This is a genomic window from Actinomadura vinacea (assembly GCF_039532545.1).
Lineage (GTDB): Bacteria > Actinomycetota > Actinomycetes > Streptosporangiales > Streptosporangiaceae > Spirillospora > Spirillospora vinacea.
The window spans coordinates 1-41,235 of the sequence record NZ_BAAARW010000014.1; the positions used below are offsets into that span (position 1 = coordinate 1).

Below are 41,235 nucleotides of genomic sequence, written 5' to 3' on the forward strand. Positions count from 1 at the left end.
TGATCCGTGAGGGTGAGGGTGTGGCGGCCCAGGTGCTGGTGAAGCTGGGTGCCGATCTGAACCGGGTGCGGCAGCAGGTCATCCAGTTGCTGCACGGTTACCAGCAGGGCAAGGAGCCGGCCGCGTCGGGTGGCCCGTCGGAGTCGGCGCCCTCCACCAGTCTTGTGCTCGACCAGTTCGGCCGGAATCTGACGCAGGCCGCTCGTGAGGGCAAGCTGGATCCGGTGATCGGTCGGGACAAGGAGATCGAGCGGGTCATGCAGGTGCTGTCCCGCCGTACCAAGAACAACCCGGTCCTGGTCGGCGAGCCCGGTGTGGGCAAGACCGCCGTGGTCGAGGGGCTGGCGCAGAAGATCGTCAAGGGCGAGGTGCCCGAGACGCTCAAGGACAAGCAGCTCTACACCCTCGACCTGGGCGCCCTGGTCGCCGGGTCCCGCTACCGCGGTGATTTCGAGGAGCGCCTGAAGAAGGTGCTCAAGGAGATCCGCACTCGCGGCGACATCATCCTGTTCATCGACGAGCTGCACACCCTCGTGGGCGCGGGCGCCGCCGAGGGCGCGATCGACGCCGCCAGCATCCTCAAGCCGATGCTGGCCCGCGGCGAGCTGCAGACCATCGGTGCCACGACGCTGGACGAGTACCGCAAGCACCTGGAGAAGGACGCGGCGCTGGAGCGCCGGTTCCAGCCGATCCAGGTGGCCGAGCCGTCGCTGTCGCACACCATCGAGATCCTCAAGGGTCTGCGCGACCGGTACGAGGCGCACCACCGCGTGTCGATCACCGACAGCGCGCTGGTCGCGGCCGCCCAGCTGGCCGACCGCTACATCTCCGACCGGTTCCTGCCGGACAAGGCGATCGACCTGATCGACGAGGCCGGGTCGCGGATGCGGATCCGCCGCATGACCGCGCCGCCGGACCTGCGCGAGTACGACGAGAAGATCGCCGACGTCCGCCGCGAGAAGGAATCGGCGATCGACGCCCAGGACTTCGAGAAGGCCGCGGCCCTCCGCGACTCCGAGAAGCAGCTCCTGGCGCAGAAGGCGCAGCGGGAGAAGGAGTGGAAGGCCGGCGACATGGACGTCGTGGCCGAGGTCACCGACGAGCTGATCGCCGAGGTCCTGGCCACCGCGACCGGCATCCCGGTCTTCAAGCTCACCGAAGAGGAGCAGACCCGGCTCCTGCGCATGGAGGACGAGCTGCACAAGCGCGTCATCGGCCAGGAAGACGCGATCAGGGCACTCTCCCAGTCGATCCGCCGTACCCGCGCCGGGCTCAAGGACCCCAAGCGTCCGGGCGGCTCGTTCATCTTCGCCGGCCCCTCGGGCGTCGGTAAGACCGAGCTGTCCAAGACGCTCGCCGAGTTCCTGTTCGGGGACGAGGACGCGCTGATCCAGCTGGACATGTCGGAGTTCATGGAGAAGCACACCGTCTCGCGGCTGTTCGGCTCCCCGCCCGGCTACGTCGGGTACGAGGAGGGCGGTCAGCTGACCGAGAAGGTGCGGCGCAAGCCGTTCTCCGTCGTCCTGTTCGACGAGATCGAGAAGGCGCACCCCGACATCTTCAACTCGCTGCTGCAGATCCTGGAGGACGGTCGGCTGACCGACGCCCAGGGCCGGGTGGTGGACTTCAAGAACACCGTGATCATCATGACGACGAACCTGGGGACGCGGGACATCTCCAAGGGGCAGTCGCTGGGCTTCACCCGCGCCAACGACGAGCAGGGCTCGTACGAGCGGATGAAGGCCAAGGTCAACGAGGAGCTCAAGCAGCACTTCAGGCCGGAGTTCCTGAACCGGGTGGACGACACGGTGGTGTTCCACCAGCTGACGCCGAAGGAGATCATCCAGATCGTGGATCTGATGATCGCCAAGGTGGACGAGCGGCTCAAGGACCGGGACATGGGGATCGAGCTGCGGCAGGAGGCCAAGGACCTGCTGGCCGAGCGCGGGTACGACCCGGTGCTGGGCGCGCGGCCGCTGCGCCGCACGATCCAGCGCGAGATCGAGGACAACCTCTCGGAGAAGATCCTCTACAACGACGTCACGGCCGGCCAGATCGTCATCGTCGGCACCCAGGGCGACGGCGAAGAGGCCAAGTTCACCTTCAAGGGTGTCCCCAAGCCGTCCACCGTCCCGGACAGCCCGCCGCCCATCGAGGGCGCGGTCAACTTCAACAAGGACTGACCAGCCAAGGCAGGGCCCGTTCCCAGGTGCTCAACGCACCCGGGAACGGGCCCTTCCTCTTTCTCACCGCCGGCGCTGAGCGGACTGCGGCGTCTCCCGAGAAGCCGGAAATGGGCGAAAACGGATGCGCAATGCGCCGCTTCGCGGGACCGCTGCGCGCCGGAATCAGGACAGACGGCGCTGGATGCGGCGAATACGGGACTCTGCCTGAGACGCATCGGCGTTTCCGCGCTCAACGCGTCGCCGTAGCCGGTATTCGACCGTCTCGCCCAGAGGGAAGTCCGGGCTCTTGCGCCAAGAACTGCTGGAGAGGCGCCTGCCCTTGAGGCGCTGTTCGATCGCGTCCTCACGCGCCTCGTCCGGTACCCCGCGGGCCTGGCCCAGCGTCTGGTGGACGCGATGGCGTTCGGCGCGGTGCTTGCGCTGCCGGCGGCGGGGGAGGTTCTTGCGCGACGCCTTGTCGTTCTCGCCGTAGAGGTTGCGGCGGTCCTTGAGATAGCTCAGCCGCTTCTTTTCCTGCGGCGTCCGGCTTGCCATGCACGGGAGGGTAGGCCCCGGACGCGACGTCGCCAACCGGTTTTCGGGCTCCAAGGAATGTCGGGGGCGCCCCATAGGATTCGAACATGCGATCGAATCTCCAGTCCCGGCTGCAAGGCGAGCTCCTGGCACGGGTGCTGCTCGGCCCGGACCGGGAGTCGAGCATGCTGAACCTCGCGGTGATGCTCCGCGCCGACGTCGGCGCGGTCGTCCGGGAGGCAGAGCGCCTGGCCGGAGCGGGGGTGCTCACCCTTCGGCGCACCGACACCGGCCCTCTCGTCGCACGGAACGCTTCCACCGCGTTGTACGAGCCGCTGGTGCGGCTGCTCATGCTGACGTTCGGGCCGTCGGCGGTCGTCGCCGAGGAGTTCGGGAAGCTGCCCGGGGCGGAGGAGGCCCATCTGTTCGGCGCGTGGGCCGATCGCTACGCGCAGGTCCCCGGCCCGCCGCCCGGCGATGTGGAGGTCCTGGTCATCGGGTGTCGAGCGCGAGTCGGCGTTCGACGCGGCCCAGGAGACCACCGCACGGCTCGGCTTGCCCGTGCACCCGGTCGTGCGTACGCCGGCGCAGTGGGCGCACGACGACGACCCGCTCCTGCGCGAGATCAGGGCCGGGCGCCTCGTCCGCGCCCTTCCCGGTTACTGAGGGTGAGCCAGCCAGTCGTCGATCTCCGCATCAAGCCGGGCCTTGGTCGCCGCCGGGGCGAACGACGCCGCCACGCTCGCCCGGGCCAGTTCGGCGAGCACGGCGTCGCCGTATCCGAACGCGTCCCGGACGAGCGCGTACTCCCCGGCCAGCGATGCCCCGGTCATCGAGGGGATATCGGTGTTGACCGTCACCACGAGCCCTGCCTCCCGCAGCCGCTCGAATGGGTGCTCGGGCAGCGAAGGGGCGAATCCCAGGGCCACGTTGGACGACGGGCAGACCTCCAGAGGAAGGCGCCGTTCCCTCACCTCGGCCACCAGCTCGGGGTCGTCGAGCACGCGGATGCCGTGTCCGAGCCGTTCGGTCCGCCCGGCCGTGATGGCCTGCCGGATGCTGGCCGCCCCCTCCGCCTCGCCCGCGTGGTGGACGACGTGCAGTCCCGCTTCCTTGGCCGCGTCGAAGACTTTGACGAACGGATCGCCCGGGTGGGCCTCGTCGCCGGCAAGGCCGACCGCGACCACCTGGTCGTATCGCCGCGCGAGCTCCAGCGTCCGCCAGGCCCGCTCCACCGACCGGCGCCGCGAATGGTCGAGGATCAGGCGGCACTCGATGCCGAAGTCCGCGCTTCCCTTGGCCAGGCCCTCCAGCACGGCGAGCAGCGGCATGTCCAGATCGCCGAGGCGCTCGCCGTGCCCCGCCGCGGTGAACGACACCTCCGCGTACCGGGTGCCCTGGGCGGCCTCGTCCTCGCAGTACTCCAGGGCGACCCTGCGGAAGTCCTCGGGACGCTGCAGGCAGGCCCGCACGAGGTCGTTCTGCACGAAGAAGTCGGCGAAACCGCCGAACGCGTGCCCCGCCTCCAGATGCTCGGGGAACGCGACCCCGTTGACCTCACCGATCTCCCGAAGCGTGGTCCACCGTACGGTGCTCTCCAGATGGACGTGAAGGTGTGCCTTGGGCAGTCTCAAAAGATCGCGCACCGGCTCACGCTAGATCCCGCCCCTCCGTCCAGGCCACACATTTTCCGCCGCAGGCGGCGCGTGACCGGTTGAGCGGTCGTGACGTGGCGGCCAAGCGTTGCACTCACCGCACCCCACCACCCAGCGGCGGGCTGCATGAGCTGGAGGACGTCTAGAGCGTCCCGGCCTTAGTCGACCCATTCACAATGATGTGAGGCCGTGTCGGGCGGCCGAACGGGAGATGTTCAGCACGATCAGCACCTTCAGAGCCGCCGGGCAGGCGTTCCCGCGGGTGCGCGGTACCTTGGGGACCTTCTTCGCTGAGGAGGCGGCCGGGCCGCTCGGCGATCTTGTCGGTGGTTGTCGATTGCGGAGGTTCTCGTTCGCCGTAGTCGGTGAGGGTGCCAGTACGAGCGAAGGAGACGGCATGCGCAAACTGATGGTGACCACGTTCATGTCCCTGGACGGGGTCATGCAGGCACCGGGCGGCGCCGACGAGGACCGCGACGGCGGGTTCGAGCACGGCGGCTGGGCCGTGCCGTTCATGGACCGGCAGGCCATCGGGCTCATGGAGGAGCTGACCGGCAGAGCGGGCGCACTGCTGCTCGGGCGCCGGACCTACGAGATCTTCGCCGCCACCTGGCCGCTGGCCGAGCCCGGCGACCCGATCGGGGACAGGATGAACGGCCTGCCCAAGTACGTCGCGTCGCGGACCCTGGACGCCGTCTCGTGGCAGAACTCGACGCTGCTGACCGGCGACGTCGCCGAGGCGGTCGCCGGGCTGAAGGAGGGCGAGGGCGGTGAGATCCAGGTCCACGGCAGCGGCGGGCTGATCCAGATGCTCATCGCGCAGGGCCTCGTCGACGAGTTCCACTTGCTGGTCTTCCCGGTGCTCATCGGTTCGGGCAAGCGGCTCTTCGGGGCGGGGACGGTTCCCGCCGGCCTCGCCCTCGGCGGCGTGACCACGACGGACACCGGCCTGGTCATCAGCACCTACTCTCGGGACGGAAAGCTCGAATACGGTGCGATGGGCCCGGAAACCGGCAACTGGTGACCGACGAGCAGGGGGACAGGTCTACCCCTAGGTGACGCTCCGGCCGGTGGGTTCTGTCCAACTGGCCTGACCAGCAGCGACTGATCACAACTGCGGTCTGCAGAGTTCAACTCTCCGTCGCCGATCTGGCTCACCCACTGGATCCTGTTCGTCACTGCCACTCCCTACTATCTGTGACGACAAGGCAGGGCCCCACGCGGGCGCCACGCCGCGCGATCGGACGGCCCCGGCCCTGCAGAAACCCCCCGGGACGGTCAGGACGCCTTCCGCGGGGCCTTGGTCTTGGTGCCCACGCCGCCGAACAGGGCCAGGCCGCTGATGACGACGCGCGGCGCGCCCTGTTCCCTTCGAACGGCGCTCCGGTCGAACATGCCGAACAGGCCGAAGCCCTTGACCTCGACCTCGACGTCGTCGGGCACGATGACCTCCGTATAGCCCCAGAGCGCGAAGGCGCGGACGCCGATCTCTCGGTCGGCGAAGCGGGCGTCGCGCAGGTCGATCTCGCCACCGCCGAACATCGACAGCGAGGTGAACCGGCGCGGGGCGATCCACCGGCCGCGGCGGCTGAACCAGCCGAACACGCTCACCGCAAGACGGGAGCTGGGCTCCTCGTCCACGACCAGCGTGTCGGTGCGGCCCGGCTCGGGCAGGTCGCGGCTCACGCGTTCCAGTTCGCCCCGGGTGCGAGCGCCGAAGACCTCGGTGAGCCGCCGGTCCAGCTCGGTCAGCTCGATCCGTCCCTCGGCGGCGGCCTCCCGCAGGCGCCCGGCCGCATGATCGCGGTCCTGGTCGGAGGCTCGCACCTGCTGTGGCCCGGGATGCTCAACCATGCTTCAGTCCTCGTGTCGATCGGCGTGGCCGAGCACATTCTATTCTCCAACTGGCCAATAAGTCATTCGGCGGGCTGCAGCCCGGATTCCTCCACCATGTGGGCCCCGAGCATCGCCGCCAGCTGGGTGCGGAACCTCTCCTGGTGCGCCGGATCGTCGGGGTCATGTCCCAGGCCCGCCAGCCACGACCGTCCGCCGATGGCGAATCCGTACGCCGCCGCGAGCCCGGTCAGCGCCACCGTCTCGATGCGGGCACGGCTCGGCACCGGACGTCCCGCGAGCGCGGCCCGGATCCCGGCCTCGATCGCGTCGATCAAATCCACCAGCTCCGGCCGTGCGGCCCCCTGGTAGTCGGCGTGCATCTCGGCCCAGACGAACAGGCGCAGGTACCGCTCGTCCGTCAGCGTCTCGAACAGCACCTCCATGATCCCCGCGGCGGTCGGCACGCCGTCCTCGGCCCGGATCCGCTCGCGCACCCGTTCCTCGATGCGATCGTTCTCGGCCGTGAGCACCTGCCGGACCAGGGCGGCGTAGGTGCCGAAGTAGTGGGTCACGAGCCCGTGGGCGACGCCGGCGGCCTCGGCGATCTGCCTCAGGCTGACGTTGTCGGGGCCTCGTTCCCCGATCAGCCGGGCCGCCACCGCCAGCAGCTCGGCGCGCGATTCCTCGGGACTGCGCCTGCGTCGTCTGGATGCCACGAACCCAGCCTATTGTCCACTGGACAATAGGTCCGGCGGTGTCCGTGCGGCGTCGGGTGACATCCTGCGGTGCGACCCGCCTCGGCTGCTCAAGGTCAGCTACGGGACCGAGACGCCCTAGGAGGGGAGGGCGTAGCGTCCGTCTTCCAAGGGGTCTACCAGGCCGTCCGCGACCAGCGCGTCCAGAGCGCGTTCGCGCTGGACGGGGTCGGACCAGACGACGTCCAGCGCGGGCTTCTCGACCGGGCCCTCGGCGTCGCGGAGGACGGCCAGGAGGCGGCCGCGGCACTGGCGGTCGGTGCCCGCGTAGGTCTGGCCGCGGCGCGGCGGGCCGTCGTAGGCGGGACGTCCGGCGTGCTGCCACGCGCACTGGGCGATCACCGGGCAGTCGACGCAGCGGGGCGTACGGGCGGTGCACACCAGGGCGCCCAGTTCCATGACGGCGACCGACCAGCGGGCCGCCGTGGGCGGGTCCAGCGGCAGGAGCGACTCGGCGAGCCGTACCTCCGCCTTGGTCTGGGCCTTGGGTGGGTACTCCTCGCCGGAGCACAGGCGGGCCAGGACGCGCCGCACGTTGGTGTCCAGGACGGCATGCCGCTGCCGGTAGGCGAAGCTGGCGACGGCGGCCGCCGTGTACGCGCCGATGCCCGGCAGGGCGAGCAGGTCCTCGTGCGAGGACGGGACGTCGCCGCCGTGCCGTTCGACGATCGCGACGGCGCCGGCGTGCAGGCGCAGCGCGCGGCGCGGGTAGCCGAGCCGGCCCCAGGCCCGTACCGCCTCCCCGGACGGCTCGGCGGCGAGCGCGGCGGGCGCCGGCCAGCGCTCCAGCCATTCGCGCCAGACCGGCAGGACGCGGGCGACCGGGGTCTGCTGGAGCATGATCTCGCTGACCAGCACGCCCCAGGGAGTGCTGTCCGCCGCGCGCCAGGGCAGGTCACGGGCATGCTCGTCGTACCAGTCGAGGATCGGTTCGGTGTAGGCGGTGCTCATGATGTGCCGCCATTCTGACACGGCGGGTCGGCACGCCAACGGAGATCAAAGAACGCATACTTTCCGTGTGCGTTCGGATGCGGGCCGTGATGGCGGCGGGTTGGGGGAGGAGCAGTACTGGCGGCGGCGCGCGACCGCGCTGGTCGGGGTGTTCGGCGTGATCGCGGTCCTGGGATGGGCGTGCTCCGCCTCCGGCGGTGAGGGGGCGCAGGTGGTGAACTCGCCCGCGGTGCCGTCGGTGCCCGCCGTGCTGCCCACGGTCACGGTCACCGCCGAGGTCACCAAGACCGCCCGTCCTGTCGCGCAGAGCGGCGGGGCCTGCGATCCAGAGTCCGTGGTCGTCACCATGTCGGCCGCCCGCGACGTGCACGGGCCCGGGGAGCGGCCCGAGTTCCACGTGACCGCGGTCAACACCGGTCCCTTGGCGTGCGCCTTCGATGTCGGCCCGCGCGGGCTCGATCTGCGGATCACCTCGGGGGAGGACCGCGTCTGGTCGTCGGCCGACTGTGCGCGGGGGGCCGGGGCGCCGGCCAGGACGCTGCGCCGGGGCGTCCCGTACGTGGGCACGGTCACCTGGGACCGCAGGCGCTGCGCGGGGGAGCGCGCCCGCGCGCGCCCCGGTACGTACGTCGCGGCCGTTCATTCGGCCTCCGCCTACACGCCCAAGCAGGTCTTCTGGCTGCGCTGACCGCGGGCGTTAGAAACGGGGGTCGACCAGGTTCGCGGGCCCTGCCATCAGGTGATTACGGCATGTGAGTAATTGGTCGGAAGCGGAGCGTGTCCGCGTCAGACGTAGCGCTCCAGGATCGACGACTCCGCCAGCCGGGACAGGCCCTCCCGGACGCTGCGGGCACGCGCCTCGCCGACGCCGCCGACGCCCTGCAGGTCGTCGATGCTCGCGGCCAGCAGCTTCTGCAACCCGCCGAAATGCTCCACCAGGCGTTCCACCACCAGGCTCGGCAGCCGCGGCACCTTGGCCAGCAGCCGGAAGCCCTTGGGACTGACCGGCAGATCGAGCGCGTCCGGGCCCGCGAAGCCCATCACCTCGGCGACCGTCGACAGGTCGAGCAGCTCGTTGGCCGACAGCAGGTCCAGGTCGGACAGCACGGCGTCGAAACCGCGGTCGCGGGCGGAGGACGACGGGTAGTCGCGCACGATCAGCTCGCGGTCGACGTCCACGCCCGACACCAGCTCGTCCAGCTGCAGCGACAGCAGCCGGCCGTCGGTGCCCAGCTCGACGACGTAACCCTCGATCTCGTCGGCGATCCGCCGCACCATCTCCAGCCGCTGGACGACCGCGCTCACGTCCCGGACGGTGACCAGGTCCTCGATCTCCAGGGCCGACAGCGTGCCGGACACCTCGTCCAGCCGCAGCTTGTAGCGCTCGAGCGTGGCCAGGGCCTGGTTGGCCTTGGACAGGATGGCCGCCGAGTCCTCCAGGACGTAGCGGATGCCGTCGAGGTACAGCGCGATGATGTGCATCGACTGGCTGACCGAGATGACCGGGAAGCCGGTCTGGCGGGCCACCCGTTCGGCCGTGCGGTGCCGGGTGCCGGACTCCTCGGTGGGTAGCGTCGAGTCGGGCACCAGGTGCACCGCGGCGCGCACGATCCGCGAGTGCGAGCCGTCGAGGACGATCGCGCCGTCCATCTTGGCCAGCTCGCGCAGCCGGGTCGCGGAGAACTCGACGTCGAGTTCGAAGCCGCCTGTGCAGAGCTCCTTGACGAGCTTGTCGTAGCCGAGCACGATCAGCCCGCCGGTGTGCCCCCGCAGGATCCGTTCCAGTCCGTCGCGGATCTGCGTACCTGGTGCCACCGCGGCGAGCGTGGCGCGGCGTCGTTCGTCATGACCCTTGTCGTGTGCTGGCACCTGGCCCCCGGGAGGTCGCTGGACGGCGTCAGTTTACCGAGGAGCCCTCGTCACGGGTTCCCCACCTGGTCCTTAAGCGTGAACAGTGTGCCGCAACACTCTGCAGTGAAGGGAGTTAGGGCGCCGTGAAGGACACCTGCAACGCCTGCGTCAGACTGTCCACTTCCATCACTTTCATGCCTTCATAGCTGCTCAGTTGCGGATCGGCGCGCTTGAGGGGCGTCCCGTCGCCGAGTTCGAGGGAGCCCCGCGGCACGACGGCGTGCTTGAAGCCGAGCCGGGCGGCCTCGGCCAGGCGGCGCTGCACACCCGGTACGACCCGCACCTCACCGGCCAGCCCGACCTCGCCGAGCGCGATCAGGCTGCCGGACAACGACTGTTCCACGGTCGACCCCGCCACCGCCAGCGCCAGCGCGAGATCGACCGAGGTCTCCGACAGCCGGACGCCGCCGACGGTGGACACGTACACGTCCTGCTCGTGCATCGAGATCTTGCAGCGCTGGGACAGGACGGCCAGCACCATGGCGACCCGCGAGGTGTCCAGCCCGGACGTGGCGCGCCGCGGCGAGGGCAGGTGGGACTTGGCGACCAGGGCCTGCACCTCGGCGACCAGCGGCCGCCGCCCTTCCAGGGTGACGGTCACGCACGTGCCCGGGACGGGTTCCTCGCGCCGGGTCAGGAACAGCCCGCTCGGATCGGGCACGCCGACGATCCCGACCTCGGACAGGTCGAAGCAGCCCAGCTCGTCGGTGGGGCCGTACCGGTTCTTCACCGCGCGGATCATGCGGAGCCGGCTGTGCCGGTCGCCCTCGAAGTAGAGGACGACGTCGACCAGGTGCTCCAGCAGCCGCGGCCCGGCGATGGCGCCCTCCTTGGTGACGTGCCCGACCAGGACGACCGTCATGCCGCGTTCCTTGGCCACCCGGATCAGGTTGGCGGCGACCTCCCGGATCTGCGTGACGCCGCCGGGCGCGCCGTCCACCTCGGAGGTGCCGATCGTCTGGATCGAGTCGACGACCAGCAGCGTCGGCTCGACCTGGTCGATGTGCCCGAGCACGGCCGACAGCTCGGTCTCGGCCGCCAGGTAGAGGTCGTCGGTGATCGCCCCGACCCGGTCGGCGCGCAGCCGCACCTGCTCGGCGGACTCCTCGCCGGTGACGTACAGCACGGGTCGTCGCCCCCCGGCTTTGCGCGCCGCCGCGTCCCCCGCGTCCGTGCCGCCTGCCTCGGACGGCCCCGACCCGTTGCCCCCCGGCCCCGCGGCAGGCGTCTCGAACGTCCCGGGCGTGGAGGCGAGCGCCGCCACCTCGAGGAGCAGCGTGGACTTGCCGATGCCGGGCTCGCCGGCCAGCAGCAGCACCGCGCCGGGCACCATGCCGCCGCCGAGCACCCGGTCGAGCTCGTCCAGCCCGGTGGGACGGGTCTGCGCGGACCGGACGTCGACCTGCCCGATCGGCCGCGCCGGCGAGCTGACCGGCCCGGCGGCGACGACCCGCGCCGGAGTGGCGGATCCGGCCTCGGTGACCGACCCCCACACCTGGCACTCCCCGCAGCGTCCCACCCACTTGGAGGTCTGCCAGCCGCACTCCGCGCAGCGGTAGGTCGGCTTCGCCGTCTTCGCCTTCGCCATGCGCCGAAGCGTAGAGCCATCCGCCGACATCGCGGGGACGGGCGGTCAGGCGGCCAGGGAGTGGTGGGCGCGCTGGACGAGGTCGAGGAGGAGGCCGGAGACGGCGGCGGGACGCTCCAGCATGGCCATGTGCCCGGCCCCGGGGACGATCTCCAGCCGCGCGGACGGGACACAATCGGCGATCTTGAGGCTGTGCTCGACCGGGGTGAGCAGGTCGTGCTCGGCGCCGATGACCAGGGTGTCGGCCCGGTCCAGCGCGGCGCAGTCGCTGATCAGCTCGTGCGTGACCATCGAGTGGAGGAACTCGGTGAAGGCGTCCACCCGGGTCTCGGCCAGCATCTGCTCGGCGAACGCGACGGCGGCGGGACCGGCGTCCGGGCCGAAGGCGATCAGGTCCTCGACCAGCATGGAGCCGCGGCGGCCCAGGTGGCGGACCTTCTCGATGGCGGCCGAGCCGGCTCCCGCGGCGCGCAGCGCGCGCGGGACCAGGTGGCGGGTGGCGCGGTCGAGGACGACCGGGAGGCCGAGCGGGAGCGCGCCGAGGCCGCCGGAGGAGGTGCACAGCAGGCCGGTGCCGACGATCCGCGGGCCGATCTCGGCGCCGAACTCGTCCGCGTACCGCATGATCGTCATGCCGCCCATGGAGTGCCCGACCAGCACGATCGGGGTGCCGTCCGGGACGGTCGCGTCGATGACGGCGGCGAGGTCGTGGGCGAGGCGGGGCAGCCGGTTGCCGTCGCGCCCGCCGCCGTCGGAGCGGCCGTGACCGCGCTGGTCCCAGAAGACCAGGCGGCCCTGGCCGCGCAGGGCCTTGCGCTGGAAGTGCCAGGAGTCCTGGGTGAGGGTCCAGCCGTGGCAGAAGACGATGGCCAGGTCGGTGCGGTCGGCGCCGTCGATCTCGGCGTAGAGCCGGGTGCCGTCCGCGGCGCGCACCGGTACGGGGCGGCCGCGCACCGAGCCGAAGGGTTCGCCGGCGTACGGGTCGGGACGGAACTGGAGGCGGCGCAGGGCGCTGCGCTGCGCGGCCAGCCCGGCCCCCGTGGCGGCGGCGCCGAGTGCGGTCGCGGCGAGGATGGTGCGGCTCGTCCTGGCGGCACGGCCCATGCTGCGATCGTCCCTTCACCACCTGTGACCGACTGGTCGGTAACCCCGGTTCAGAGGTAACGCCACCACAGATTCACCGCGTAGTCCACCTCCAGGCCGGGGTGCTCGCGCAGGAGCTCCGCGGCGAGGTCGGCGGGGAACTCGATGCGCAGCACGGACTCGAAGTCGGCCCGGTCGCCGAACGACCAGCGGATCGTCAGCGGCTCGCGCCGGAAGCCGCGCCGCGTCCAGAAGCGCTCGACCGCGGCGGGATCGTAGGAGGGCAGGCCGCGCAGGAACCAGCCGCCGAAGGTGGAGCGGGTGGCGTCGTTGTCGATGATGAAGATCGCGCCGCCGCGCCGTCCCACGCGCTCGAGTTCGGTCAGGCCGGGCTCGCAGCCGGGGCCGAAGAAGTAGGCCCAGCGGGCGTGCACGACGTCCACGGAGGCGTCCGGAAGCGGCAGCGCCTGGGCCGCGCCCATGCGCACGGTGACGTTCGGGACGTCGCACACCCGCTGCCGGGCGGCCGCGGCCAGCTCGGCATGCGGCTCGACGCCGATCACCTTGGCCGCCTCGCGGGCGAATTCCGGCAGGTGGAAGCCCGTGCCGCAGCCGACGTCCAGCACGGTCGAGCCGGCCCACGGACGGATGGCGCGCATCGCCGAGTCGAGCGTTCCGTCCGGGTCCACGGCGCGGTTCTCGATCTCGTACACGTGCGGGGAGTTCCAGATGTTGGGGCTCGGCACGGCCCCCGGTGCGATCCTGGCCACGCGGACCCAGGGTAGTCATTCCGGACGTCAAGAAATCGGATCACCGGCGCCCGAGGGTTCCTTCGGGCCCGCGGGCGCATAGGCTTTCGGTTGCGTGCGCCCGCCGGGCGGGGCAGGGTGCCAACGGGTCCTGCCCAACGGAGCACACGAGGAACTGCCCAGCGACCATTCAGGCGAGGAAAGCCTTGACCCCGCAGCACAACGGCACCGTCACGCCGGCCATTCGCGTTCCGGACGCGCCGATCACGCTGTCCACCGCGTCGGTCTACCCGGAGAAGGTGCCCAGCGCCTTCGAGATCGCCGCGCTGCTGGGGTACGACGGTGTCGAGGTCATGGTCTCCACCGACGCCTCCTCGCAGGACCTCAACGTGCTGCGCCGGCTGTCGGAGTACCACCAGGTGCCGATCAGGTCGATCCACGCGCCGTGCCTGCTGCTGACGCAGCGGGTGTGGGGACGCGAGCCGTGGGGCAAGTTGGTGCGTTCCAAGGAGGTCGCCGAGGAGCTGGGCGCCGAGGTCGTCGTGGTGCACCCGCCGTTCCGCTGGCAGCGCGAGTACGCCCGCGAGTTCGTCGAGGGCCTGGCCCGCATGCAGGAGGAGACCGACGTCCTGTTCGCGGTCGAGAACATGTTCCCGCTCAAGGCGCGCGGCGCCGAGGCCGGCATGTACCTCCCCGACTGGAACCCGGTCGACCAGGACTACCCGTATGTGACCCTCGACCTGTCCCACACCGCCGTCTCGCGCTCGGACGCCCTGGAGATGGCCGGCGAGCTGGGCGGGCGGCTGCGGCACGTCCACCTGGCCGACGGCATCGGCGTGACCAACAAGGACGAGCACCTGGTGCCGGGCCGGGGCAACCAGCCGTGCGGCGCGATGCTGGAGCGGCTCGCCGACGACGGCTACCGCGGCCACATCTGCCTGGAGGTCAACACGCGCCGGGCGGCCAGCCGCGCCGACCGCATGGAGGACCTCGCGGAGGCGCTGGCGTTCGCCCGGCTCCACCTGGCCGCCGCCGGCCGTACCTGGGAGGTCACCTCGGGCGGCGAGGTGTCCCCGCGGAGCGTGCGGTGACGAAGGCGGTACGGCCGGATGGGAGCGGTTCCAACGGCTCCGGTTCCAACGGCTCCGCCGGCCCCGAGGGCCGTTCCGGGCGCGGCCCCGGGCGCCGTCCGGGCCCGACCGAGACGCGGGAGGCGATCCTGGCGGCCGCCCGCGACCTGTTCGCCGAGAAGGGGTACGACGGCGCCTCGCTGCGCGCCATCGCCCGTGCCGCCGAGGTCGACCCGGCCCTGGTGCACCACTTCTTCGGCAACAAGGAGGGCGTGTTCACCCAGGCCATGCGCTTCCCGGTGGATCCGAGCGAGGTGGCCGCGAAGATCCTCGGCGCGCCGCGGGAGCGGCTCGGCGAGATGATGGTCCGCACGTTCCTGGAGGTCTGGGACGACGCGGACCGGCGCGCCCCGATCCTGGCCCTGCTCCGCTCCGCGATGACCAACGAGCGGGCCGCGGTGATGATGCGCCAGTTCGTGAGCACGGCGCTGTTCGGCAAGGTGCACGAGACCCACCGGATCCCGATGCTGCGGATCAACGCCGCCGCCGGGCAGATGGTCGGCGTGATGCTGCTGCGGTACGTGCTCGAGGTCGAGCCGATCGCCTCGGCCACCGGCGAGGAACTCGTCGACCTGCTCGCGCCCACGGTCCAGCGCTACCTGGGCTGACGCACCGCCCGCCGTCGCGATCACTTGGGCGGGGTGCATTTCGCGCGCCTTTCGATCACTGCTGTTCGTTCCGTCTGCCGGTTTGGCGGTTCTTTTTCCTGTCTCCGGGCCGTCCGGGGTTGACCGGGACGTTCTGGCGGCTTAAATTCAACGCATGATGAGTTTTAGCTCGGATCCGGCGGTGAGCGTCCGTGATCTGCGGGTGGACCGGGGCGGCAGGCCGGTCCTGCACGGGCTCGGCTTCGAGGTGCCGCGCGGCTCGATCGTGGGGCTGCTCGGCCCGAGCGGCTGCGGCAAGACCACGCTGATGCGGGCCGTGGTGGGCGTGCAGATCGTCAAGGGCGGCGAGGTCACGGTCCTGGGCGAGCCGGCCGGCTCGGCGGGGCTGCGCCGCCGCGTCGGGTACGCCACGCAGTCCCCGGCCGTCTACGCCGACCTGAGCGTCCGCGAGAACATGCGCTACTTCGCCGCCGTCCTCGGCGCGCCGCGCGCCGACGCCGACCGGGTGATCGACGAGGTCGGCCTCGGCCGGTCCCGCGACCAGATCGTGTCGACCCTGTCCGGCGGCCAGCTCAGCCGCGCCAACCTGGCGGTCGCCCTGCTCGGCACCCCCGAGCTGCTTGTCCTGGACGAGCCGACCGTGGGCCTCGACCCGGTGCTGCGCCAGGAGCTGTGGGAGCTGTTCCGGGAGCTGGCCGACCGCGGCGCCACCCTGCTGGTCTCCAGCCACGTCATGGACGAGGCGGGCCGCACCGACCGGCTGCTGCTGATGCGCGAGGGCCGGATCCTCGCCGACGGCACCCCCGGGTCGCTGCGCGAACGCACCGGCGCCGCCGACCTGGAGGCCGCGTTCCTGCATCTGATCACCGAGCGCGCGGGGAGCCTGTCATGAGCCTCTCGATCACACTGGCCACGACCCGGCGGGTGCTGGGCCAGCTCCGGCACGACCACCGGACGATCGGCCTGATGGTCGGCGTGCCGGCGGTGCTGATGATCCTGCTGCGGTACGTCTTCGACCGTCCGGGCACCTTCGACCGGATCGGCCCGATGCTGCTCGGGCTGTTCCCCTTCATGATCATGTTCATCGTGACCAGCGTGGGCACGCTGCGCGAGCGCACCAGCGGCACGCTGGAACGCCTGATGACGATGCCGATCGGCAAGCTCGACCTGCTGCTGGGCTACGCGCTGGCGTTCGGCCTGATCGCGCTGGTGCAGGTCGGCGTGGTGCTGACGATCTCGCTGACCTGGCTCGGCCTCGACCTGGCCGGCTCGGCGGGCTCGCTGCTGCTGGTGGCGGTGCTGGACGCGCTGCTGGGCATGGCGCTGGGCCTGTTCGCCAGCGCGTTCGCCCGCACCGAGTTCCAGGCGGTGCAGTTCATGCCGGCGTTCGTGCTGCCGCAGACGCTGCTGTGCGGGCTGCTCGTCCCGCGCGAGCAGATGGCGTCCTGGCTGGAGGCGATCTCCGATGTGCTGCCGCTGTCGTACGCGGTGGACGGCATGCGGCGGGTGACGGTCGAGACGGGCTTCTCCGGCGCGCTGGCCCTCGATGTGGCCGTCATCGCCGCCTGCACGCTGCTGGCGCTGCTCCTGGGCGCGGCGACGCTGCGCCGCCGCACCGACTGAGGCGCCCTTCCTTACCACAAGATCAAGGAAAGCCGGGACGCGTCTCTTAAGGGATCCGCTAAGCCTCGGACACGGGAGCCTGTGAAGCGCGGATGGGCCCCGGGAGTGCTGATAATGTCCCGCGGCATGAGTCCCGTTGACCTCCCGGGTTCGCCGGCGCCGCAGCCGCCCGGCGGATCCGGTGCCTCCGCTCCAGGCTCCCTGCCGGGCGCCACCGGACCGCGTGCTCACGGTCCGGGCCCGGCCGCGCACACGCCGGCCGGGCTGCTGGATCCGGGCGGGCCCGGCGGGCCGGGCGGCCCCGGCGGCTCGGACGGGCCGGGCGGTTCGGGCGACGACCCGTTCGGCATCGACCGCAAGCGCCGCTGGCCGCGCGTGCTGGCCGCGGTGGTGGTGTTCGTCCTGCTGGTGGTCGCGGGGGTCGGCGGGCTCGTCTGGCAGCGCCAGTCGTCCTACAACGGCAACATCGACCGGCTCCCGGGCGTGATGCCGAAAGGCAAGAACCGCCCCGGGCCCAACGTGACCGGCACCGAGAACTGGCTGCTGGTCGGCTCCGACACCCGGGCCGAGGTGGGCACCACCGGGGAGGGCGGCAAGGTCTGGAAGCCGGGCCAGCAGCGGTCCGACACGATCATGCTGCTGCACCTGCCGGCCGACCGCAGCAAGGCGTATGTGATCTCCTTCCCGCGCGACTCCTGGGTGCAGATCCCCGGGTACGGCCCGCAGAAGATCAACGCGGCGTTCTCGTTCGGCGGCCCGCCGCTGCTGATCGAGACCGTGGAGAGCCTCACCGGGATCCGGATCGACCACTTCGGCGCGATCGACTTCAACGGCTTCAAGTCGATGACCGACGCGCTCGGCGGCGTCGAGGTCGACATCGCGCAGAGCGTGTACGACTCGGCCAACAAGGTGCACTGGCAGGCCGGCCGGCAGACGTTGAACGGCGAGAAGGCGCTGCTGTTCGTCCGGCAGCGCTACAACCTGCCCAACGGCGACTTCGACCGGATCCGCCGGCAGCAGGCGTTCCTGCGGGCGCTGGCGCAGAAGGCCGCCGACGGCGGCACGGTCAGCAACCCGCTCAAGCTCGACCGGTTCCTGTCCGCCTTCACCAAGTCGATCAGCGTGGACGACTCGGTCTCGGCGGGCAAGCTGCGCTCGCTGGCGCTGAGCATGCGCGGCGCGCGGCCGGGCGACGTGTCGTTCCTCACCGTTCCCAACAAGGGCAGCGCGGCGCGCGGCGGCCAGAGCGTGGTGCTGCTCGACAACGCGAAGTCGAAGGCGCTGTTCGAGTCGGTGCGGACGGCCGATGTCGGCAAGTTCGTCCAGCAGTACGGCGGCACGAACCGCGTCGGCACCGTGTCCTGACACTGTCTCGAAGTGGCCTCAGGTACCGCGTGAGCGCGCTGCCTGGCCGGTGGGGCGATGCCGGAGGCGAGCTTCACCGGCCAGATCGCGAAGCGATGTCGCGCTCGCCCAAGCACGGTCAGGGTGCGAGCCCCCAGGCGAGCGCCCTGGGCCGGGATTGCAAAAGCACAGCCTCCGTTCCGGGGATTAATCTGGGGAAGGCGGACAGAGCCGCACCGTCCGGAGAAGGGGATGGGAAGTGCTTCGGCAGGCCCTGCTGGTCGCGTCACGCAGCGACGGCGTGCGCAAGGTGATGGAGACCGCGCCCCTGACCCGCGGTGTGGTGCGCCGGTTCATCGCGGGCGAGACGATCGACGACGCGCTGTGCGTCACCGACGACCTCATCGGCGAGGGGCTGCTGGTCAGCCTGGACGTGCTGGGCGAGGACGTGCACGACGCGAGCCAGGCCGACGCGACCGCCAAGCACTACGTCGAGCTGCTGGAGCGGCTGGCGGGCGCCGGGTTCGGCGCCCGGGCCGAGGTGTCGCTGAAACTGACCGCGGTCGGCCAGGCCTTCGACGAGGACTACACGCTGGAGAACGCGCGGCGCATCTGCACGGCGGCCCGTTCGGCGAGCACCACGGTCACCCTCGACATGGAGGAGCACGAGCGGGTCGACTCCACGCTGCGGATCCTGCATGAGCTGCGCCGCGACTTCCCCGACACCGGCGCCGTGGTGCAGGCGTACCTGCGGCGCGCGGAGGAGTACTGCGCGGAGCTGGCGTACGAGGGGTCGCGCGTGCGGCTGTGCAAGGGCGCCTATGCCGCGCCGGAGTCGATCGCCTTCACCGACAAGGACGAGGTCGACAAGTCGTACGTGCGCTGCATGAAGATCCTGATGGGCGGCAAGGGCTATCCGATGCTGGCCACCCACGATCCGCGCCTGGTCGACATCGCGGGCGCGCTGGCGGTGCTCAGCGACCGCGACCCGGGAAGCTTCGAGTACCAGATGCTGTACGGGATCCGTCCGCAGGAGCAGCGGCGGCTGGCCTCGCAGGGGGCCCAGATGCGGGTGTACGTGGCGTACGGCGAGGAGTGGTACGGCTACTTCATGCGCCGCATGGCCGAGCGTCCGGCCAACCTCGGGTTCTTCCTGCGCTCCGTGGCGACCCGCTCCTAGCCCGGACGGGCCCGCACGGCGCTGCCCACTAGGCTGATGAGGTCGATGAATCCCCACGTCAAGGTGTATGAATGATCGCGATTCTGGGTGCCGGCAAGATGGGCGAGGCGCTGCTGTCCGGGGTGCTCCGGGCCGGCCGTGCCCCGTCGGAGCTGATGGCCACCGTCCGCCGCGAGGAGCGCGGCGCGCTGCTGCGCGAGCGGTACGGCGTCGAGATCGTCGGCAACGCGGAGGCCGCGGCGACCGCCGACACGCTGGTGCTGGCGGTGAAGCCGCAGGACATGGGCGTGCTGCTGGACGAGATCGGCGCCAAGGTGCGGCCCGGCCGGCTGGTGATCTCGATGGCGGCGGGGATCACCACGGGGTTCATCGAGGAGCGGCTGCCGGCGGGCGTGCCGGTGGTGCGGGTCATGTCCAACACCCCGGTGCTCGTGGACGAGGCGATGAGCGTGATCTCGGCGGGTTCGCACGCGGGGGAGGAGAACCTGAAGCTGGCCGAGGAGCTGCTGTCGCCGGTCGGGAAGGTGCTGCGGCTGCCCGAGTCGCTGCAGGACGGCGCCACGGCCCTGTCCGGCAGCGGTCCGGCGTACTTCTACTACCTGGTCGAGGCGATGGTGGACGCGGGCATCCTGCTGGGGATGCCGCGGGCGGCGGCGCTGGAGATGGTGATCCAGTCGGCGGTGGGCGCGGCGGTGATGCTGCGCGACTCCGGGGAGCACCCGGTGATGCTGCGGGAGGCGGTGACCTCGCCCGGCGGGACGACCATCTCGGCGATCCGGGAGCTGGAGCGGCACGGCGTGCGCGCGGCCGTCCTGGAGGCGATCGAGGCGGCCCGCAATCGGGGCCGTGAGCTGGCCGGGGGCTGATCCGCGGCCGGCCTTCCCCGGACCCGTGCCCGGACGTGTGTTCTGACCCGGGGTACCGGAAATTCGGCAGCGCGGAAGGTTGATCCGATCACCCGGTTATGGCCGTGTAGTAGGTATGAAAATTTTGCTGCGGCTTCTCGTGGCCGCGGGACTGGCCGCCGACGCCTACGTCCACTGGGTCTTCGCGCCCGACATGGCCTTCGTGGAGGGCGGCAGTATCGGCGGCGACGTGCTGTTCCGCGCCCAGGCGGTGGCGGCAGCGCTGGCCGGGGTGCTGGTGCTGGCGTGGGCGCGGCGCTGGACGTACGCCATCGCGTTCCTGGTGGCGGCGAGCGCGGTGGGGGCGCTGCTGCTGTACTACTCCGTCGACGTGGGTGCGATCGGGCCGCTGCCGGACATGTACGAGCCGGTCTGGTACGGGGAGAAGACGATCAGCGCCGTGGGCGAGGGCGTGGCCGCGCTGGCCGCGCTGGCCGGGTTCTTGACGGCCCGGCCGAGGCGGACCGCGGGGACGGACGAGCCTCCGGCCGAGGCGCCGGGCGGCCCGTTGCAGCCTCAGCAGCGGTAATCGAGCGGCGGCGGGTCAGGCGGCTTCCGTGCCCGACCCGCCATCGACCCCGGCCGGGGCCCCGGCCCCGACCGGGCTTCCGGCCCCGACCGGAGGTCCGGGCGCGGCCCCGGCCACGACCGTGCGGACGAACCGGCTAGCCTCGGCCATCGCCGCGCCCGCCTCGGGCAGGACGCGGTTGAGCATCTGGAAGACGTGCATCTGGCCCCGCCAGACCTGGAGTTCGCAGTCGGAGCCGGCCGCCGCGAGCGCCTCGGCCAGCGCCTCCGCCTCCGAGCGCAGCACCTCGGCCCCGCCCACCTGGATCAGGAACGGCGGCGTGTCGGCCCACGGGCAGGTGAGCAGGGCCAGCCGCGGGTCCTCGAAGCCGTCCGGTCCCACCACCAGGCGCGCGACCCGCCGCGCCGAGTGCGCGCTGACGTAGGGGTCGCGGGTCTCCGGCTGCGCCCGCGTGGACAGTTCGCAGCTCAGGTCGACCCACGGGGAGAACAGGACGGTGCCCGCCGGCCGCGGCAGACCGCCACGGCAGATCTCGGCGGTCAGCGCGGCGGCCAGGTGACCGCCCGCGGAGTCGCCCACGATGACGATCCCGCCGGCCGGGACGCCGCGGTCCAGCAGCCAGCGGTACGCGGCCACCGCGTCCTCCAGCGGCGCCGGGAACGGGTGCTCGGGCGCCAGCCGGTAGCGGGGCGCGAAGACGGGGAGCCCGGTGTCGAGCGCCAGCCGGGAGGTGATCGGCCGGTGCGTGCGCGGCGAGCAGAACACGTACGCGCCGCCGTGCAGGTAGAGGATCGCCCCGGGGGCGGGGGATTCCTCGTCGTCCCGGGCCAGGACCCATTCGCCGCGGATCGGACGGCGCGCCCCTCCGGTCTCCACCCGGGGGTCGATCACCTGCCGGATCCGTACCCGCTGCGAGGCCCGCAGCAGCAGGGACGCGGCGTCCACGGTGGAGCGGGCGGTGCGGATGCCGTGGGGCCAGCCCGGCAGCCGGTGGATGAACGGCCGTGCCCCGAACCTGATCGCGGTGGAGATCGCCCTGCTCTGGAAACTGGGGTGGCGCTCATACGGCGGTGCCGCGTCCACCTGCTCCAACCCCATCCAGCCCCCCAACGGTCTGTTACCGATGTGTTAAATAGATGCCCAAACTTTAGGGTCACATGTCCGAAGATTTCATTACACGACCAGGTAAAATTCCGCTGAGTGATCGATTGATCGCCAAGGGTAAGGCGTCCCGGGTGGTTGTGACCCAGGCCATGCGCCCGGGACGCGGGCCGGACCGGTAGCGTGATGGCCATGAGCAGCGTCCCGCCCCCCGTGTCCTCTCCGGAGTGCGGGCTCAAGGTCTTCTGGGACGACCGGCTCATCTCCTACGACTTCGGCACCGGCCACCCCCTGAACCCCGTCCGCGTCGAGCTGACGATGGCCCTGGCCCGCGAGTACGAGCTGCTGGACGCGCCGAACGTGGTGGTCGAGGAGTTCGAGGCCGCCGACGACGAGCTGCTCGGGCTCGTCCACGACCCGGCCTACATCGCCGCCGTGAAGCACGCGGGCGCCACCGGCCTGCCCGAGCTCCGGCACGGCCTCGGCAGCCCCGACAACCCCGTCTTCCTGGGCATGCACGACGCGTCCGCGCTGGTCACCGGGGCCTCCGTCGCCGCCGCCCGCGCCGTCTGGACGGGTGGGGCCGAGCACGCCGCCAACGTCTCCGGCGGCCTCCACCACGCCCTCTCAGAGGCGGCCAGCGGGTTCTGCGTCTACAACGATCCGGCGGTCGCGATCGCGTGGCTGCTGGCCAACGGCGCCGAGCGGGTCGCCTACGTCGACGTCGACGTCCACCACGGCGACGGCGTCCAGGCGGCCTTCTACGACGACCCGCGGGTCTTGACGATCAGCCTGCACGAGACGCCGCGCACGCTGTTCCCCGGCACCGGCTTCCCGAACGAGACCGGCGGTCCGGGCGCGGAGGGCTCCGCGGTGAACGTGGCGCTGCCGCCCGGCACCGGCGACGCCGCCTGGCTGCGCGCGTTCGACGCCGTCGTGCCGCCGCTGCTGGAGGCCTTCCGGCCGCAGGTGCTGGTCACCCAGCACGGCTGCGACAGCCACGCGCTCGACCCGCTGGCGCACCTGATCCTGAGCGTGGACGGCCAGCGCACGGTGTACGCGTGGCTGCACCGGCTGGCGCACCGGCTGGCCGGCGGCCGGTGGGTGGTGACCGGCGGCGGCGGATACGAGCTGGTCCAGGTCGTGCCGCGCGCTTGGACGCACCTGCTGGCCGAGGCGGCGGGCCGCCCGATCGCGCCGGAGACCGCCACGCCCGAACCGTGGCGCGACTTCGTGCGGCGGCGGACCGGGGAGGTCGCACCGCGCCGGATGACCGATGGGACGAGCGTGGTGGAGGTGGTGACGTGGGGGAACGGCTACGATCCGGCGAACCCGGTGGATCAGGCGGTGCTGGCGACCCGGCGGGCGGTGTTCCCGGAGCACGGCCTGGATCCGATGACCGGCCTGTGACCGGGCGGCCGTGATGGCGGCCCCGGACCGGGCGGAGCTGCGGGCCCAGCTGGTCCGCACCATGATCGCCGGAGAGGTCGCCACGCCGCGCCAGAACAACCTGCTGCACTTCCGGCGGATGGCGGCCCGCAACCCGTACTACCTCTTCGGTCTCGATCTCAAGCGGTCGTGGACGGAACGGGACGTCCTGGAGGTCATGGTCGAGCGCTGCGGCGTGAACCCGGACCCGATGCACCTGTACGGCGACGACACCATCGATCCCGAGCTGACCCTCGACGCGCTGGAGGCGATGGGCGACCGGATCGGCCGGGCCGCGCGGCGCGCCGAGCCGGTGGTGCTGGCGACCGGGCATCCGGCCACGCTCACGCCGGTGTACCAGGCGGTCTCCGTGGCGCTGCGGGCCTCTGGCTGCAAGGTGCTGACGCCCGCGGCGGGCTGGTCGTACGAGATCGAGAGGTACCACGGCACCGAGCCGCGCCGGATCGTCTACGCGCCCGAGGGCGTGGCGATGGTGGAGGACGGGGACGGGCGCACCCAGCACACCCACGACCCGTTCCCGATGGAGGCGATGCTGGCCGAACTCGCAGCCGAATCGGCGGATTGGCCGGATCTGGCCATCGCCGATCACGGCTGGGCCGGTGCGGCCGGCGAGGCGGGCATCGACACCGTGGGGTTCGCGGACTGTAACGATCCCGCGCTGTTCGCCGGCGCCGCCGAGGGCAAGATCGATGTCGTGGTGCCGCTGGACGACGGCATATCGTCCCACCATTACGCCCCCATGACGGCATTTTTGCTGGATCGTGCCGGGCTCGGCTGACCGGATCCGGCCTGGCTTCGCCTCAGTGGGTATCACTCAATGTGACAAAAGGGCCGTAAAGGGGCATCTGGCCGCGTCCGAAGCCTCGATCGACCCCTGAGTCGCAGGTCAACGCATGGTCCGGTGCGCTGGACGGGCCCCGGGGCTACGCCCGGTGCCGCCCGCTCCACGCTCCGTGCGAAAGCACACTGTGGCTCTTGGGACAGGTCGGGATACGGAAATGGGTGGAACTCCCCTCTTGCGACTGCCGGTACACGATTTACGCTGGGGGAAGTACACGTGCGTGATCAAAGTCACCCAAAGGGCCGGTGCGCGGCACGTGTGGAAGAGGGCGTCCGATGAGCTCAGGCGAGCGACCTCTGAGTGAGGTCAGGTTCCTGACCGTGGCCGAGGTGGCGGCGGTGATGCGGGTGTCCAAGATGACCGTCTACCGCCTCGTCCACTCGGGCGAGCTTCCCGCGATCCGCGTGGGACGCTCGTTCCGGGTTCCCGAGCAGGCCGTTCACGACTATCTGCGCGAAGCGTTCATCGAAGCCGGATAACGGGGTAGGGCGGGGCCATGACCCATGACCTCGCCGTACACTCCCGCTCCGGCCGTGCAGGGGGCGGCCGCGCGGATCGCGTGATCCGTGCGGGCAGCTGGGGAACAGAGCAGGACGAGGACCGGTCGGCGGCCTTGGGGCAGCCGGGACCGGTGTCCGGGGAGCCGGGGGCATCTCCGATGTCCGCGGCACCCTGGACACCGGGAAAGGGCATGCCCGTCCGGGGCCGCGCCGCGCCGCGCGCGCGAACCGCTCCGGCGATCGCCGCAGGCGGCCAAAGCGGCACTTCGGGGGCCACCGGCGGACAGAGCGCGGCCTGTGCAGCGGTACGCTTGGGCCTCGGCCCGTGCACACCGAGCGAGCACCCCTCGCCGGACGGCACGGCCGACTCCTGTCGACACCCGAGACTCCGAGCGAGGTCACGTGGGCTCTGTCATCAAAAAGCGCCGCAAGCGGATGGCCAAGAAGAAGCACCGCAAGCTTCTGAAGAAGACGCGTATCCAGCGCCGCAACAAGAAGTAAACACACCGGCCACTCAGCCGTAAGGGGTGGAGCGCACAGTGTCGTCCATGCCCTCCGCTGCGGCCCGCGTCGTACTCGTCACTGGAGTCTCCCGCTTCCTGGGGGCCCGGGTCGCGAACACCCTTCAGGCCGACCCGGGCATCGAACGCGTCATCGGCGTGGACACCGTCCCGCCCGCGGCGCCGCTCGGACGCACCGAGTTCGTGCGCGTCGACATCCGTACGCCGAGCATCGCGAAGGTCATCTCCTCCGCCGAGGTCGACACGGTGATCCACCTGAACCTGGTGACGTCGCCGTCCGCGCCCCGGCCGAAGGTGAAGGAAGTCAACGTCATCGGGACGATGCAGCTGCTGGCCGCGTGCCAGCGGTCGCCCGCCATGCGCAAGCTCGTCGTGCGGTCCTCGGCCGCCGTCTACGGCTCCTCGCCGATGGACCCGGCGGTGTTCACCGAGGACGAGGAGCCCGTCGAGGCGCCCACGTCCGGGTACGCCAAGGACGCGGTCGAGGTCGAGGGCTTCGTGCGCGGGCTGCGGCGGCGGCGCTCGGACCTCACCGTGTCGCTGCTGCGCTTCGCCAACTTCCTCGGGCCGGGGGTCGACTCGCCGTTCACCCGGTACCTGCGGATGCCCGTCGTCCCCACGGTGCTGGGCTTCGATCCCCGGCTCCAGTTCCTGCACGAGGACGACGGGACCGAGGTGCTGCGCCGGATGACGGTGGAGGACCACCCGGGCACCTACAACGTCGCGGGCGACGGCGTGCTGCTGCTGTCGCAGGTACTGCGCCGGGCCGGCCGCCCGTCGGTGCCGCTCCCGGCCCAGTCGATCTCCGTCCTGGGCGACGCGGGACGCCGGTTCGCCGGAATGACGGGCTTCTCCCCGGAAACGCAGCGCTGGCTGACCTACGGCCGGGTGATCGACACCACCCGGCTGATCGCGGAACTGTCCTGGCGGCCGAAGTACACCACCGAGGCCGCCTTCGCCGACTTCGCCCAGGAGCTGGGACGCGGCGCCCCCCTCCAGCTGATCGACCGGCTCGCCGCCGTCCTGCACCGCGGCTGATGGGAGGCCCCATGAACGCCCACCACGAGGAGCCCTCCGCCCGGGACGCCCAGGTCATCCCGCTGAACCCGGCCCGACCCGAGCCCGAGCGTTCCCCGCTGGAACGCAAGCTCGCCTCCGGCCTGGCGTTCGTCCGCCGCCGCCTGGCCGGCGAGTACGAGGTCGACGAGTTCGGCTTCGACGCCGAGTTCAACAGCTCCGTCCTGCTCCCGCTGGCCCGCACGCTCTACGAGCACTGGTTCCGCGTCGAACTGTTCGGCCTGGAGAACCTCCCCGCCGACGGCGGCGCGCTGATCGTCGCCAACCACTCCGGCACGCTGCCCCTGGACGGCATCATGCTGACGGTCGCCGTCCACGACCACGCCCAACGCGACCTGCGCCTCCTCGGCGCCGACCTGATCTACCAGGTCCCGCTGCTGGGCCACCTGTCCCGCAAGGCCGGCCACACCCTGGCCTGCCCCGCCGACGCCGGCCGCCTGCTGAGCAAGGGCGAACTGGTCGGCGTCTTCCCGGAGGGCTTCAAGGGCGTCGGCAAGCCGTTCAGCGAGCGCTACCGCTTGCAGCGCTTCGGCCGCGGCGGCTTCGTCGGCACCGCGCTGCGCGCCGACGTCCCGATCATCCCGTGCGCGATCGTCGGAGCCGAGGAGATCTACCCCAAGATCGCCGACCTGCGCCCGCTGGCCCGCCTGCTCGGCCTCCCGTACTTCCCCGTCACCCCGACCTGGCCCCTCCTGGGCCCGGCGGGCCTGCTGCCGCTGCCGTCCAAGTGGATGATCCAGTTCGGCGAGCCGATGCCCCTGGACGACTACGACGCCGAGGCCGCCGACGACCCGATGACGGTCTTCAATCTGACCGACCACGTGCGCGAGGTCGTCCAGCAGATGCTCTTCGACACCCTCCTCCGAAGAGGCCCCGCCTTCCTCTGAGCCGGCGCTCGCTCCGCTCGGCCTCCTGAATTCGTCCTCGCTCCGCTCGGGCCGGCCAACCTGGAGACCCCAAGGTGAGGGCGGGGCGAAGGACATTGAACCCGGACTGGGGCCGGTGGGCGGATCAGAGGTCGAGTTGGCCGGCCTTTATCTTCTGGACGAGGCTGGCGAAGGCTTCGGGGACGATGGCGACGTGGCCCTCCTGCGGAGCCTTGCTGTCCCTCAAGCCGATGCCCTCGATGATGGTGGCCAGTTCCACGCAATCGGTGTTGTTCGAGGCGCCGCTGTGGGTGCTCTTGCGCCACTGCGTCATTCGTACATCTCCAGCTCTTGATGAATGAGATCCACAGTGAGACTGCGAGACAGGGTGTCTCAGAGGTCGCGGGTGCCGGCCTTGATCTTGGTCAGCAGGATGGCGAAGGCGTGCGGCTCGATGGTGAGGTGCCCTTCTTGAGGAGCCTTGCTGTCCCTCAAGCCGACGCCATCGGTGAGGGAGGCCAGCTCTACGCAGTCCGTGCCCTCGCTGGTACCGCTGTAGCTGGCCTTACGCCACTGCGTCATTGATATCGCTCCATAGCCTGGCGGATGAGATCCCTGCTGCGATTTCTAGGCAAGGCGTCCTGCCCGATTCGGTCGAATCGTACTCGGAGCGAGGCTACGTCCGTTACGTCGACAGCGGTTCTGCCGCCTCCGCACGCTTCCATGTAGACGACGTCTCCCTCGTGCACGGTCATGACCTTAAAGGACCCTTCGAGCGCCTCATGCGCTCCGACGGACCGGGGAAGGAGCCGGACCGAGATGTTCGGCCGTTCGGCCATGTCAAGCAGCTTGGCGAGTTGCTCACGCATCACGGAGGGGCCGCCTACAGGCCAATCCAGGGTGTTCTCGCTCATGATGACCCAGAGGTCAGGCGGTGCGGTCTTGGCAAGGACGGCCTGTCTCGAAACCCTCCTCTCCGCTGAGGCCTCGGGATCCCGCACCCGACCGGCTTCCAGTAGGGCACGAGCGTAGTCAGGGGTCTGGAGGAGTCCAGGAACCACCAGGGCCTCGTAGGTCTTGATGAGGCTGGCTCGCTGCTCGTACGTCACATGCTGCTTCGACCAATCTGCGGTGTGGGCATTTCGTGCGTATCGAACGAGTCTCATGAAGTGGTGATTTAGGTCGAAATGTGAGTCCAGTCGTCGTGCCTGGTCCTCGTTGAGGTTCCAGCCAGAGCGAGCGTGCTCGATGTTCGAAACAGTGTGCCGACTGGCCCCGATGATTCTGCCGATCTCGGACTGGGAGAGGTTGTCCCTCTCGCGGTAGAAGCGCAGGTCATCAGCGATCCAATCGCGGATCGAGGTGTCCGGGTCCAGTGACTCGATGGAGGGCATGACCCACGCTCCGATGTATCGGATGTTTCATTGACACGCGACAAGATAGCGAAGAGTAGGCCAGTCTGTGCGCTGAGTCACCGAATCTCTCTGAAGGGTGATCAGGCGATGTCCGCACCGACGACGGCCAGGATGCTCGTGATAAGGGATCTGCTCGCGACCGGGGCCTCAGTGGGGCTCGCGCGGTCGGTTGTCTCCTACTCCCTTCGCGCCTGGGGGCTCGGCCGGTACGAGGAGCGGGCGTTGGCGATCGTCAGCGAGTTGGCGACGAATGCCGTCGCTGTCTCGGCGCCTACCGACACCGTTCGGCTCTACCTCGCGATCCGACGGGGCTGCTTGGTGCTGGGGGTCTCCGACGCCGCCGGCGGGCGGATGCCCGCGCAACGGACGACCGTCTCGTGCGTTAAGGAGATCGACGAGGCGGAGACGGCAGAGTTCGGGGGGTGGGGGCTGATGCTCGTCGCGGCTTACGCGGATGAGGTGTGGACGGAGCCGACGAAAGACGCCGGGGCGAAATGGGTTTGTGCGGCCATCAAGCTGGGGGTGCAGGAATGATTCCGGTGGCGGCCGGCTCGATTTGTGCCCCGCGCCCACCGTCTCGTGAGGTCCTCGAACAGCTCCAGGACGGGTATGAGCTGCTACGCGCCCCGTGGACGCCGCAAGCCACCGGCATTCCCCGGCGTTACCTGGAGAGGCGACCGTGCGCGTCTCATCGCTGAGCGGCTGTCGGCGGGGGTCTCTACCCTTGGGCCCATGAGCGATCGTCCCCCCGCGTCCGGCGATGAAGACGTCCTGGTGATCCCCGAATCGTGGCGGAGCCGGTTGCATCCGCGCCGCGGCGGCGTCCCCGGGCCGCCGGTGGAGCTCGACCGATCGGCGCCCGCCCGGTTCGCCGAGCAGGTCGACCGCGTCCGGCCCGAGATCGCCAGGCTGCTGACCGGGAACCGGTCGGACGACGTGATCGTCAAGGCGATGCGGGCACACCTGGAGGGGCAGGCCGATCCGCTCGGCGCGGCGGCGGTCGCGGCGGTCGTCGAGCAGGCCACCAAGCTGGCCTCCGGGACGGTGGCCAATATGGTCGCGGACGCCTGGCTGATCGACGGGGGGACGGCGTTCGCGGCGTGCGCGTTCGCCGAACTGGCCCGGGTACAGGTGGTCACCGGCACCAGCGTGCGGTTCCTGTCCGACGGGCAGTCGCCCTCGCCCTGGTGGCGTCCGGGTGCCGCTCGCGTCCGGGCGCTGCTCGCGGCGGCGGAGGACGGCGAGTACGAGGAAGCCGTCCACCGGCTCGCAGAACACCGGGACAGCCAGGCACAGCGGTTGTTGACGGCCTTCCTCGTGCCGACCCGGCGCGACTGGTTCGAGGTCGTCGAGACGTCGCCCGGTTCCGACCTGCGCTGGATGATCTGGTGCTCGCTGGACGACCCCGGCCAGCTCGAACGGCTCGTGCGCAAGCAGAAGATCATCCAGCGGGTGGACCGGAAGTGGGACGTCCTCACCACGGCGGCCGAGGGCATCGGCACGGCGCTCGTCCCGCCGCTGGTCCAGCGGCTTTCGGCCGGTGACCTGTACGAGGACGCGGAGTATGTGCTCCTCCTGGAGATCCTGGCCGCGATGCCCGACGACGAGTCGTTCAACGCCCTGGTCGACCACGCGCACCAGGAGCGTGACAGGCTCGTCCTGCCCGTGCTGGGGAAGGCGATGGAACGGTTCCCGCGGCGCGCGGTGCGGCTGCTGGCCCCGCATATCGGCGCGGATCCGCTGGTCGACGAACTGCTGACCGGGCATTTGCGGGCCCACCCGGAGCTGGTCGAGTCCGATCTGCCGGACGTGGTGGCCGAGGACGTCCGCACACTGGCCAAAAGGCTGCACCGTGTCCCGGAGGCCGGTGATCTGCCGCCGCTCCTGGTCGAGCCGCCGTGGACCCGCCGCCGGAAGGCCCGCAGACCTGTCGTGATCAAGGGCCTGGCGGCACCGGTCGTGCGGGCGGTCGTCTGGGCGCCTGGGGAACGCGAGGAGTGGCTGCCCGAGCCGAGCGACCAGACCGCCGAGCGCCCCGAGCCGGATATTCGAGAGGCGTTGTACGGGCCTGAGGAACACGTCCGGCCCCGGCTCGCGCAGTGGCGACCCGAAACCGACGATGCGGCGTGGCTGTGTCGGCAGTTGCTGGCGCGCTTCGAGTTCGACGCCCTGCACATCGTCCTGGACTTCGCGCAGAAGAGCCCGATCAGCTGCGGGAAGCTGCTGGTGCCGTTTCTGGACGCGCAGGTGGCCGTGCTGATGGCCGAACGGTTCTCGCGGACCACCGCGTCCCGGCAGATCGCGGCGGGCTGGCTCCTCCGGCACGGGACGGCGGCCGTCGAGCTGCTCGTCCCCGACGCGCTCGGCGAGGCCGGCCCGCGGCGGCGGCGCTCGGAGGCGGCGCTGCGCCACCTCGCCTCCCGGCACGGGCGCCGGGACGTCGTCGCGGCCGCCGGGTCCCATGGCGCGGAGGCCGCGGACGCGATCGACGCGATGCTGGCGACCGATCCGCTGGACCTGCTGCCCGCGCGCGTCCCCAAGGTCGGGGAGTGGGCCGCCCCGGCGAGGCTTCCTCAAGTGCTCCTGCGTGACCGTGACCATGCCCTGCCTGAAACCGCGGTCGGGCATGTCCTCACGATGCTGGCGATGTCGAAACCCGGGGAGGTGTACGCGGGCGTCGAGACGGTCCGGGACGTGTGCGATCCGGTGTCGCTGGCCCAGTTCGGGTGGGCCCTGTTCCAGCGGTGGCGGATGGACGGCGAGGACCCGAAGAAGGCATGGGCGATGCAGCAGCTCGCCTGGACGGGTGACGACCACACGGTGCGTGAGTTCGCCGGGGTCCTCAAGCAATGGGTGGCCAAGGGACCGCCGAGCCGCGTGGCCAAGGGGCTCGACATGCTCGCCTCGTTCGAGACCGACGTGGCGCTGACACACCTGCACTGGATCGCCGAAGGGGGCCGCCGGCGCAGCGTGCGCGCCAGGGCGCGCGAGAAGATCGACGCGCTGGCGGGCAATCTCGGGCTGACCTCCGACCAGCTCGCCGACCGGGTGGTGCCGGACTTCGGGCTGGACGCCCAGGGAAGCATGGTCCTGGATTACGGTCCGCGCCGGTTCACGGTCGGGTTCGACGAGCGGCTCCAGCCGTTCGTCTTCGACGCCGAAGGCAAGCCCCGCAAGCTGGTGCCGCGTCCCGTGAAAGCCGACGACCAGCACCTGGCGAAGGCCTCCCACCAGCGGTTCTCGGCGCTGAAGAAGGAGGTCGCGAAGATCGCTGCCGGTGAGATCGACCGGCTGCGGGCCGCGATGCTGCGGAGCCGGACGTGGGAGCCGGACGAGTTCCGGAGGCACCTGGTCGGCCATCCGCTGCTGTGGCACATCGTCCGGCGGCTGGTGTGGCTGTGCGACGGCGAGGCGTTCCGGCTGGCGGAGGACCGCACGTTCGCCGACGTGAACGACGCGACGCTGACCCCGTCCGAGGGGGCCCGGATCCGCGTCGCGCACCCGGTCCTGCTCGGCGACCGGCTGCCCGCGTGGGTGGAGATCTTCGACGACTACGAGATCATGCAGCCGTTCGACCAGCTCGACCGCCCCTGGCACGTGCCGGCCGAGGAGGAACGGGCCGGGCGGAGCCTCGGCCGCTTCGACGGCGCGACCATCTCCGGGTCGTGGCGGGGGGAGTGGACGACACTGGGATGGATGGCCGAAGTGTCGGGCAACACGCTGTCCGGGATCGCCTGCGAAGTCGCCCCCGGGGTGCTGCTGAAGGCCGACCTGGGCGTGCCTCAGAACGGGGCTCTGACCGTCAGGAGCGTCCGGCTCCATGGACGGGACGTACCGCCTCTCAGCGAGATGAATCCGGTGGCGCTCTCGGAGGCGATCGCGGGCCTCGTCCGGATGACGTCCGGCGAACCACCGCACGAGTGACCGTGCTTGCTATCGTGCGGATCCCGCACTGGCGCCGACGGAGTGGAAGCCGATGAAGACTTACGAACTCGGCGAGGTCGTGGCCGAACGGCGGCTGGAGACCGTCGCCGGCAACGGAGCCCGCACGCCCGTGGTCGTAAAGCTCGGCAAGCCACAGCCGGACCCCTTGAGCGCGAATCAGGATTGGTACTGCCCCCACCAGATCCTCGGCTTGGGCGAGAATCGCGTCGAAGCGTCCTACGGGGTCGATTCGCTGCAGGCCTTCCTGCTCGGCGTTTACAGCCTGCAGTTGAAGCTGGCCGAACGAGCAGAGACCGCGCAAGTCCAGTTGGAGTGGGCGGGAACGCCCGATCTGGGGCTGGAAGTCGCCCCAGCGTTCGGCACCGGCTAGCTGTGCTGTCCGCTCGCGCGAGGGCTTCATGAGGATGAAACGGCGCGGGCTAGACCAGCCGGACGGCCACGCCGGCGGCGCGCATCCGGTCGATCTCCTCGGCCGGGGCGGTGTCATCGGTGATGACCAGGTCCAGGTCGGTGGCGGGGCAGACGTGCCCCAGTCCGGTGCGGGTGAACTTGGAGCCGTCGCACACGACGATCGTCCTGGTCGCCGCGGCCATCGCGGCCTGCTTGACGGGCACTTCGGCGAGTTCGTGGGCGGTCAGGCCGTGCCGGGTCGACAGCCCGCACACCGCCAGGACGGTGGTGTCGACGCGCAGGGTGCGGAGCGAGGTCTCGGCCAGGTAGCCGGTGAACGACAGCGTCCCGGGCAGCGCCTGGCCGCCCGGGAGAAGGAGTTTGACCTCTGGTGCGGCGCTGAGCGCGTTGGCCGAGTGCAGGTCCAGGGGGATCGCGGTGACGCGCCGTGCGGCGAGGACGCGGGCGATCCACAGCGCGGTGGTGCCGCTGTCGAGAATGACCGATTCGCCGTCGGAGATCAGCGCGCCGACGGCGGCGGCGATGCGCTGCTTGATCTCGACCGCCTCCCGCTCCCGCATGGCGAACGGCGGCGCCTCGCCGCGCAGCAGCAGGCTCACCGCACCGCCGCGGACCCGGCGCAGCACGCCCTGGTCGGCCAGCTGATCCAGGTCGCGGCGGATCGTCATCTCCGAGCAACCGGTCTGCTCCGCCAGTTCCGCCACACTGACCTTCTCGGCACTGCGCAGCCGTTCGATGATGGCAAGTGCCCGATCTGAACCTTCCATACGTTGTATCTCACATGATATCTGTGAGAAAGACAAGGTATCGCTCAGTCATCCTGTGAGGAGTTGCATGAAGGACTGGATCGTCTTCGACTTCGGCGCCGTCATCAGCCACGAGCCGCCCGAGGAGGCGGGTGCCCTGTTGGCGCAGGCCCTCCACGTCGAGCCCGAGCGGTTCTGGCGGGCCTACTGGAATTACCGCCGGCCCTACGACCTGGGCCACACGATCGCCTCCGAATACTGGGCCGACGTGTGCGCCCGGCTGTCCCGCACATTCGACGACGCCCTGGTCGAGACCCTGATCGCTCTTGACATGACCGCCTGGTCGCACCTGAACGACGGCACCCTGGGCCTCATCCGCGAACTGGCGGCCCGGGACGTGCCGCTGGCCCTGCTCTCCAACGCACCGGCCGAACTGGCCAGGCAGATCGATCAGCAGGAGTGGGCCGAGCCCTTCCGTCACCGCCTCTTCAGCGCCGACCTGGGCATGGCCAAACCGGATCCGCGGATCTACCAAGAGTTGTGTGAACGTCTTGGCGCCGCGCCGTCCGACGTACTGTTCATCGACGACCGGACCGACAACGTAGAGGCCGCCAGACGGTTCGGCATCGAGACGATCCACTTCACCGACGCCGCCAGCCTGCAAGAGCGACTCGGCAGCCGTGCCGCATGAACGCCCACTGAACTCGGTCCGTGTTGTGCTCGACCTGTTCCAGAATCCCCTTGGAGACGCTGCGGGTGTCCTTCGGTGAGTGCGGAAACCCCGCGGCGGCTGCGGCTATGTGGGTGCGCCGGCGCGGGGCGGACTGGCTTGGACGCTCTGCTTCGACGGCGTTTCCCACGCTCGGACGTCGACCACGGCCATCCCGGCCGATCGTGCTGCGCTCACACCGGCGTCGGTGTTCTCGTAGACCAGGCAGCGATCTGGCTCGATCCGCAGCCGAGATGCCGCCAGCAGGAACACGTCTGGAGACGGTTTGAGTCGGGGAGCATGCTGGCGGCCCAAGACGACCGGGAACAGGTCGGCCAGTCCGAGCGCGGCAAGCCCGGCCTGCACCAGCGTGGCGTCGTTGGCGGAGGCCACGGCCATTGGAACGGATGAGCGGCGGGCCACGGTGACCACTGTTTCCACCGGCCGCAGTTCGCTCACATGCGCTGTCCAGTAGGCGCTCGCGCTCCGGTACAGGTCGATGTCGGCGCAGTCGGGCTGCCGCCTGTTATCGCGGGCCAGCCGGCGCCGGACGTCGGCTATGCAAAGAATGGGTTCGGCCTGCAGCCATTCCAGGGTCACCTCAACGTCGAACGCGGCCAGCCCGGCTCGCAGTGCCCGCATGTTCAGGTCGCCGATGTTGGCGAGTGTGCCATCGAAGTCGAAGATGTAGGCATCGCACTCCAACGGGGATTCGCCAGGATGGCAATAGGTGGTGCTCATCGGTCTGCCTTTGCGGGTAGGTGTTTCGCGGGCAGTTGCCAGGCGCGGGCGGTGCCGTCGGGATCGTGCAAGCGGGTGGTGGCCTGCTGCGTCTGAGCGCGCAGCGGGTCGAGCGGCCTTGCCGCCTCCATCACTGTTCGTAATCAAGCGGAACTCAAAGTAGCGAAGACCGTCCTTGGCGGCAACGGCCGGGCGTCGCCCCGTGTGCTGTCGTCTGGGCTGCTCGGTCGGCCGGGTCTACCGCCGGGCGGGCTGGGGGCAATGGACCACCCGAGCCGCATCCGTCGACTACTCTAAGCAATAGGTCGCTCACAGAATGAGAGCGGCATGACGGGGTCGGATCCGTTGACCCGTGAGCCGGTGGCACCTGCCGCTGAAAGGACGAGCATGACCGCGACAACGGAGCGTCCGGACCACGGCATGCGCGCCATGGTGTCGTCGCTGCGCCCGCCGGCGTCCCAGGCCGCGACCTACTACGCGCAGGGCTGGTGGCGCCCGGAGTCGTTCCTCGACGATCTGCGGGCCGCCGCCTCGGCAACGCCCGACCGTCCGGCCTACATCAACTGGCGCCGGGACCTGGGACGCGAGGTCATCGTCACCTTCGGCGAGCTGGCCTCGTACGTGGACCGCCTGTCGGCCGGGCTGCGCGGGCTCGGGCTGTGCCCCGGCGACGTGGTCGCCTTCCAGCTCCCCAACTGGTGGGAGGCGGCGGCGCTCGCTCTGGCCTGCCTGGACGCCGGGCTGATCGCCGTGCCGATGCTGATCACGCTGGGCCGGCGCGAGGTCGAGCGCATCCTGGCGGGAACCGAAGCGAACGCGTGTGTGGTCGTCGACCGGTGGGAGGCCGCGCGCCCGGACCTCCTCCTGGCCGATCTGGCCACCCGGCTGCCACGGCTGGGCCATCGCATCGTGGTCGGCGACGCGGCGGCGACCGGCGCGGTCGCGGTCGCCGACCTGATCAAAGCCGGCTCGTCCCACGCCCGCTCTCCCCGGGGGCCCGACGAGGTGTCCATGGTGCTGTTCACCTCCGGCACGACGGGCGAGATGAAGGGCGTGCTGCACACTCCCAACACCCAGTACGCCTCCATCCGGCCCCGACGCGACGTTCTCCTGCGGACGGCCACACCGGCCAACCTGATCCACTCGGCGGGGATGCAGACCAACGTCCTGATGCCCCTGGTCACCGGGTGCGCCTCGGTGTTCGCCGATACCCTCGACCCGCAGGTATGGCTGGACCTGCTCGCCCGGCACCGGGTCACCGACTTCCTCGTCAACCCCCAGATGTCGCGCACGCTCGTCCAGGCCCAGCGGCGCCGGCGCCGTCCCCTGCCGGACCTGCGAAGGATCATCAACAGCGGGGCCCCGCTCCCGGCGCCCCTCATCGCCCCGATCCGCGACCGGCTGTGCCCGGTGCTGGTGAACGGCTACGGCATGACCGAGACCGGCGGGCTCACCGCGACCGCCGTCGACGACCCGCCCGACCGGGTGGGCAACAGCATCGGCCGCCCGCTCACCGGCCGTCAGATCCGGCTGGCACCCGACGATCCGCCCGGGGTGTTCCGCCTGCATGTCCGCGGCCCCTCGGTGTGCGTGGGCACCTTCCGGCTGCGGGACCGGCAGCCGGCGTGGGTCCCGGCGACCACTGACGGCTGGTACGACACCGGCGACCTGGTCGGCGAGGACGGGCGCGGCGGCCTGCGCTACCTCTCCCGGGTCGCCGACCGGATCGGCAGCCCGCTCCCGATCCCGATCCTGGAGGTCGAGGACGAACTGCTGCGGCATCCCGCCGTCGCCGATGTCGCCATCGTCGGCTGCCCGGACAACGCTGATCAGGAAAGCGTGTGCGCCGTCGTCGTCCCCGCCGGCCCCGCACCCACCCTCGACGGCCTGCGGCGGCACCTGCTCGACACGGGCATGACCGAGTGGTACCTGCCCACCCGCCTGGAGTACGTCGAAGCGTTGCCCCGCAACGACCTGGGCAAGGTGCTCAAGAACCAACTCCGAGACCGCCTCCGCCCGCGGAGTGGTGGAACCGCGGCGTCGGCGGCGACAGATGGCACATTCCACTGAATTCGCTGATGGACGGCACAGCGGCGCTCGGAGACAGGGATGACGTGCGCGAACCGGTCGGGCCGACCGAGCCCGAGGTGCGATCGACTCCGAATACGGTGTGATGCCCTAGCCCCGAAGGAAGTGAACTAGGGAAATGAAGTGATGATCCGGCGTGCCGAGTAACGGGAACCAAAAGGACGGACGGGGCCCTTATGGGGCGCGGCAGATCGATCATATGACCGTAGGGGCCCCGTCACCCCCTCGCGCGGGCTCCTCCGAGTCGATCCGATCGGTGGTTCGGCCACGTCGTCGGTGTCCAGAGCCTGCGCGACGACCCCCTCGACGGCGCGGGCCTCGAGCTCGCCGCCGGGAGTGCAACGCCGCCAGGAACACCTCCGCGGTCAGATCCGACGAAAAGCATGACAGCGCCGGCCAATAGGGTCGGGGTATGAGTCTCATCCGGCGGATCAAGGACGACCCTGAGACGGCCGACCTGCTCATCCACCCGTTCGACTTCGACTTGGACCGGCCCTACTGGGTGGGCGAGGAGGAGACGCTTCGGTCAGGGCAGCGGAAGGAGGCCATTGCGGGCAGGGGGTCCGGGGACGGCTTCTTCTTCTGCGGGGAGGGAGGCGAGGAACGGCCGGTGCTCTACCTGTCGACGGATGGTATGACCAGCCTGGTCGCCGACAATCTCACCGATCTGCTGACGCTCGTCGTCGCGGCTCCGTGGTGGCTGGACTGCCTGTTCTCCTGGCGGGACGGCCTGGACGCGATGCGCGTGAAAGCCGAGGAGTGCCGGGCCGAATACATTGAAGATGCCTTTCCGGACCTGGAGGAATGCCAGGTTCGGGTCGCCGCCGCGCTCGATCTCGACCTGACGGCAGATGTACTGGCCCGATTGCTTTCCGCGGCACGGCGGACGGTGCCGGAATTCATTCTCCTCGGCCCGGAAGGCGACGAAATAGAGCCGCTGGTCACTCAGGCGCGGTAGTGCTTGCGGAGGGCGATTCCGGCGGCGACGCCTCCGGCCAGGGCGCCGGCTCCGGCCGCGGCCGGCAGGGCGACCATGGTGACCTTGCGGCCGGTACGGAAATCGTGGACGGGCCAGCCGTGCTCCTTGGCGTGGTCGCGCAGCGCGGAATCGGGATTGACGGCGTGCGGGTGCCCGACGGCGGTCAGCATGGGCAGGTCGTTGACCGAGTCGCTGTAGGCGGAGCAGCGCGACAGGTCCAGGCCCTCGCGCAGGGCCAGCGCCCGGACGGCCTCGGACTTGGCCGGGCCGTGCAGCAGGTTGCCGACGAGACGTCCGGTGTAGACGCCGTCGTCGGTCTCGGCGACGGTGCCGAGCGCGCCGGTGAGGCCCAGGCGGCGGGCGATGGTGCGGGCGACCTCGACCGGGGTGGCGGTGACGAGCCAGACCTGCTGGCCGGCCTCCAGGTGCTCCAGCGCGAGGGACCGGGTGCCGTGCCAGATCCGGTCGGCCATGACCTCGTCGTAGATCTCCTCGCTCAGCCGGACGAGATCGTCGACGCGCTGCCCGGCGACGAACGCCAGCGCGGCCTCGCGGGCGCTGTGGATGTGGTCGGCGTTCTCCGCGCCGCGCAGCCGGAACGACGCCTGGCCCCAGGCGAACATCGCGAGGTCGCGCATCGTGAACAGCTTCCGGGACGCCAGCCCGCGCGCGAAGTAGTAGATCGACGCGCCGCGCATCATCGTGTTGTCCACGTCGAAGAACGCCGCCGCCGTCGGGTCCGGCTCGGGCAGCGGGGTGGGCGCGGCCGCCGCGGCGGCGGCCACCTCTCCCGCGTTCACCGGGTCCTCGTCCTTGGCGCGCTGCCAGAATCGCCGCATGCGCAGAGCCTAGTCTCCGGGCTTGGCCGACCCCTGTCTTCGTCCTGAATTGCGAGAGTCGTCACCGCGGTCCAGCGCGTCGGCCGCGGCGACCAGCCTGGCGCGCAGGCCCGCCCGGAAGCCCGGGTCGGGTTCGGCGTCGCTCACGTGCAGGCGCTCCAGCGTGCTGGCGTAGGTGGTGGCCCTGATCCGCCTCGTCCTCATGGCAGCCCCCCATGCGAATGCGGTCTCGTCCCGCAAAACGAGGGGCGGGCGCGGCGGTTACGGGCTGTGCGCGGCGAGCCCGCGCGGCGGCGCGGCGCAATCTCAGGCGAGCGCGAGGTCGGCGGGCAGCATCCGGGCCAGCGAGCGCACGGCGCGGTACTGGAGGGCCTTGATCGCGCCGGTCTTCTTGCCCATGATCAGCGCGGTCTCGGCGACCGACAGCCCGTGCAGGAATCGCAGCACCACGCATTCCTGCTGCTCGGAGCCGAGTTCGCGGACGGCTTCCAGCAGCGTCCGGTGGGTCATCGCGTCGAGCACGAGCCGTTCCGGGCCCTCCTGCGGGAGGGCGGGCTCCAGCAGTTCCGCGGTGCAGATCTCCAACCGGTAGCGGGCGGACTTGAAATGGTCGGCGACCAGGTTGCGGGCGATGGTCACCAGCCAGGCGCCGAAGTCCTTGCCCTGCCAGCTGAACGAAGGCATTCGCCGTAGCGCGCGCAGGAACGTGTCGCTGGTGAGGTCCTCGGTGAGGGCGTGGCTGCCCACCCTGTAGTAGACGTACCGGTAGACGAGGTCGACGTAATGGTCGTAGAGGTCGCCGAACGCCTCGGCGTCGCCGTCCCGGGCCCGCAGTACCAGCTCCTTGAGCGCCTCGGCGCGCCGCACCTCGCCGCTGTGGACGCCGCGCCGCGCCGCATGGCGCAGGGCGTTCGGGAACGACAGGGAGGCCCCCGCTGTGCGGGCGTCGAGGGTCAAGCTGCTCATGCAGTTCTCCTCGGGGCTTACGCGACCTCCGGCGTGAATTGCCACTGTAGGTACTTGCGGCTACGGCAGGCAATGGTGGTCTGCGCGCGAACCCCGAGCGCGGACTGTCACTCGCGCTTGTACTTTCCGTCGACAGTAGCGGGCACGGTTTCCCGTACGGGTCCCGCATCGGGCAACATGGGGCGCGATGGTCGATGCTCTTCTCGCGCTGCCGGCGACCTTGGGTGCCTTACTGGCCACAGGGTTGCTTGTTCAGCGCGCCTACAAGGACCGGCTGCTCTACCTGATCGCCCTGTCGGTGACGCAGGTCGGGCTGTCGCTGGCGCTCATCTCGATGATGCTGGGCTTCCTGCTCGGGTTCGGCGGCCCGCTGTTCCGGGTGATGGAGCTCGGCGCGGCGCTGCTCGGGCCGATGTGGCTGGCCCTGGGGATGGTCGAACTGATCACCCGGGTCGTGCAGGTGCGCTTCGGCGCGTGGCTGTTCGCGATCTCCTACACGGTGGTCGCGACGGTCATCCTGCTGGTCGACCCGACGAAGGGCTCGTTCACCAAGAAGCTGCCCAAGCCGGGGCAGACCTACGACGCGCTGCCGCTGCTGCTCATCGACGGCGCGCACGTGATCGCGGTGCTCGCGCTGGTGGCGTGCCTGGTGGTGACCGCGCTGCAGGCCGGCAAGCAGGACCGCGAGGCCGCCGAGCTGCTGATCCCGATCGCGCTGGTCGCGCTGGCCGGGGTGCTGGTGGTCAGCGGCACCCGCGGGTTCCTGCCGGGCTCGCTGGCGGTGATCGCCCTGGGCGGTGCCGCGGGCCTGGTCTGGTACGGCGCGATGCGGACCCTCCCGCCGGCGTACGACGATGGGGAGGGCTACGCCGAGGACGAGTACGGCGACGAGCCTGCCACCGGCTATGAGGAGCAAGGCTACGCGGAGCAGGGCTACCCGCAGCAGCAGGCGCATGCCGCGCCGCCCGAACCGCGCGCCGAGCGCAAGCGCGCCGACAAGCGCGGGGAGTTGCGGTTCCCCGAGCCGGCGCCCGCGGAGGAGAAAGCGATGCGTTACCCCGATCAGCACCCGTCGGCCACCGCCCACGACGATCTGCGCAACGTGCTCGGCGAGCAGGGGATGGCCCCGGGCGCCGCGCCCGGGGCGCCGGGCCGGCCGGGCGGCGCCGACATGGCGGCCGCGTGCGGCCAGATCACCGTGTACACGCTGCTGGACGGCCGCGAGGAGGCGTTCGACCGGCAGGCCGCGGAGCTGGTGCAGGCGGCCCGCACGGCCGAGCCGGAAACGCTGATCTTCGCCTGCCACGAGGTGGTCAACGCGCCCACGCAGCGGATCTTCTACCAGCTGTTCCGGGACGAGGCGGCGTTCGCCGCGCACCAGCGCCAGCCGCATCTGCGCCGCTTCAACGCCGAGTCCCGCACGCACGTGCTGGCGACCAACGTGATCGAGCTGAAGCTCGGCGCGGCCAAGCTGCCGCCGCTGCCGCACGGCCCC

43 protein-coding genes are annotated in these 41,235 nt (G+C 70.8%); 25 read left to right on the forward strand and 18 right to left on the reverse strand.

Going from position 1 to position 41,235, the window contains the following annotated elements; all coding sequences use genetic code 11:
• The coding region (locus ABD340_RS20490; RefSeq protein WP_344590778.1) for an ATP-dependent Clp protease ATP-binding subunit at positions 1-2,183 on the forward strand (2,183 nt) is incomplete at its 5' end.
• Between the two features lie 165 nt (positions 2,184-2,348).
• On the opposite strand, the gene ABD340_RS20495 is transcribed toward ABD340_RS20490, so the two are convergent.
• Positions 2,349-2,720, reverse strand: coding sequence for a hypothetical protein (locus ABD340_RS20495; protein ID WP_344590780.1), 372 nt, complete (start codon positions 2,718-2,720; stop codon positions 2,349-2,351).
• Positions 2,721-3,176: 456 nt separating this feature from the next.
• Between ABD340_RS20495 and ABD340_RS20500 the strand changes: the two genes are divergently transcribed.
• Entirely contained in the window at positions 3,177-3,365 is a 189-nt protein-coding gene (locus tag ABD340_RS20500) for a hypothetical protein (protein WP_344590782.1), read from the forward strand.
• On the opposite strand, the gene add is transcribed toward ABD340_RS20500, so the two are convergent.
• On the reverse strand, positions 3,359-4,345 hold the full coding sequence (gene add, locus ABD340_RS20505; RefSeq protein WP_344590784.1) for an adenosine deaminase: 987 nt from the start codon (positions 4,343-4,345) through the stop codon (positions 3,359-3,361). The genes ABD340_RS20500 and add overlap by 7 nt on opposite strands.
• A gap of 406 nt (positions 4,346-4,751) precedes the next feature.
• Here add and ABD340_RS20510 point away from each other — a divergent pair, with 406 nt between their 5' ends.
• Entirely contained in the window at positions 4,752-5,378 is a 627-nt protein-coding gene (locus tag ABD340_RS20510; protein ID WP_344590785.1) for a dihydrofolate reductase family protein, read from the forward strand.
• A gap of 254 nt (positions 5,379-5,632) precedes the next feature.
• On the opposite strand, the gene ABD340_RS20515 is transcribed toward ABD340_RS20510, so the two are convergent.
• From ABD340_RS20515 to ABD340_RS20525, 3 genes are all read right to left on the reverse strand, one after another.
• Positions 5,633-6,208: a DUF1707 SHOCT-like domain-containing protein gene (locus ABD340_RS20515; RefSeq protein WP_344590786.1), complete on the reverse strand. Its 576-nt coding sequence runs from the start codon at positions 6,206-6,208 to the stop codon at positions 5,633-5,635.
• A gap of 62 nt (positions 6,209-6,270) precedes the next feature.
• The gene (locus ABD340_RS20520) at positions 6,271-6,906 is read right to left on the reverse strand and encodes a TetR/AcrR family transcriptional regulator (protein ID WP_344590788.1); all 636 of its coding nucleotides are present in this window, start codon (positions 6,904-6,906) and stop codon (positions 6,271-6,273) included.
• Positions 6,907-7,023: 117 nt separating this feature from the next.
• Positions 7,024-7,896 (reverse strand): HhH-GPD family protein, encoded by an 873-nt coding sequence (locus tag ABD340_RS20525; protein ID WP_344590789.1) that lies wholly within the window; start codon positions 7,894-7,896, stop codon positions 7,024-7,026.
• A 67-nt stretch (positions 7,897-7,963) separates the two neighbouring features.
• On the opposite strand from ABD340_RS20525, the gene ABD340_RS20530 reads away from it, so the two are divergent.
• Positions 7,964-8,584, forward strand: a complete 621-nt coding sequence (locus ABD340_RS20530) for a hypothetical protein (protein ID WP_344590790.1) — start codon at positions 7,964-7,966, stop codon at positions 8,582-8,584.
• Positions 8,585-8,682: 98 nt separating this feature from the next.
• On the opposite strand, the gene disA is transcribed toward ABD340_RS20530, so the two are convergent.
• From disA to ABD340_RS20550, 4 genes are all read right to left on the reverse strand, one after another.
• Positions 8,683-9,765 carry a DNA integrity scanning diadenylate cyclase DisA gene (disA, locus tag ABD340_RS20535; protein WP_344590791.1) on the reverse strand — a complete coding sequence of 361 codons (1,083 nt, stop codon included), beginning with the start codon at positions 9,763-9,765 and terminating at the stop codon, positions 8,683-8,685.
• 115 nt (positions 9,766-9,880) lie between these two features.
• The gene (gene radA / locus ABD340_RS20540; RefSeq protein WP_344590792.1) at positions 9,881-11,395 is read right to left on the reverse strand and encodes a DNA repair protein RadA; all 1,515 of its coding nucleotides are present in this window, start codon (positions 11,393-11,395) and stop codon (positions 9,881-9,883) included.
• Positions 11,396-11,440: 45 nt separating this feature from the next.
• A complete protein-coding gene (locus ABD340_RS20545) occupies positions 11,441-12,499 on the reverse strand; it encodes an alpha/beta fold hydrolase (protein ID WP_344590793.1) in 1,059 nt (352 codons plus the stop codon).
• 50 nt (positions 12,500-12,549) lie between these two features.
• The gene (locus ABD340_RS20550; RefSeq protein ID WP_425547411.1) at positions 12,550-13,167 is read right to left on the reverse strand and encodes a class I SAM-dependent methyltransferase; all 618 of its coding nucleotides are present in this window, start codon (positions 13,165-13,167) and stop codon (positions 12,550-12,552) included.
• Positions 13,168-13,433: 266 nt separating this feature from the next.
• Here ABD340_RS20550 and ABD340_RS20555 point away from each other — a divergent pair, with 266 nt between their 5' ends.
• The 8 genes from ABD340_RS20555 to ABD340_RS20590 all read left to right on the forward strand — a co-directional run bounded on the left by ABD340_RS20555 (position 13,434) and on the right by ABD340_RS20590 (position 20,546).
• Positions 13,434-14,318, forward strand: a complete 885-nt coding sequence (locus tag ABD340_RS20555) for a sugar phosphate isomerase/epimerase family protein (RefSeq protein WP_344590796.1) — start codon at positions 13,434-13,436, stop codon at positions 14,316-14,318.
• Complete coding sequence (locus ABD340_RS20560; RefSeq protein ID WP_344590797.1) at positions 14,315-14,965, forward strand: TetR/AcrR family transcriptional regulator; 651 nt, start codon at positions 14,315-14,317, stop codon at positions 14,963-14,965. The genes ABD340_RS20555 and ABD340_RS20560 overlap by 4 nt, the downstream gene beginning before the upstream one ends.
• 181 nt (positions 14,966-15,146) lie before the next feature.
• Positions 15,147-15,857, forward strand: a complete 711-nt coding sequence (locus ABD340_RS20565; protein WP_344590798.1) for an ABC transporter ATP-binding protein — start codon at positions 15,147-15,149, stop codon at positions 15,855-15,857.
• On the forward strand, positions 15,854-16,588 hold the full coding sequence (locus ABD340_RS20570; protein ID WP_344590799.1) for an ABC transporter permease: 735 nt from the start codon (positions 15,854-15,856) through the stop codon (positions 16,586-16,588). The genes ABD340_RS20565 and ABD340_RS20570 overlap by 4 nt, the downstream gene beginning before the upstream one ends.
• Before the next feature lie 126 nt (positions 16,589-16,714).
• A complete protein-coding gene (locus tag ABD340_RS20575) occupies positions 16,715-17,953 on the forward strand; it encodes an LCP family protein (protein ID WP_344590801.1) in 1,239 nt (412 codons plus the stop codon).
• A gap of 238 nt (positions 17,954-18,191) precedes the next feature.
• Complete coding sequence (locus tag ABD340_RS20580; protein WP_344590802.1) at positions 18,192-19,112, forward strand: proline dehydrogenase family protein; 921 nt, start codon at positions 18,192-18,194, stop codon at positions 19,110-19,112.
• A gap of 71 nt (positions 19,113-19,183) precedes the next feature.
• Positions 19,184-19,978, forward strand: coding sequence for a pyrroline-5-carboxylate reductase (proC, locus tag ABD340_RS20585; protein WP_344590804.1), 795 nt, complete (start codon positions 19,184-19,186; stop codon positions 19,976-19,978).
• A 115-nt stretch (positions 19,979-20,093) separates the two neighbouring features.
• On the forward strand, positions 20,094-20,546 hold the full coding sequence (locus ABD340_RS20590) for a hypothetical protein (RefSeq protein ID WP_344590806.1): 453 nt from the start codon (positions 20,094-20,096) through the stop codon (positions 20,544-20,546).
• A 15-nt stretch (positions 20,547-20,561) separates the two neighbouring features.
• Here ABD340_RS20590 and ABD340_RS20595 read toward each other — a convergent pair whose 3' ends face one another.
• On the reverse strand, positions 20,562-21,644 hold the full coding sequence (locus tag ABD340_RS20595) for an alpha/beta hydrolase (RefSeq protein ID WP_344590807.1): 1,083 nt from the start codon (positions 21,642-21,644) through the stop codon (positions 20,562-20,564).
• 195 nt (positions 21,645-21,839) lie between these two features.
• Here ABD340_RS20595 and ABD340_RS20600 point away from each other — a divergent pair, with 195 nt between their 5' ends.
• The 6 genes from ABD340_RS20600 to ABD340_RS20625 all read left to right on the forward strand — a co-directional run bounded on the left by ABD340_RS20600 (position 21,840) and on the right by ABD340_RS20625 (position 26,922).
• Positions 21,840-23,057: an acetoin utilization protein AcuC gene (locus tag ABD340_RS20600; protein ID WP_344590808.1), complete on the forward strand. Its 1,218-nt coding sequence runs from the start codon at positions 21,840-21,842 to the stop codon at positions 23,055-23,057.
• A gap of 13 nt (positions 23,058-23,070) precedes the next feature.
• Entirely contained in the window at positions 23,071-23,874 is an 804-nt protein-coding gene (locus ABD340_RS20605; RefSeq protein WP_344590810.1) for a phosphatase, read from the forward strand.
• 338 nt (positions 23,875-24,212) lie between these two features.
• Positions 24,213-24,416, forward strand: coding sequence for a helix-turn-helix domain-containing protein (locus tag ABD340_RS20610; protein WP_030163775.1), 204 nt, complete (start codon positions 24,213-24,215; stop codon positions 24,414-24,416).
• 423 nt (positions 24,417-24,839) lie between these two features.
• A complete protein-coding gene (locus ABD340_RS20615; protein WP_018654693.1) occupies positions 24,840-24,938 on the forward strand; it encodes a 30S ribosomal protein bS22 in 99 nt (32 codons plus the stop codon).
• 47 nt (positions 24,939-24,985) lie between these two features.
• Positions 24,986-25,996 carry an NAD-dependent epimerase/dehydratase family protein gene (locus ABD340_RS20620; protein ID WP_344590815.1) on the forward strand — a complete coding sequence of 337 codons (1,011 nt, stop codon included), beginning with the start codon at positions 24,986-24,988 and terminating at the stop codon, positions 25,994-25,996.
• Positions 25,997-26,007: 11 nt separating this feature from the next.
• Positions 26,008-26,922 carry a lysophospholipid acyltransferase family protein gene (locus ABD340_RS20625; protein ID WP_344590817.1) on the forward strand — a complete coding sequence of 305 codons (915 nt, stop codon included), beginning with the start codon at positions 26,008-26,010 and terminating at the stop codon, positions 26,920-26,922.
• A 124-nt stretch (positions 26,923-27,046) separates the two neighbouring features.
• On the opposite strand, the gene ABD340_RS20630 is transcribed toward ABD340_RS20625, so the two are convergent.
• Genes ABD340_RS20630 through ABD340_RS20640 form a run of 3 tightly spaced genes read right to left on the reverse strand, consistent with a single transcriptional unit; the run spans position 27,047 to position 28,295 of the window.
• On the reverse strand, positions 27,047-27,235 hold the full coding sequence (locus ABD340_RS20630; RefSeq protein WP_344590819.1) for a DUF397 domain-containing protein: 189 nt from the start codon (positions 27,233-27,235) through the stop codon (positions 27,047-27,049).
• Positions 27,236-27,294: 59 nt separating this feature from the next.
• On the reverse strand, positions 27,295-27,483 hold the full coding sequence (locus ABD340_RS20635) for a DUF397 domain-containing protein (RefSeq protein WP_344590821.1): 189 nt from the start codon (positions 27,481-27,483) through the stop codon (positions 27,295-27,297).
• A complete protein-coding gene (locus tag ABD340_RS20640) occupies positions 27,480-28,295 on the reverse strand; it encodes a helix-turn-helix domain-containing protein (RefSeq protein ID WP_344590823.1) in 816 nt (271 codons plus the stop codon). Before ABD340_RS20640 ends, ABD340_RS20635 begins: the two co-directional genes overlap by 4 nt.
• A 108-nt stretch (positions 28,296-28,403) precedes the next feature.
• Between ABD340_RS20640 and ABD340_RS20645 the strand changes: the two genes are divergently transcribed.
• The 3 genes from ABD340_RS20645 to ABD340_RS20655 all read left to right on the forward strand — a co-directional run bounded on the left by ABD340_RS20645 (position 28,404) and on the right by ABD340_RS20655 (position 32,631).
• Complete coding sequence (locus ABD340_RS20645; RefSeq protein WP_344590824.1) at positions 28,404-28,850, forward strand: ATP-binding protein; 447 nt, start codon at positions 28,404-28,406, stop codon at positions 28,848-28,850.
• Positions 28,851-29,048: 198 nt separating this feature from the next.
• Positions 29,049-32,240, forward strand: coding sequence for a DUF4132 domain-containing protein (locus ABD340_RS20650; RefSeq protein ID WP_344590826.1), 3,192 nt, complete (start codon positions 29,049-29,051; stop codon positions 32,238-32,240).
• A 52-nt stretch (positions 32,241-32,292) separates the two neighbouring features.
• A complete protein-coding gene (locus ABD340_RS20655; RefSeq protein WP_344590827.1) occupies positions 32,293-32,631 on the forward strand; it encodes a DUF6968 family protein in 339 nt (112 codons plus the stop codon).
• Positions 32,632-32,680: 49 nt separating this feature from the next.
• On the opposite strand, the gene ABD340_RS20660 is transcribed toward ABD340_RS20655, so the two are convergent.
• Positions 32,681-33,439: a DeoR/GlpR family DNA-binding transcription regulator gene (locus ABD340_RS20660; RefSeq protein ID WP_344590829.1), complete on the reverse strand. Its 759-nt coding sequence runs from the start codon at positions 33,437-33,439 to the stop codon at positions 32,681-32,683.
• 67 nt (positions 33,440-33,506) lie between these two features.
• On the opposite strand from ABD340_RS20660, the gene ABD340_RS20665 reads away from it, so the two are divergent.
• Positions 33,507-34,109 (forward strand): HAD family hydrolase, encoded by a 603-nt coding sequence (locus ABD340_RS20665; RefSeq protein WP_344590830.1) that lies wholly within the window; start codon positions 33,507-33,509, stop codon positions 34,107-34,109.
• 105 nt (positions 34,110-34,214) lie between these two features.
• Here ABD340_RS20665 and ABD340_RS20670 read toward each other — a convergent pair whose 3' ends face one another.
• The gene (locus ABD340_RS20670; RefSeq protein ID WP_344590832.1) at positions 34,215-34,868 is read right to left on the reverse strand and encodes an HAD family hydrolase; all 654 of its coding nucleotides are present in this window, start codon (positions 34,866-34,868) and stop codon (positions 34,215-34,217) included.
• Between the two features lie 387 nt (positions 34,869-35,255).
• On the opposite strand from ABD340_RS20670, the gene ABD340_RS20675 reads away from it, so the two are divergent.
• Both ABD340_RS20675 and ABD340_RS20680 read left to right on the forward strand, forming a co-directional pair.
• Positions 35,256-36,938 (forward strand): AMP-binding protein, encoded by a 1,683-nt coding sequence (locus tag ABD340_RS20675; protein WP_344590834.1) that lies wholly within the window; start codon positions 35,256-35,258, stop codon positions 36,936-36,938.
• 430 nt (positions 36,939-37,368) lie between these two features.
• Positions 37,369-37,914 (forward strand): hypothetical protein, encoded by a 546-nt coding sequence (locus ABD340_RS20680; protein ID WP_344590835.1) that lies wholly within the window; start codon positions 37,369-37,371, stop codon positions 37,912-37,914.
• Here the strand turns inward: ABD340_RS20680 and ABD340_RS20685 are convergent.
• The 3 genes from ABD340_RS20685 to ABD340_RS20695 form a co-directional block, all read right to left on the reverse strand.
• Entirely contained in the window at positions 37,902-38,774 is an 873-nt protein-coding gene (locus ABD340_RS20685; RefSeq protein ID WP_344590836.1) for an HAD family hydrolase, read from the reverse strand. The two genes, ABD340_RS20680 and ABD340_RS20685, sit on opposite strands and share 13 nt — an antisense overlap.
• Positions 38,775-38,783: 9 nt before the next feature.
• The gene (locus tag ABD340_RS20690) at positions 38,784-38,978 is read right to left on the reverse strand and encodes a hypothetical protein (RefSeq protein WP_344590837.1); all 195 of its coding nucleotides are present in this window, start codon (positions 38,976-38,978) and stop codon (positions 38,784-38,786) included.
• Between the two features lie 102 nt (positions 38,979-39,080).
• Complete coding sequence (locus tag ABD340_RS20695) at positions 39,081-39,740, reverse strand: sigma-70 family RNA polymerase sigma factor (RefSeq protein WP_344590839.1); 660 nt, start codon at positions 39,738-39,740, stop codon at positions 39,081-39,083.
• 187 nt (positions 39,741-39,927) lie between these two features.
• Here ABD340_RS20695 and ABD340_RS20700 point away from each other — a divergent pair.
• Positions 39,928-41,235, forward strand: a 1,308-nt coding sequence (locus ABD340_RS20700; RefSeq protein ID WP_344590840.1) for an antibiotic biosynthesis monooxygenase, incomplete at its 3' end; no start/stop codon positions are given.

Bases quoted from the DNA above. Each gene is read 5' to 3' on its own strand.
- ABD340_RS20590 (WP_344590806.1), top strand. From the start codon at position 20,094: ATGAAAATTTTGCTGCGGCTTCTCGTGGCCGCGGGACTGGCCGCCGAC.
- ABD340_RS20570 (WP_344590799.1), top strand. From the start codon at position 15,854: ATGAGCCTCTCGATCACACTGGCCACGACCCGGCGGGTGCTGGGCCAG.
- ABD340_RS20545 (WP_344590793.1), bottom strand. From the start codon at position 12,499: ATGGGCCGTGCCGCCAGGACGAGCCGCACCATCCTCGCCGCGACCGCA.
- ABD340_RS20645 (WP_344590824.1), top strand. From the start codon at position 28,404: ATGTCCGCACCGACGACGGCCAGGATGCTCGTGATAAGGGATCTGCTC.
- ABD340_RS20655 (WP_344590827.1), top strand. From the start codon at position 32,293: ATGAAGACTTACGAACTCGGCGAGGTCGTGGCCGAACGGCGGCTGGAG.
- ABD340_RS20500 (WP_344590782.1), top strand. From the start codon at position 3,177: ATGTGGAGGTCCTGGTCATCGGGTGTCGAGCGCGAGTCGGCGTTCGAC.
- ABD340_RS20680 (WP_344590835.1), top strand. From the start codon at position 37,369: ATGAGTCTCATCCGGCGGATCAAGGACGACCCTGAGACGGCCGACCTG.
- ABD340_RS20575 (WP_344590801.1), top strand. From the start codon at position 16,715: ATGAGTCCCGTTGACCTCCCGGGTTCGCCGGCGCCGCAGCCGCCCGGC.
- ABD340_RS20510 (WP_344590785.1), top strand. From the start codon at position 4,752: ATGCGCAAACTGATGGTGACCACGTTCATGTCCCTGGACGGGGTCATG.
- ABD340_RS20635 (WP_344590821.1), bottom strand. From the start codon at position 27,483: ATGACGCAGTGGCGTAAGGCCAGCTACAGCGGTACCAGCGAGGGCACG.
- ABD340_RS20670 (WP_344590832.1), bottom strand. From the start codon at position 34,868: ATGAGCACCACCTATTGCCATCCTGGCGAATCCCCGTTGGAGTGCGAT.
- ABD340_RS20690 (WP_344590837.1), bottom strand. From the start codon at position 38,978: ATGAGGACGAGGCGGATCAGGGCCACCACCTACGCCAGCACGCTGGAG.
- ABD340_RS20525 (WP_344590789.1), bottom strand. From the start codon at position 7,896: ATGAGCACCGCCTACACCGAACCGATCCTCGACTGGTACGACGAGCAT.
- proC (WP_344590804.1), top strand. From the start codon at position 19,184: ATGATCGCGATTCTGGGTGCCGGCAAGATGGGCGAGGCGCTGCTGTCC.
- ABD340_RS20675 (WP_344590834.1), top strand. From the start codon at position 35,256: ATGACCGCGACAACGGAGCGTCCGGACCACGGCATGCGCGCCATGGTG.
- ABD340_RS20595 (WP_344590807.1), bottom strand. From the start codon at position 21,644: ATGGGGTTGGAGCAGGTGGACGCGGCACCGCCGTATGAGCGCCACCCC.
- ABD340_RS20695 (WP_344590839.1), bottom strand. From the start codon at position 39,740: ATGAGCAGCTTGACCCTCGACGCCCGCACAGCGGGGGCCTCCCTGTCG.
- ABD340_RS20650 (WP_344590826.1), top strand. From the start codon at position 29,049: ATGAGCGATCGTCCCCCCGCGTCCGGCGATGAAGACGTCCTGGTGATC.
- ABD340_RS20515 (WP_344590786.1), bottom strand. From the start codon at position 6,208: ATGGTTGAGCATCCCGGGCCACAGCAGGTGCGAGCCTCCGACCAGGAC.
- ABD340_RS20685 (WP_344590836.1), bottom strand. From the start codon at position 38,774: ATGCGGCGATTCTGGCAGCGCGCCAAGGACGAGGACCCGGTGAACGCG.
- ABD340_RS20600 (WP_344590808.1), top strand. From the start codon at position 21,840: ATGAGCAGCGTCCCGCCCCCCGTGTCCTCTCCGGAGTGCGGGCTCAAG.
- ABD340_RS20665 (WP_344590830.1), top strand. From the start codon at position 33,507: ATGAAGGACTGGATCGTCTTCGACTTCGGCGCCGTCATCAGCCACGAG.
- ABD340_RS20620 (WP_344590815.1), top strand. From the start codon at position 24,986: ATGCCCTCCGCTGCGGCCCGCGTCGTACTCGTCACTGGAGTCTCCCGC.
- ABD340_RS20630 (WP_344590819.1), bottom strand. From the start codon at position 27,235: ATGACGCAGTGGCGCAAGAGCACCCACAGCGGCGCCTCGAACAACACC.
- ABD340_RS20605 (WP_344590810.1), top strand. From the start codon at position 23,071: ATGGCGGCCCCGGACCGGGCGGAGCTGCGGGCCCAGCTGGTCCGCACC.
- ABD340_RS20610 (WP_030163775.1), top strand. From the start codon at position 24,213: ATGAGCTCAGGCGAGCGACCTCTGAGTGAGGTCAGGTTCCTGACCGTG.
- ABD340_RS20495 (WP_344590780.1), bottom strand. From the start codon at position 2,720: ATGGCAAGCCGGACGCCGCAGGAAAAGAAGCGGCTGAGCTATCTCAAG.
- ABD340_RS20640 (WP_344590823.1), bottom strand. From the start codon at position 28,295: ATGCCCTCCATCGAGTCACTGGACCCGGACACCTCGATCCGCGATTGG.
- ABD340_RS20625 (WP_344590817.1), top strand. From the start codon at position 26,008: ATGAACGCCCACCACGAGGAGCCCTCCGCCCGGGACGCCCAGGTCATC.
- radA (WP_344590792.1), bottom strand. From the start codon at position 11,395: ATGGCGAAGGCGAAGACGGCGAAGCCGACCTACCGCTGCGCGGAGTGC.
- ABD340_RS20660 (WP_344590829.1), bottom strand. From the start codon at position 33,439: ATGGAAGGTTCAGATCGGGCACTTGCCATCATCGAACGGCTGCGCAGT.